This window comes from Gordonia paraffinivorans NBRC 108238 (assembly GCF_000344155.1).
Taxonomy (GTDB): Bacteria; Actinomycetota; Actinomycetes; order Mycobacteriales; family Mycobacteriaceae; genus Gordonia; species Gordonia paraffinivorans.
Genome location: NZ_BAOQ01000030.1, coordinates 1 through 57,553, shown reverse-complemented (window position 1 = coordinate 57,553; position 57,553 = coordinate 1). Strand labels below are relative to the sequence as shown.

53 protein-coding genes and 1 pseudogene (1 of these 54 cut by a window edge) are annotated in these 57,553 nt (G+C 68.8%); 28 read left to right on the top strand and 26 right to left on the bottom strand.

What is annotated here, in order from left to right:
- The 3 genes in view from GP2_RS15080 to GP2_RS15070 are tightly spaced (at most 49 nt apart) and all read right to left on the bottom strand, a layout consistent with a single transcriptional unit that may run on beyond the window.
- A protein-coding gene (locus tag GP2_RS15080) for a hypothetical protein (protein WP_006901390.1) crosses the window boundary here: on the bottom strand, positions 1–341 show its 5' end (the start). It extends 433 nt beyond the left edge of the window; 341 of the gene's 774 nt are visible here — the first part of the coding sequence; the start codon lies at positions 339–341; its stop codon lies beyond the left edge, outside the window.
- Between the two features lie 16 nt (positions 342–357).
- Positions 358–789, bottom strand: coding sequence for a CoA-binding protein (locus GP2_RS15075; protein WP_006901389.1), 432 nt, complete (start codon positions 787–789; stop codon positions 358–360).
- Between the two features lie 49 nt (positions 790–838).
- Positions 839–1,480 (bottom strand): TetR/AcrR family transcriptional regulator, encoded by a 642-nt coding sequence (locus tag GP2_RS15070; RefSeq protein WP_006901388.1) that lies wholly within the window; start codon positions 1,478–1,480, stop codon positions 839–841.
- A gap of 108 nt (positions 1,481–1,588) precedes the next feature.
- Here GP2_RS15070 and GP2_RS15065 point away from each other — a divergent pair, with 108 nt between their 5' ends.
- Both GP2_RS15065 and GP2_RS15060 read left to right on the top strand, forming a co-directional pair.
- The gene (locus GP2_RS15065) at positions 1,589–2,722 is read left to right on the top strand and encodes a phosphotransferase family protein (RefSeq protein ID WP_006901387.1); all 1,134 of its coding nucleotides are present in this window, start codon (positions 1,589–1,591) and stop codon (positions 2,720–2,722) included.
- On the top strand, positions 2,722–3,864 hold the full coding sequence (locus tag GP2_RS15060; protein ID WP_006901386.1) for an Rv3169 family protein: 1,143 nt from the start codon (positions 2,722–2,724) through the stop codon (positions 3,862–3,864). The genes GP2_RS15065 and GP2_RS15060 overlap by 1 nt, the downstream gene beginning before the upstream one ends.
- A 96-nt stretch (positions 3,865–3,960) precedes the next feature.
- Here the strand turns inward: GP2_RS15060 and GP2_RS15055 are convergent, their stop codons facing one another.
- Positions 3,961–5,052, bottom strand: a complete 1,092-nt coding sequence (locus GP2_RS15055) for a polyhydroxyalkanoate synthase family protein (RefSeq protein ID WP_006901385.1) — start codon at positions 5,050–5,052, stop codon at positions 3,961–3,963.
- 227 nt (positions 5,053–5,279) lie between these two features.
- Between GP2_RS15055 and GP2_RS15050 the strand changes: the two genes are divergently transcribed.
- Positions 5,280–5,849, top strand: coding sequence for a type 1 glutamine amidotransferase domain-containing protein (locus GP2_RS15050; RefSeq protein ID WP_006901384.1), 570 nt, complete (start codon positions 5,280–5,282; stop codon positions 5,847–5,849).
- 34 nt (positions 5,850–5,883) lie between these two features.
- Here GP2_RS15050 and GP2_RS15045 read toward each other — a convergent pair whose 3' ends face one another.
- Positions 5,884–6,498 (bottom strand): maleylpyruvate isomerase family mycothiol-dependent enzyme, encoded by a 615-nt coding sequence (locus GP2_RS15045; RefSeq protein WP_006901383.1) that lies wholly within the window; start codon positions 6,496–6,498, stop codon positions 5,884–5,886.
- 108 nt (positions 6,499–6,606) lie between these two features.
- Between GP2_RS15045 and GP2_RS15040 the strand changes: the two genes are divergently transcribed.
- Positions 6,607–7,932 carry an aspartate aminotransferase family protein gene (locus GP2_RS15040; protein WP_006901382.1) on the top strand — a complete coding sequence of 442 codons (1,326 nt, stop codon included), beginning with the start codon at positions 6,607–6,609 and terminating at the stop codon, positions 7,930–7,932.
- 30 nt (positions 7,933–7,962) lie between these two features.
- Here GP2_RS15040 and GP2_RS15035 read toward each other — a convergent pair whose 3' ends face one another.
- Entirely contained in the window at positions 7,963–9,972 is a 2,010-nt protein-coding gene (locus tag GP2_RS15035; RefSeq protein ID WP_006901381.1) for an OPT family oligopeptide transporter, read from the bottom strand.
- Between the two features lie 207 nt (positions 9,973–10,179).
- On the opposite strand from GP2_RS15035, the gene GP2_RS15030 reads away from it, so the two are divergent.
- Positions 10,180–10,821 (top strand): TetR/AcrR family transcriptional regulator, encoded by a 642-nt coding sequence (locus GP2_RS15030; RefSeq protein WP_006901380.1) that lies wholly within the window; start codon positions 10,180–10,182, stop codon positions 10,819–10,821.
- 27 nt (positions 10,822–10,848) lie between these two features.
- Here GP2_RS15030 and GP2_RS15025 read toward each other — a convergent pair whose 3' ends face one another.
- Complete coding sequence (locus tag GP2_RS15025; RefSeq protein WP_006901379.1) at positions 10,849–12,450, bottom strand: GMC oxidoreductase; 1,602 nt, start codon at positions 12,448–12,450, stop codon at positions 10,849–10,851.
- A 432-nt stretch (positions 12,451–12,882) separates the two neighbouring features.
- Here GP2_RS15025 and GP2_RS15020 point away from each other — a divergent pair, with 432 nt between their 5' ends.
- A complete protein-coding gene (locus tag GP2_RS15020) occupies positions 12,883–13,719 on the top strand; it encodes an SDR family oxidoreductase (protein WP_006901377.1) in 837 nt (278 codons plus the stop codon).
- Positions 13,720–13,789: 70 nt separating this feature from the next.
- Here the strand turns inward: GP2_RS15020 and GP2_RS15015 are convergent, their stop codons facing one another.
- Entirely contained in the window at positions 13,790–14,215 is a 426-nt protein-coding gene (locus tag GP2_RS15015) for a DUF5313 domain-containing protein (RefSeq protein ID WP_040527179.1), read from the bottom strand.
- Between the two features lie 186 nt (positions 14,216–14,401).
- Here GP2_RS15015 and GP2_RS15010 point away from each other — a divergent pair, with 186 nt between their 5' ends.
- Together GP2_RS15010 and GP2_RS15005 are read left to right on the top strand one after the other, a co-directional pair.
- Complete coding sequence (locus GP2_RS15010) at positions 14,402–14,899, top strand: MarR family winged helix-turn-helix transcriptional regulator (protein ID WP_006901375.1); 498 nt, start codon at positions 14,402–14,404, stop codon at positions 14,897–14,899.
- Positions 14,900–15,160: 261 nt separating this feature from the next.
- Entirely contained in the window at positions 15,161–16,864 is a 1,704-nt protein-coding gene (locus GP2_RS15005) for an MDR family MFS transporter (protein WP_006901374.1), read from the top strand.
- Here the strand turns inward: GP2_RS15005 and GP2_RS15000 are convergent.
- On the bottom strand, positions 16,859–18,100 hold the full coding sequence (locus GP2_RS15000) for a DJ-1/PfpI family protein (RefSeq protein WP_255218635.1): 1,242 nt from the start codon (positions 18,098–18,100) through the stop codon (positions 16,859–16,861). The two genes, GP2_RS15005 and GP2_RS15000, sit on opposite strands and share 6 nt — an antisense overlap.
- Positions 18,097–18,726: a TetR/AcrR family transcriptional regulator gene (locus GP2_RS14995; RefSeq protein WP_006901372.1), complete on the bottom strand. Its 630-nt coding sequence runs from the start codon at positions 18,724–18,726 to the stop codon at positions 18,097–18,099. The genes GP2_RS15000 and GP2_RS14995 overlap by 4 nt, the downstream gene beginning before the upstream one ends.
- 119 nt (positions 18,727–18,845) lie before the next feature.
- Here GP2_RS14995 and GP2_RS14990 point away from each other — a divergent pair, with 119 nt between their 5' ends.
- From GP2_RS14990 to GP2_RS14980, 3 genes are all read left to right on the top strand, one after another.
- Positions 18,846–20,024 (top strand): CaiB/BaiF CoA transferase family protein, encoded by a 1,179-nt coding sequence (locus GP2_RS14990; RefSeq protein ID WP_006901371.1) that lies wholly within the window; start codon positions 18,846–18,848, stop codon positions 20,022–20,024.
- A 125-nt stretch (positions 20,025–20,149) separates the two neighbouring features.
- Entirely contained in the window at positions 20,150–21,682 is a 1,533-nt protein-coding gene (locus tag GP2_RS14985; protein ID WP_006901370.1) for a catalase, read from the top strand.
- A gap of 40 nt (positions 21,683–21,722) precedes the next feature.
- Positions 21,723–23,018 (top strand): competence/damage-inducible protein A, encoded by a 1,296-nt coding sequence (locus GP2_RS14980; RefSeq protein ID WP_040527166.1) that lies wholly within the window; start codon positions 21,723–21,725, stop codon positions 23,016–23,018.
- Positions 23,019–23,027: 9 nt separating this feature from the next.
- Here GP2_RS14980 and GP2_RS14975 read toward each other — a convergent pair whose 3' ends face one another.
- Positions 23,028–24,674, bottom strand: coding sequence for an acyl-CoA synthetase (locus tag GP2_RS14975; protein WP_006901368.1), 1,647 nt, complete (start codon positions 24,672–24,674; stop codon positions 23,028–23,030).
- Between the two features lie 172 nt (positions 24,675–24,846).
- A complete protein-coding gene (locus tag GP2_RS21855) occupies positions 24,847–25,056 on the bottom strand; it encodes a hypothetical protein (RefSeq protein ID WP_165484435.1) in 210 nt (69 codons plus the stop codon).
- Here GP2_RS21855 and GP2_RS14970 point away from each other — a divergent pair.
- The gene (locus tag GP2_RS14970; protein WP_040527164.1) at positions 24,968–25,954 is read left to right on the top strand and encodes an esterase/lipase family protein; all 987 of its coding nucleotides are present in this window, start codon (positions 24,968–24,970) and stop codon (positions 25,952–25,954) included. The genes GP2_RS21855 and GP2_RS14970 overlap by 89 nt on opposite strands.
- The gene (locus GP2_RS14965; RefSeq protein ID WP_006901366.1) at positions 25,951–26,820 is read left to right on the top strand and encodes an oxygenase MpaB family protein; all 870 of its coding nucleotides are present in this window, start codon (positions 25,951–25,953) and stop codon (positions 26,818–26,820) included. The genes GP2_RS14970 and GP2_RS14965 overlap by 4 nt, the downstream gene beginning before the upstream one ends.
- A gap of 107 nt (positions 26,821–26,927) precedes the next feature.
- Here the strand turns inward: GP2_RS14965 and GP2_RS14960 are convergent, their stop codons facing one another.
- From GP2_RS14960 to GP2_RS14935, 6 genes are all read right to left on the bottom strand, one after another.
- On the bottom strand, positions 26,928–28,262 hold the full coding sequence (locus GP2_RS14960; RefSeq protein WP_006901365.1) for an NtaA/DmoA family FMN-dependent monooxygenase: 1,335 nt from the start codon (positions 28,260–28,262) through the stop codon (positions 26,928–26,930).
- A 90-nt stretch (positions 28,263–28,352) separates the two neighbouring features.
- Positions 28,353–29,126 (bottom strand): ABC transporter ATP-binding protein, encoded by a 774-nt coding sequence (locus GP2_RS14955; protein ID WP_006901364.1) that lies wholly within the window; start codon positions 29,124–29,126, stop codon positions 28,353–28,355.
- Positions 29,123–30,010, bottom strand: a complete 888-nt coding sequence (locus tag GP2_RS14950) for an ABC transporter ATP-binding protein (protein WP_006901363.1) — start codon at positions 30,008–30,010, stop codon at positions 29,123–29,125. The genes GP2_RS14955 and GP2_RS14950 overlap by 4 nt, the downstream gene beginning before the upstream one ends.
- Positions 30,007–31,635, bottom strand: coding sequence for an ABC transporter substrate-binding protein (locus tag GP2_RS14945; protein ID WP_006901362.1), 1,629 nt, complete (start codon positions 31,633–31,635; stop codon positions 30,007–30,009). The genes GP2_RS14950 and GP2_RS14945 overlap by 4 nt, the downstream gene beginning before the upstream one ends.
- Positions 31,636–31,737: 102 nt before the next feature.
- Complete coding sequence (locus tag GP2_RS14940; RefSeq protein WP_006901361.1) at positions 31,738–32,622, bottom strand: ABC transporter permease; 885 nt, start codon at positions 32,620–32,622, stop codon at positions 31,738–31,740.
- Position 32,623: 1 nt separating this feature from the next.
- On the bottom strand, positions 32,624–33,766 hold the full coding sequence (locus GP2_RS14935) for an ABC transporter permease (RefSeq protein ID WP_006901360.1): 1,143 nt from the start codon (positions 33,764–33,766) through the stop codon (positions 32,624–32,626).
- Between the two features lie 353 nt (positions 33,767–34,119).
- On the opposite strand from GP2_RS14935, the gene GP2_RS14930 reads away from it, so the two are divergent.
- From GP2_RS14930 to fabG, 6 genes are all read left to right on the top strand, one after another.
- The gene (locus tag GP2_RS14930; RefSeq protein WP_255218634.1) at positions 34,120–34,902 is read left to right on the top strand and encodes a GntR family transcriptional regulator; all 783 of its coding nucleotides are present in this window, start codon (positions 34,120–34,122) and stop codon (positions 34,900–34,902) included.
- Positions 34,903–34,984: 82 nt separating this feature from the next.
- Entirely contained in the window at positions 34,985–35,497 is a 513-nt protein-coding gene (locus GP2_RS14925) for an NADPH-dependent FMN reductase (protein ID WP_006901358.1), read from the top strand.
- A complete protein-coding gene (locus GP2_RS14920; RefSeq protein WP_006901357.1) occupies positions 35,497–36,000 on the top strand; it encodes a flavin reductase family protein in 504 nt (167 codons plus the stop codon). The genes GP2_RS14925 and GP2_RS14920 overlap by 1 nt, the downstream gene beginning before the upstream one ends.
- Before the next feature lie 147 nt (positions 36,001–36,147).
- Positions 36,148–36,930 carry an SHOCT domain-containing protein gene (locus GP2_RS14915; protein WP_006901356.1) on the top strand — a complete coding sequence of 261 codons (783 nt, stop codon included), beginning with the start codon at positions 36,148–36,150 and terminating at the stop codon, positions 36,928–36,930.
- 210 nt (positions 36,931–37,140) lie between these two features.
- Positions 37,141–38,160 (top strand): phosphotransferase enzyme family protein, encoded by a 1,020-nt coding sequence (locus GP2_RS14910; protein ID WP_006901355.1) that lies wholly within the window; start codon positions 37,141–37,143, stop codon positions 38,158–38,160.
- A 62-nt stretch (positions 38,161–38,222) separates the two neighbouring features.
- A complete protein-coding gene (fabG, locus tag GP2_RS14905; RefSeq protein WP_040527175.1) occupies positions 38,223–38,999 on the top strand; it encodes a 3-oxoacyl-ACP reductase FabG in 777 nt (258 codons plus the stop codon).
- A 124-nt stretch (positions 39,000–39,123) separates the two neighbouring features.
- Here the strand turns inward: fabG and GP2_RS14900 are convergent, their stop codons facing one another.
- Positions 39,124–40,383, bottom strand: coding sequence for a bifunctional 3,4-dihydroxy-2-butanone-4-phosphate synthase/GTP cyclohydrolase II (locus GP2_RS14900; RefSeq protein ID WP_006901353.1), 1,260 nt, complete (start codon positions 40,381–40,383; stop codon positions 39,124–39,126).
- 290 nt (positions 40,384–40,673) lie between these two features.
- Here GP2_RS14900 and GP2_RS14895 point away from each other — a divergent pair, with 290 nt between their 5' ends.
- The gene (locus GP2_RS14895) at positions 40,674–41,621 is read left to right on the top strand and encodes a DUF808 domain-containing protein (protein WP_174320728.1); all 948 of its coding nucleotides are present in this window, start codon (positions 40,674–40,676) and stop codon (positions 41,619–41,621) included.
- Here GP2_RS14895 and GP2_RS14890 read toward each other — a convergent pair.
- The 3 genes from GP2_RS14890 to GP2_RS14880 form a co-directional block, all read right to left on the bottom strand.
- Positions 41,618–42,400 carry a sulfite exporter TauE/SafE family protein gene (locus GP2_RS14890; protein WP_006901351.1) on the bottom strand — a complete coding sequence of 261 codons (783 nt, stop codon included), beginning with the start codon at positions 42,398–42,400 and terminating at the stop codon, positions 41,618–41,620. The genes GP2_RS14895 and GP2_RS14890 overlap by 4 nt on opposite strands.
- A 122-nt stretch (positions 42,401–42,522) precedes the next feature.
- Positions 42,523–43,353, bottom strand: a complete 831-nt coding sequence (locus tag GP2_RS14885) for an aldo/keto reductase (RefSeq protein WP_006901350.1) — start codon at positions 43,351–43,353, stop codon at positions 42,523–42,525.
- A 205-nt stretch (positions 43,354–43,558) separates the two neighbouring features.
- Positions 43,559–44,287, bottom strand: coding sequence for a TetR/AcrR family transcriptional regulator (locus GP2_RS14880; RefSeq protein ID WP_083900254.1), 729 nt, complete (start codon positions 44,285–44,287; stop codon positions 43,559–43,561).
- Between the two features lie 84 nt (positions 44,288–44,371).
- Here GP2_RS14880 and GP2_RS14875 point away from each other — a divergent pair, with 84 nt between their 5' ends.
- The 3 genes from GP2_RS14875 to GP2_RS14865 all read left to right on the top strand — a co-directional run bounded on the left by GP2_RS14875 (position 44,372) and on the right by GP2_RS14865 (position 46,700).
- Positions 44,372–45,817 carry an MFS transporter gene (locus GP2_RS14875; protein ID WP_006901348.1) on the top strand — a complete coding sequence of 482 codons (1,446 nt, stop codon included), beginning with the start codon at positions 44,372–44,374 and terminating at the stop codon, positions 45,815–45,817.
- A 5-nt stretch (positions 45,818–45,822) separates the two neighbouring features.
- Entirely contained in the window at positions 45,823–46,311 is a 489-nt protein-coding gene (locus GP2_RS20955; protein WP_006901347.1) for a hypothetical protein, read from the top strand.
- A 185-nt stretch (positions 46,312–46,496) separates the two neighbouring features.
- Positions 46,497–46,700 (top strand): cold-shock protein, encoded by a 204-nt coding sequence (locus GP2_RS14865; protein WP_006901346.1) that lies wholly within the window; start codon positions 46,497–46,499, stop codon positions 46,698–46,700.
- A gap of 181 nt (positions 46,701–46,881) precedes the next feature.
- Here GP2_RS14865 and GP2_RS14860 read toward each other — a convergent pair whose 3' ends face one another.
- Positions 46,882–47,523 (bottom strand): trypsin-like serine protease, encoded by a 642-nt coding sequence (locus tag GP2_RS14860; RefSeq protein ID WP_006901345.1) that lies wholly within the window; start codon positions 47,521–47,523, stop codon positions 46,882–46,884.
- 207 nt (positions 47,524–47,730) lie between these two features.
- Here GP2_RS14860 and GP2_RS14855 point away from each other — a divergent pair, with 207 nt between their 5' ends.
- The 5 genes from GP2_RS14855 to GP2_RS14835 all read left to right on the top strand — a co-directional run bounded on the left by GP2_RS14855 (position 47,731) and on the right by GP2_RS14835 (position 54,125).
- Positions 47,731–50,034, top strand: a complete 2,304-nt coding sequence (locus GP2_RS14855; RefSeq protein WP_006901344.1) for a glycerol-3-phosphate 1-O-acyltransferase — start codon at positions 47,731–47,733, stop codon at positions 50,032–50,034.
- Positions 50,031–51,521, top strand: coding sequence for an HAD-IB family hydrolase (locus GP2_RS14850; RefSeq protein ID WP_006901343.1), 1,491 nt, complete (start codon positions 50,031–50,033; stop codon positions 51,519–51,521). The genes GP2_RS14855 and GP2_RS14850 overlap by 4 nt, the downstream gene beginning before the upstream one ends.
- Entirely contained in the window at positions 51,518–52,972 is a 1,455-nt protein-coding gene (locus GP2_RS14845) for a wax ester/triacylglycerol synthase domain-containing protein (RefSeq protein ID WP_006901342.1), read from the top strand. The genes GP2_RS14850 and GP2_RS14845 overlap by 4 nt, the downstream gene beginning before the upstream one ends.
- Positions 52,973–53,080: 108 nt before the next feature.
- Positions 53,081–53,284: a hypothetical protein gene (locus GP2_RS14840; RefSeq protein WP_006901341.1), complete on the top strand. Its 204-nt coding sequence runs from the start codon at positions 53,081–53,083 to the stop codon at positions 53,282–53,284.
- 97 nt (positions 53,285–53,381) lie between these two features.
- Positions 53,382–54,125 (top strand): alpha/beta fold hydrolase, encoded by a 744-nt coding sequence (locus GP2_RS14835; protein WP_255218633.1) that lies wholly within the window; start codon positions 53,382–53,384, stop codon positions 54,123–54,125.
- Positions 54,126–54,328: 203 nt separating this feature from the next.
- On the opposite strand, the pseudogene GP2_RS22430 reads toward GP2_RS14835, so the two are convergent.
- From GP2_RS22430 to GP2_RS14820, 3 genes and pseudogenes are all read right to left on the bottom strand, one after another.
- A pseudogene (locus tag GP2_RS22430) lies at positions 54,329–55,592 on the bottom strand (DoxX family protein).
- A 123-nt stretch (positions 55,593–55,715) separates the two neighbouring features.
- Positions 55,716–56,648: a winged helix-turn-helix transcriptional regulator gene (locus GP2_RS14825; RefSeq protein ID WP_006901338.1), complete on the bottom strand. Its 933-nt coding sequence runs from the start codon at positions 56,646–56,648 to the stop codon at positions 55,716–55,718.
- Positions 56,649–56,686: 38 nt separating this feature from the next.
- The coding region (locus GP2_RS14820; protein ID WP_006901337.1) for an acetyl-CoA acetyltransferase at positions 56,687–57,553 on the bottom strand (867 nt) is incomplete at its 5' end.

Genomic DNA, 57,553 nt, shown 5'->3' with positions numbered 1-57,553 from the left:
AACTGCCCCTCGCGTGACCAGTACACGTCCTGCAGCCGCAGGATCAGTGCGAACTCGTCGAGCACGAGCGACGCGCCGATGCCGATCATCACCGCGCTGATCGCCGCCCCGGGCTCGACTCCGTTGACGCCCACCGAGATGAAGGCGCCCACGATGGTGAGGGCCAGGCCGGGCACCATGTGATGCACGTGGATGCCGCCGGACACGTTGTTGCGGAACGGCCCCTTGCCGGCCCGGATGAGCCGGGTGATCACGCGCGTCACGATGAACGTGACGACGAACGAGGCGAACAGCAGGAACAGCGGAAGTCGTTGATGGGTCAGATCATCGAGGAGTTCCACCGGTCACCCGCCTTCGTCACGCGGGCACGATGCCGGTGCGGCGCTGTTCGATGATCAGGCAGCGGTCCTCGACGTAGAGCAGACCGGCGTCCTCGGCGATCCGGCGGGCCTCGGGCGAGGTGATGCCGAGCTGCAGCCACAGTGCCGTGGCCCCGGCCGCGACGGCCGCCCGCGCGACCTCGGCGCACTCGGGTCCGGGGCGGAACACGTCGACGAGTCCGACCTGTTCGGGGATGTCGGCCAGCGACCGGTAGGCCTTCTCGCCCACGATCTCGTCCGCGGTCGGGTTGACGGGGATGATCCGCCAGCCGAGGTGCTTCATGTGCGCGGGCACCTCGTTGGCCGGTTTGGCGGGATTCGCACTGGCGCCGACGACCGTGATGGTGTCGTAGGTGGACAGGATCTTCTCGACGATCTCATCGGTGGTGCGGGGGTCTCGGGAGCTCATCCTGCGAGTCTATGTCCGCGCTGCGGCCGCCACGTGACGCCGGTCTCTCTCAGCGCATCACTCCGTGAAGCACCAGGGCCGCCAGCCGGTCTGCCCAGTTCTCGTCGAACATCGCGCCGTCGGCGTTCCCGCCGGGCCGCATCAGGACGTGGAGCATCGCCGATCCGCCGATGATCTCGATGAGGCGGTCCGGGTCGGCGTCGCCGCGTACCTCCCCGCGTTCGACGGCGACGACGAGACGCTCCCGCAGGGCGTCGAAGACCCCGGCGAATCCCGCGTGGACGCGGCGGGCGAGTTCGGGGTCGGCCGACATGTCGGCGATGAGGCCGGGCAGTGCCGCCCGGGTCACCGGGCTCGCGAAGAGCTCACACGCGGCGACGATCATCGTCCGCAGGTCCGACGCCGCCTCGCCGCTCGACGGCGGCAGACGGGTCATGTGGGCGAAGACGAGGTCGTGGACGAGTTCGGCCTTCCCCGACCATCGCCGGTAGAGGGCGGTCTTGGTGGTGCCCGCCCGCTCGGCGATCGCCGCCAGGCTCAGCTTCTGGTAACCCGCCTCGACGACGAGCTCCCCCGCGGCCGCGAGGACCGCGGAGTCGATCCGCGCATCCCGGGGTCGCCCGGCCGCGCCCTCGGGGCCGACGCCCCCATGGGTGTCGCGCGCCGGCGCCACGCCTCTCGAACCACTCATGAGCCCAGCCCTCTTCGGTCGTCGCGAATTTCCCGAAGACGCTGCGGGCCGTTCGCCGCTTCTGATGTCATTACGCTACTCACCGTAGCGAAACCATTGGGGGTTGTCGTGGCCACCGAACCCGTCGTCGAACACCTCGACCATCTGCAACGCTCCAGCCGGGACACGGCCTCGGTCCCGGCGACGCTCGCCGCCTGGCTCGCCGACCAGCCGGACACTCCCGACGCCGCGCCCGAGGTGACCGTCGAGGCCGGCGTCGACGCCAACGGCATGTCGTCGGAGACCATCCCGGTCACCGCCACCTGGCCGGGCTCGCCCGCCCGGGAGTGGGTCATGCGCATGGCGCCCGCGGCCGCCGACATCCCGGTCTTCCGCACCTACCGGATGGACCATCAGTTCGAGACGATGCGCCTGGTCGCCGAACTCACCGACGTCCCCGTGCCCCGCGTCCACCACCTCGAGCCGACCGGCTCACTGCTGGGCGCCCCGTTCTTCCTCATGGACCGGCTCGCCGGCGGCGTCCCGCCCGACGTGATGCCCTACACCTTCGGGGACAACTGGTTCGCCGATGCCTCCGCGGAGGACCGGCGGCGCATGCAGGATGCGCTGATCGAGGTGATCGCCGACCTCCACTCCATCCCCGAGCCCGCCCGCCGCTTCGGCTTCCTCCTCGAGGACCTGCCGCCCGGGGACACCGTCCTGGCACGGCTTCTCGCGTGGTTGCGCGACTGGTACGACCTCTCCGCCGAGGGCATCGGCCGCTCGCCCCTGGTCGAGCGCGCGCTGGATTGGCTCGCCGCGCATTTCCCCGACGACGCGGCCGCCGGCGAATCCGTCCTGTCCTGGGGCGACGCCCGGCTGGGCAACACGATGTTCGTCGACGCCGCGCCGACCGCCGTGCTCGACTGGGAGATGGCGCGACTCGGCCCGCGCGAGCTCGACGTCGCGTGGGCGATCTTCGCCCACCAGGTCTTCCAGGAGCTCGCGACCATGGCGGGGCTCCCCGGCCTCCCCGATCTCCTGCGCGAAGACGACGTCCGCGCAACATATCTCGACCGGACCGGCGTCGAGCTGGGCGACCTGCGCTGGTTCCACGTGTTCGCCGCGGTCCAGTGGTGCTGCGTGTTCATGCGCACCGGCGCACGGCGGGTCCACTTCGGGGAGATGGAGCGTCCCGACGACGTCGACGGCACCCTCTTCTACCACCGGCCACTTCTCGAACGTCTGCTGGAGGAATCCTGATGAGCCGCAGCGGCCTCGGCCCCCTCGACGAGTTCCCCATCCACCAACTGGCACAACCGATCGCGTGGCCGGGTGACTCCGACCGCAACTTCTACGATCGCGCCTATCTGAACGCGCACGACCGCAGCGGGAACCTCTTCCTGATCACCGGGATCGGTTACTACCCGAACCTCGGGGTGAAGGACGCCTTCGTGCTCATCCGGCGCCGGAACCCGGACGGTGACGACACGCAGACCGCCGTCCACCTCAGCGATGCCATCGACGACGACCGTCTCGACCAGCACGTGGGCGGCTACCGGCTCGCCGTCGACGAACCCTTGCGCACACTGCATCTCACGCTCGCCGAGACCGAGGGCATCTCGCTCGACCTGCACTGGGAGGGATTGTTCGACCCGTTGCTCGAACAGCCGCACCTCATGCGCCAGGGCACCAAGGTCACCCTCGACGCCCAGCGCTTCGCGCAGGTGGGCACGTGGCGCGGCCACATCACCGTCGACGGCGAGACCATCGACGTCGACCCGTCGACGTGGGTCGGCACCCGCGACCGCTCCTGGGGTATCCGCCCCGTCGGCGAGCCGGAACCCGCGGGGAGGCCTGCGGACCCGCCGTTCGAGGGGATGTGGTGGCTGTATGTCCCGATGGCCTTCGACGACTTCCAGCTCGTCCTCATCGTGCAGGAGGACCCCGACGGCCACCGCACCCTCAACGACTGTTCGCGCGTGTGGAAGGACGGACGCGTCGAACAACTGGGCTGGCCGCGGATCTCGGTCCACTACGCCTCGGGCACGCGAATCCCCACCGGCGCGACGATCTCCGCGACCGCGTCGGACGGCTCCCCCGTGACGCTGGAGGTCGAGTCCCTGCTGCCGGTGCCGATCCACGTCGGCGGCGGCTACGGCGGCGACCCCGACTGGCTTCACGGCATGTGGCGCGGCGAGGGCTTCACCGAACGCCTCACCTACGACATGACGAGTCCGGAGATCATCGGACGCATGCCGTTCGGGGTCATCGACCACGTCGGGCGGGCGGTGTGCCGGGAGGCCGACGGCACCTCCCGCACCGGCTGGGGCCTGTTCGAGCACGGCGCACTCGGCCGCCACGATCCCTCGGGGTTCGCCGACTGGCTCAGCGTCGCGCCCTGAGCGCGGTCCGCGGGCGCCGCCTGATCGTCGGCCCGCGCAATCGCTTGCCGCGACCCGCATTCGGTGGGTGAGCGGGCGGGACCGGCGCGGCGAGGGTCAGTCCAGTCCCGCCAGGAACTCGTCGATCCGCGGCCATGTCTGCTCGACTGCCGCCGTCCCCGCGATGAGCCCGAGGTGACTCGTCTCGACGGTGGTGAACTCCACCCGCGGCGATCCGGTGAACAGGTCGACGCCGTGGTGCGCGGCCTCCCAGCTGACGATCGCGTCGCGGTGGCTGCCGAACAGCTGCACGGGCACGCCGACCTTCGACAGGTCGATGGTGAGGTCGTCGAAGTGGACCACCCCGCTCGCCAGCTCGCCGCGCATGATGAAGTTCTCCCACATCTGCTCCGACGCCCGGCCCGGGTAGCCGGGCATCGTCTCCTGGAAGCGGTCGATCGCCTTCATCCGCGTGAGCGCCTCGGGGTCGTGGGCGTTGCGGATGATGTAGCCGGGCTTCTTGAGTTCGCGCTGCCAGGCGGTGCCCCGATAGGCGACCTGGACCAGCGGCGCCGGGATACCGCCGAGCGCCCGCAGCGCCAGCGAGACGGGTGCGGTGCCGATCGGCTTCATCAACGTCTTCACCAGCGGATACGGGGGCACCCGATCGTAGTCGAGGGGCGTGCCGACCGCGGTCATCGAGCGCACCGGCAGACCCGGGTCGGCCGCCAGCGTCAGGAATCCGATGGTCCCGCCCAGGCTCCACGCGATGAGGTCCACCTCGACGTTCGGGGCCTCGTCGCCGGACTCGTCGTCGGCGCGGTCGCCACCGAGGTCGGCGACCACCGCCGAGATCGCGCCGGGCACGATGTCGGTGACGAACTCCTCGAACCCGAGGTCGCGGTCCTCTCGGGTCATGTCGCCGAAGTCGACGACGTAGGGCACCCGCCCGGTCGCCAGGAGGTGCTCGACGAGGCTCAGTCCCGGGGTGAGGTCGTAGCAGTCCGTCGACACCGCCAGGGGCGGGATCAGCAGCACCGGCGGCCGCGATCCATCCCGCGCGGCTGCCCGGGCCGCGTCGTCTCCGTACCGAAGGACCCGCCGATGCGGCCCGTCGGCGATCACCGTGTGCGGCGTCTTCCTGGTCTCGGCGACCTCTCCGCCCCGCACCAGGTGGATCAGCGTCGCGACACCGTCGAGACCACCCATGTCTGACTCCTCCCCGTCGGCCCGATGCGCCCTCAGCGGCGCGTGGCGCAGCTGCACCCGCAGAGGGCGCGTGACGCAGCCATTCAACACGGCGCAGTCGGCCCGCCGATGGTTGGGGCCGGTGGCGCGTGGGTACCTCGGTGTTTCGGCGACCGAGACCAGGTCGAAGCAGATCAGACACTCGCACCGGCGTCCGAGGGACGGTCGGTGCCGGTGAGGAGGAAGTCATGGCCGAAGAACTCAACGACGTCACCGTCGCCTTCCTGGTGGCCAACGAAGGTGCCGAGCAGGTCGAACTCACCGAGCCGTGGAAGTCCATCGAGGCGTGCGGCGGCAAACCCGTCCTGGTCTCGATCGAGCCCGGCACCATCCAGGCGTTCGACCATCTCGACCGCGCCGACACCTTCCCCGTCGACGCGACCCTCGAAACCTCCCGGATCGCCGACTTCGACGCGCTCGTCCTCCCCGGCGGCGTCGCCAACCCCGATTTCCTCCGCGCGTCGGGACCGGCCGTGCGCTTCGTCCGGGGGTTCTTCGACGCCGGCAAACCGGTCGCGGCCATCTGCCACGCGCCGTGGACCCTCATCGAGGCCGACGTCGTACGGGGCCGCACCCTCACCTCGTTCCCGAGCCTGAAGACCGATGTCGTCAACGCCGGCGGCAATTGGGTCGACGAAGAGGTGGTCACCTGCCGTGGCGGCGACAGCGTCCTGATCACCAGCCGCAACCCCGACGACCTGCCCGCGTTCAACGCGGCGATCGTCGCGGAGTTCGCGCACAGTCGCGTGCCGAACTGACGCGGGCCGAACTGACGCGGGCCGGTCTCGGCGGTCACACCACCGAGATCGGACCGTTCTCCCGTCCCGTGAGCACGAGCAGGGCACGCTCCCCCTGCCCGGTGATGCGTGCCGCCTCGGCCGCGGTGGACAGCGCCGAGGCGAGCACCTCCGACGGCAGCGGCGTCGACGAACCGATCGCACGGGCGATGTCGAGTCCGTGCACCGCGAGTTCGAAGGTGCGCGTGGGCAGGTAGTGCGACAGCAGGATGCCGCCCCACGGGGTCGCGACCGGCCGGTCGGCGATGCCGTCGAGCGCCGCGGCGGCGCGGTCCCGACGTGCGGTGGCCTCGGCCGCCGGATCGTCGCCGAGTTCGACGCCGGCGGCGACGCCCCGGGCCGTGACCTCGGGTGCGGACGCCAGTCCCTGGATCCTCGCGTAGTAGTCGCCGACCGAGTCGATGTCGATCGCGGGTTCGGGTTGCGCGAGATAATCGGCGACGGTGGTCAGCGAGCGCGTCGTGTGCCCCACCAGCGAGCGCACCGTCCACTCGCCGAGACCCGGTGTCTCCCAACGATCGTCGGCGATCTCGCCGATGAGGCGCAGGAGATGGTCGGCTCCGGACAGATAGTCGTCGACCGCCTGTTGCAGATTCCGCTCACCCGACATGGAGTTCCCTTCTCGCTCGTGGAAAGACCCGCCTGCCGAGCCCACGATATGCCGTGCGCCGCTGTCCTCGATGCGCGAGGTGGGGATCGCACTCGTACCGTGGTCGCCATGACCACCGACACCACCGCCCTCGAACGGACCCCCACCGGCGTCGACACCCGCCACCTCGTCCGCTACGGCGGGCAGTTCTCGCCGGAGCTGATCGTGCGGGCCTCGGGCAGTTGGGTCGAGACCGCGAACGGCCGGCGCCTGCTCGATTTCACCTCCGGCCAGATGTCGGCGATCCTCGGCCACTCGCATCCCGACATCGTCTCGACCGTCACCCGGCAGATCGGCGAGCTCGACCACCTGTTCAGCGGGATGATCTCCCCGCCGGTGGCCGATCTCGCGGCGCGCCTCGCCGGCACCCTGCCCGACCCGCTGGAGAAGGTGCTGCTGCTGAGCACCGGTGCCGAGTCGAACGAGGCCGCGATCCGCATGGCCAAGCTGGTCACGGGAAAGCACGAGATCGTGTCGTTCGCACGGTCCTGGCACGGCATGACGCACGCCGCCGCGGCGTCGACGTACAGCGCCGGGCGCACCGGCTACGGTCCCGTGGCGCCCGGCAACTACGCACTCCCGACCCCCAATCCGTACCGGCCGGACTTCACCCGCCCGGACGGCACCCTGGACTGGCAGCGGCAGCTCGACTTCGGTTTCGAACTCATCGACGCCCAGTCGACCGGATCGCTCGCCGCCTGCATCGTCGAGCCGATCCTGTCCTCCGGCGGGGTGATCGTCCCGCCTCCGGGCTACTTCGCGGCCCTCAAGCGCAAGTGCGAGGAGCGCGGGATGCTGCTGATCGTCGACGAGGCGCAGACCGGCCTGTGCCGCACCGGTTCCTGGTATGCCTTCGAACGCGATGGCATCGTGCCTGACATCCTCACGCTGTCGAAGACCCTCGGTGCCGGCCTCCCGCTCGCCGCGGTCGTCACGTCTGCCGAGATCGAGCAGGCCGCACACGAGCGCGGCTACCTGTTCTTCACGACCCACGTCTCCGACCCGCTCGTCGCCGCGGTCGGGCTCACGGTGCTCGACGTGCTCCAGCGCGACGGCCTCGTCACCCGTGCGGCACAGGCCGGCTCGGTGCTCCGTGACGGGTTGCTGGAGATCCAGGCCCGGCACGAGTGCGTCGGCGACGTGCGCGGCAGTGGGCTGATGCAGGGCATCGAACTCGTGACCGACCGCGAGACCAAGCAGGGCGCCGACCGCCTGGGCGCGGCCATCACCGCGCGATGCTTCGAACTCGGACTGCACATGAACGTCGTGCAGCTGCCCGGCATGGGCGGCATCTTCCGGATCGCCCCGCCGCTGACGATCTCCGACGACGAACTCCGCACCGGTCTGGAGATCCTGGACACCGCGATCGGCGAATGCGTCTGCGCGGCTTCGTGATCGGGTGAGCGCCGGCCCGGCGGGCCCCGGTCAGGCCTGCGGGCCGCCGGCCTTTCCGCCGGTCTCCAGCGCCGGGTCCCCGCTCGCGGTCGCGACCTTCGTCGTGCGGTTGTAGAGGTAGGCGACGACGGCGGCGAACACGACGACGCCGAGGATCTGCGCCCAGGTGTCGAAGCCGTCACCGACGATCGCCAGCACCGAATCGTCGCCGGTGGCGGCGACGATCCCGGCGAAGACCACGCCGAACAGCGCCTCGCCGACGATGAGGCCGGTCGCCAGGAGGACGCCCATGCGCTTCTTGTGGTCGACCGCGCCGCCAGAGCGTTCGGCCCACCGGTTGTAGAAGTGACCGAGGAACGCGCCGACCGGGATGATGAGGGTCACCGACATCGGCAGGTACATGCCCATGCCGACGGCCAGCGGCGGGATGCGGAAACGGCCTGCGCGCCCGAGGAGTTCGTCGATGAGGATGACGACCGCGCCGATCAGCGCGCCCAGGCCGATCAGGCCCCAGTTGAGGTCGGCGCCCAAGACGCCCTTGGCGAGCGTGGACAGCAGGCCGGCCTGCGGCGCGGCGAGGGCATCGGGTCCGGCGCCGGGCGCGCCCACGAAGCCGAAGACGTCGTACATCAGGCCGAGGATCGGCGGGATGATGGCCGATCCGAACAGCACGCCGACCACCAGGGCGACCTGCTGCTTCCACGGCGTCGCGCCGACGAGCTGGCCGGTCTTGAGGTCCTGCAGGTTGTCGTTGGAGATCGTGGCGACGCCGAAGACGATCGCCGCGGTGAACAGCGTGTAGGCGATCAGCGCGTCGGTCTGCGAGTCGTCGGCGCTTCCGTACACGGCCTTGATGAGGATGGCCGCGATCAGCACGACGAGGATGCCCACGCCGGAGATCGGCGAGTTCGACGACCCGATGAGTCCCGCCATGTAGCCGCAGACCGCCGCGACGGCCAGGCCGATGACGAACACGAACACGACGCTGACCGCGATGATGCCGGCGGCGCTGCCCTCGAGAACGGTGCTGTGCACGAAGTCCCACAGCAACAGGCCGATCGGGATGAGCAACACCAGGATGCTGCCGCCGACGATGTTGAAGGGGATGTCGCGCTCGGTGATGTCGACCGTCTCGCCTTCCCGGCGCGACCGCGAGGACGCCAGCGACCCCTTGATCCCGCGGACGATCGGGCCCATCACCTTGATGAGGGTCCAGATGGCGGCGATGGCGATGGCGCCCGCACCGATGAGCCGGACGTCGTTGGCGAAGACACCGGACACCATGTCGCTCAGGGACTCACCGGGCTCTCCGGCGTTCTGGCTCTCGATCGGGAGCAGGACGCCGTAGGAGATGAGCAGGCCGATGAGCATCGCGATGCCGACGGTGACACCGACGAGGTGCCCGATGCCGATGAGGGACATGGACAATCCGGCGGTGAACAGCGTTCCGCCCGCACCGACCTTGATCGTGGCGGAGATGGTGTCGCTGAGCACCCGCAGCTTGGTGAGCAGCGCGAACCCGGCCGACGCGATGGACCCGATGATGATCGCGCGCAGGCCGGCCTTGTTCTCCTCGGCACCGCCGGCGGAGTCGCCGACCTTCAGAACTTCTGCTGCGGCAATGCCTTCCGGGTAGGGAAGGTCCGACCCGGTGACCAGCGCCCGCCGCAGCGGGATGGAATACATGACGCCGAGGATGCCGCCGATCGCACACACCGCGACCGTGATCCAGTACGGGAACCCCGTCCACCACCCGATCATGACCAGACCGGGGATCACGAAGATGATCGCCGAGAGCGTCCCTGCGGCCGATGCGATGGTCTGCACGATGTTGTTCTCCACGATCGTGTGATTCGCGAAGTTGCGCAGGATGCTCATCGAGATGACCGCGGCGGGGATGGCCGTGGCGAACGTCAGGCCCACCTTGAGCCCGAGGTAGACGTTCGCGGCAGTGAAGACGAGGGTGATGACGCCGCCGAGCAGGATTCCTCGGAGTGTCAGTTCCGGCAGGCTTTTCGCGGCCGTGGGCGTCGTCGCCATCAGGTCCCCTCAGACAGATCGTGACCGGTCGGCAGATTGTGTCCACACGCCGATTCACACGGTTGGATTCGATCCACCATAGGTCGGCGGGATCTGCCACGCACGCACCCCCGCCGGTTTCCCGACGGCGACCGCCGTCCGCGACGGCGGGCCGGACGGCCGCGGACACGGCTCGGGAGATCGGCGCCGGTAGGGCATCATCGATGCATGGCCGAGGGGAAGACGGGGCAGTCCGCGCGCACTCGCCATGCACTCATCACCGCGGCGGAGAAACTCATCGCCCTGCACGGCGTGGCCGCGGTGTCCAGCCGGCAGATCAGCAAGGCCGCAGGCCAGCGGAACAACTACGCGGTGGGGCACCACTTCGGCAGCAAGGACGACCTGATCCGGGCCGTGCTGACCGCCCACAACACGCCGATCGACCACCTCCGCCGGAAGGCCCTCGACTCGATCGGACCGGATCCCCGGGTGCGGGACTGGGTTCGGTGCCTGGTGGCCCCGGAGATCGAGTACCTCGCCGGTCTCGGCGCACCGACGTACTTCGCACGGTTCTTCGCCCAGGTCTCGGCCGATCCCGCGACGACGATGCTCCTCTACGAGCAGATGGGCGGTTCCGAACCGCTCGTCGCGATCCTCGAGGGCTTCTACGGGGCGTTGCCGTCCTTCCCGGACGACGCGCTGGAGATCCGCAACAACATGACCCGCCACATCATCGTGAACACGCTCGCCGACATCGAACGCGCCGCCGAGGAGCCCACGCACGTGCCGATCCCGTGGGAACGTCAGTGCGAGATCGTCGTCGACGCACTGACCGGCATGTGGCTCGCGCCGGTCTCCGCCGCTCCCTGAGGCGGAGCGGGCCAGGCCGGCGCGAGGTCAGATCGTCGTGCCGACATCCTCGGCGACGATGCGGTCGAGTGCGCGTTCGGCGACCGCGGCGATGGTCATCGACGGGTTGCAGGCCGCGGTGTTGCCGGGCATCAGCGCCCCGTCGATGACGTAGAGACCCCGCTGGCCCTTCACGCGCCCCTCGAGGTCGCAGACGACGCCCATGTTCGCGCCGCCCAGCGAGTGCCAGGTCGACGGGAAGACCGCGTTGGTGTCGGTGAGGATCGCATCGGCTCCGGCGATCTTGCGCACCGCACGGTCGATGTGCTTCGTCTGGATCTCGGAGTCGCCCTCGTGCGGCCACTTCAGGATCGCATCGCCGGCCGCCGAATCGTAGGTGATGACACCGCGCCCGGAGCTCACCCCGAACCCGACGAGCATCGTGGTCCCCGCATACACCGGGAGGGGCGGGAGCGATGCCTGGATGACGGTGAAGGCACTCTTCGGGTCGCTCCAATTGGGACTGCCGTACACGACCGGACCGCCCTGCACCGCGCCGAAGTCGATGCTCGGGCTGCTCCAGGTGTAGATGCGGTCGGCATTGGTTCCCCAACCGTGTCCGAGACCGTCGGGCAGATCGGTGATCGTCCCGGCCTCGCGCGCCCGGACGAGGAGCTTGGTGGTGTTCACGCTACCCGCCGACAAGATCAGCGCCTTGGTGATGATCTCTCTGTGCTCCAACACTTTTCCGGTCTCGTCGGTCCGCTCCACGTCGAGCGACCACCGGCCGTCGGGGCGCCGGGACACCTGCCGGACGGTGTGCAGCGTGCGCACCGTGACCAGGCCGGTGGCCTCGGCCTGACGGATGTAGGTGACGTCGACGCTGTGCTTGCCGCCGTTGTTGACGCCGATCGCGCCGTCGCCGTTGGTGTAGGCGGGCTTCATCTCGCCCCGGAGTTCGGCCTCGGCGTAGCTCCAGTCGATCGGCATAGGGATCTTCTGCAACGGGAGGCCAACGGACCGAACGCGTTTGGCGAACTGTCGGGGCGCGAGGTACTGCGGGGCGCGAACGAGCCGGTCCGGCGCGACGGCCACCTTGAGCATCTCGGCGACCCGCGGGTAATGCACCCGGTTCATCAACCGCCAGTCGAGCGCCTCGGGGAAGTGCTCGTTGAACACCGCCTCGCTGGGCTGGAGGGTCATCCCCTGATAGACGAGCGAACCGCCGCCGAGACCGGTGGGACACAGCGCCGTCATGTTCACCCCGGCGACCGATTCGAAAAGGCCCACATAGGGTTCGACGCTCAGCGGCCGACCGAACAGGTTGGGCGTGGACTCATGCCACAGCATCCGCTTGTCGGGCGCCGACGCCCTGGGGAAGGTTTCCGAGTTCGGGCCTGTGGGCCAGCGCTTTCCGCGTTCGAGCAACAGCACCGGAACCCCTGCCTGGGCCAGACGGAGAGCGGCGACGCCGCCGCCGAAACCGGAACCCACGACGACCACCCGGTGTTCGGAACGCGTGTGCCTCACCCGCCGGGAGGGCGCCGCCGACGCCCGTCCGGCGACCGGAGTCGCTGCCGCGGCCGTACCGGCGGCGGCGACGGCCGCGGCCTTGAGGAAGGTTCGTCTCGTCGGCAGAGGGCGGGACATGCGTCTCCTGTCGTCGATGCGGGACGCGCCGGTCCCGCACACACGTGCTGAGGGCCCGTGACCAGAACACGCCGCGGGCGGATACGAGCGGCCGGCGCGGATGCCGCGCCGCCGGGAGACAGTTTTTACATCGAGGCGCCCGTGTCAAGGGCAGCAAGGTTTTTCGGTCCCGATCCGGCACGAACGGACCACACCCTTGACAGACCATCAGTCATGTGACTGAATCGAGCGACGGGTCCGCGATCCAGCGCCTCCGGAGGTGGACGCCCGGGCAGATACGTCCTCTCGCGCGACCGCGACCCGGCCGCGCGGCCAGGGGCGTGGTGACCGGTCACGGTGTTCCGAGGGGTGCGCATCGTGACCTGGCCCGGCTCGGTCCGGGTCCGCCGAGGCGTTGCCGGGATGACGCGTTCTACGAGGGCCGGGGGCTGCATGTCAGATCACTTGCGGGACAAGACCATCATCGTGACGGGAGCCGGTGGTGGCTTCGGCCGCGTGATCGCCGAGAAGTGCGCCGCCCGAGGCGCCCACGTGGTCGGCGTCGACATCGACGCCGACGGGCTGCCCGGCGCCGTCGGCGCGATCGTCGCGAGCGGCGGGTCGGCCGTCGCGCACGTCGCCGACGTGACCGACATGCAGCAGATGAAGGAGGGCGCCCGCATCGCGGTCGAGCGTTTCGGGGCGATCGACGTGATCGTCAACAACGCGGGGGTGATGCCGCTGGCGTTCTTCGCCGATCACGAACACGCCTGGGAGAAGTGGCATCGTGCGATCGACATCAACATCAAGGGCGTCGTCAACGGGATCTCTGCCGTCTACGACCAGATGATCGCCCAGGGCCGCGGCCAGGTCGTGAACATCGCGTCGATCTACGGCAACGGCGGTTTCGAGGGATCGGGCGTCTACAGCGCGACGAAGGCCGCGGTCACCATGCTCTCGGACTCCTTGCGCATCGAGGCCAAGGGGAAGATCAAGGTCACCACGGTCAAGCCGACGGGGGTGGCCGGCACGGACCTCGCGAGCTGGATCGTCAACGACCGAGCGATCCGCGGCATCGTCGGTCAGCGTGCGGCGTCCTACAAGGAGCACGTCGGCGCGATGCTTCGGGGTGAGCTGCCCGAAGATCTGACCGACGTCGATTCGATCCGGTACTGGCTCATCACGCCAGAGGATCTCGCGGACGCCGTCGTGCACGTCATCGACCAGCCGTGGGGCATCAGCCTCTCGGATGTGACGGTACGTGCGAGCGGCGAGGACTACCTGTACTGAGGGTGCTGGCGATGAAGGACGTGCTCGCCATGAAGAGCGCGATCAGTACGGGGCGATCGGCACCGAGGGATCAGTACGGCCGACGGTGCTCGCCGCGGTACTTGCGGTGATACTCGTCGTAGAGGTCGGCGTTCTTCTCGCGCTCCAGCCGGTTGACCAGTTCCGGGTCGAGGCCGTGCTGGGCCAGGCGATGGCGCCGGTAGACGCGGTTGAGGGCGATCGAGAAGAAGAGGTACGCGAGGAGGATCGGCATCGTCATCGTGAACCGGACGCCGAAGTCAGCGGGGACCAGCCACATCGGCGCGAGGATGATGATGCAGGGGACCGCCCAGCGCACGACCATGCGCAGCGCGGCGCCCGGACCGGCGAGGTCGTTCTCGACCCAATCGAGCATCGACTTGGGCAGGGGCGCCCAGTAGGCGTACTTGATGCGCTGCCAGGCGCTCGGGGTCGCGCGTTCTGTCATTGATGTGCTCACCCTTCGATCGTGCACCATCATGGGCACAGGTCCCAAAAAGTTGCACTCCTCAACAGCTTGGAGAACGCCAGCTCACGGCGTTGCCGCGCGAGCCCAGCGTGGCCGAGAGCTCGGTGTTGCACGCGCTGTCGAGTGCGACGGGCCACACCGCCCCGGTACCCTGACCGCGACCTCTTCGCTCCACACCCGAAAGGACCCGCCCACATGACCTCGGATTCGACCGCCGCCGCACCGGGCGACCCGATCGACTCCGACGCCATCGGCGGCCTCGAGGCCGAGCTCACCGACTTCTGGCGGCGCGGGCGCATCCGCACGCGGCTGCGGGCGCGGGCGATCGATCCGCGTCTCGACCCGTCCTGCTACCCACTCATCACGGTCCTGGCCAGGCACAACTCGATGCCGATGTCCGAGCTGGTCAGCGCCGTGGGCATGGAGAAGTCGACGGTCACGCGTCAGATCGACGCGGTGGAGCGGCTCGGTCTCGCCGAGCGGCACCCCGATCCCCGCGACGCCCGCGCACGAGTCGTCACACTGACCCCGCACGGCCGCGAACGCGTCGATGCCGTCCTCGCCTCCGCCGTCGCCGAGTGGCGCGCACGCCTCGCGAAGTGGGACCCGGAGGACATCCGAACCCTCACCCGCCTGCTGCATCGCCTCAGCGAGGCCGCCTCGGACGACCACGCCCCACACGCCGACGCCTGAGACAAACGCCACACCTGCGGGACGACCGGGAAACATCCGAGATAGTTGCGCGTTACACCTTTCACGCCCTATAGTTGCAGTATTCAACTACTTGGGCGACGCCCTGCCCGTTTTCACCGGCCTCCGGCGCGCGTGACCGCGATGTCGACGGCGCGCGTGACCGCGATGTCGACCGAGCCCACGTCGACGCGCCCTCCGCGCCCGCCTGATCCGCACCGTCGTCCACCGACGGCGCCCTATACGACCCGAGGAACCGCCTGCATGACAACGTCCCCGATCCGCGTCGAACCCGCGGACACCCCGATGACGCATCGCCAGCGCATCAACGCGCTCATCGGCCTGCTGCTGGGCATGTTCGTCGCCCTCATGTCGGCGACCATCGTGTCCAACGCACTGCCGACGATCATCACCCAGCTGCACGGAACCCAGGATCAGTACACCTGGGTGGTCACCGCGACCCTGCTCGCCTCGACCGCCGCCACCCCGATCTGGGGCAAGCTGTCCGACGTCTTCAGCAAGAAGCTGCTCGTCCAGCTGTCACTGGCCGTCTTCACCATCGGTTCGATGCTGGCGGGCCTGTCGACCACGGTCCCGATGCTGATCGGCTTCCGCGTCGTCCAGGGCCTCGGCCTCGGCGGCATGCAGTCGCTGGTGATGATCGTCATCGCGTCGATGTTCAGCCCGCGTGAGCGCGGCCGCTACCAGGGCGCGATCGCCGGCGTCATGTCGATCGCCACCGTCGCCGGCCCGCTGCTGGGCGGCGTCATCGTCGACACCAGCTGGCTCGGCTGGCGCTGGACCTTCTACGTGTGCGTCCCGCTCGCGGTCATCGCGATGATCGTCGTCCAGCGCACCCTGAACCTGCCGGTGATCCGTCGCGAGGTCCACATCGACTACGCGGGAGCACTGCTCATCTCGGCCGGCGTCAGCGTCCTGCTCATCTGGGTCACCTTGGCCGGCAAGAACTTCGACTGGGCCTCGGCGACCTCGTTCGGCCTCGTCGCGCTCGGTCTCGCACTGCTGGCGGTCTCCGTCTGGGTGGAGTCCCGGGCGAAGGACCCGATCATCCCGCTGTACCTGTTCAAGGACCGCACCACGACCCTCGCGACGATCGCGAGCATCGCGGTCGGCGTGGCCCTGTTCGGCGGCGCGGTGTTCCTGGGCCAGTACTTCCAGATCGCCCGCGGCTACTCCCCGACCGCGGCCGGCCTGCTGACGCTGCCCATGGTGATCGGTTCGCTGGTCTCGGCCACCGTGTCCGGACGCCTCATCACCAGGTTCGGGCGCTGGAAGGGCTACCTGGTCGCCGGCTCGGTCGTGATGGCCCTCGGGTTCGGCCTGCTGGCCACCATCGACTCCACCACCGACATGACCCTCGTCGGCTGCTACCTGTTCACCCTCGGCGTCGGCATGGGCATGACCATGCAGAACCTGGTGCTGGCCGTGCAGAACACCATCGCCCCGCGCAACCTCGGAGCGGCCACCTCGGTGGTCACCTTCTTCCGGTCCCTGGGCGGCGCCGCCGGCGTCTCGATCCTGGGCGCGGTGCTGTCCAACCACGTCGCCGACCTCATCGCGCAGGGCCTGCGCGCAGTGGGCATCACGCAGACCGGCTCCGGCGGTGCCGGCCTGTCGAACCTGAACGAGCTGCCCGCGCCGATCGAGGCGATCGTCCGCGGCGCCTACGGCGACGGCACCGCGCGCATCTTCCTCGTCTCGATGGGGATGGCGCTCGTCGGCACGCTGGCGGTCCTCTTCATCAAGGAGATCGCGCTGAACACCCTCAATGCCGAGGACCAGCGTCGTGCCGAGCTGATCGAGGAGGAGATCGTCCTCTCCGCCGCAGACGCAGACGCCGACCTCGCGCACGCGGTCACCGGCGACGCCATCGCCGACGACACGCGGCCGGGTACCTCCGCCACCGCCGAGGTCACCGGAAGCCCGGACGCCACGCGGAACTCATGACGACCGCCGGCGAGCGGCGTTGACGCCGAGCCGGATCGACTGCACGACGGCGATGTCGTCGATCACCGGGTCGAAGGCGAACCGATCAGGGGAGTGCAGGTACGTCGCCTCGAGACCGCCGGGGAGCGCGGGGGCGGCCGCCCTCGTGCGTGCCGCCTCGGCGCCCGGCACCAGCAGACGGTCGAGGCCACCCGCGCCGGGCACGTCGGAGGCCGGGATCACCGTCACGCCGTGCCGGGAGGTCACCGGTTTCCCGTCGTGGGACACCGCGGTGAGGGTCGCCAGCCACGACAACTCGGTGTAGGGCCGGAACGCCGAGGCGAGTTCGATCTCGCCGACCCCCGGCGTGAGGAGCACGCCGTTGTGCGGCCGGTCCCAGCGGAACGCCGCACCGAGCGCGAAGGGCAGGTCGGCGGGCCGCAGTCCCGGCGTCTCGGTCTCCACCCCGGCCCCGGAACCGTAGCCCCGCCAGTGGATCTCGTCGGCGATCCGGGGCAGCTCGGCAGACCCGCCGAGTCGTTCGACGACCCGCATCGCCGCGTCGATGCCCGACAACACACCCGCCGAGCTGATCGTGGGACCGTCCTCGACGAACCGGACAGAGTCGACCCACTCGGTGTCGCCGGGGTCGCGCCGCAGTCCGACGAGCTTGAGCCAGTGCGTCGTCGCCCGCCGCCCGTCGAGGATGCCGGCGTCGGCGACGTCCGCCGCGCCCACGCAGACACTCATCACGACGGTGCCCGGATCGTGGGTGAGAGAGTCCCTCACCCAACGCATCTCACCGGACCGGTCCCCATGCATCTGCGAGACGACGATGACGTCCGGACCTCCCCCGGTCATCTCGTCGATCTGGGCGAAGGTCCGCTGTGGCAACACCGTCAGTCCACCGCCGAGCATGACCGGCTCGGCACGCTCGGCGACGAGGAAGACGTTGACCACGCCGGACCGCGCGAACACCTCGTAGGGCGCCAGCGTGTCGGCGATGTTCGTCCCCTCCGCGGCCAGGAGGATCGCCACGGTTGGCCTGGCCGGATCGAAGTCCGGCGCACGCTGGGCCGCCACGGACCGCTCGGCCGGCTCCGCCCCGACCGGGTGCGGATAGACCTGTGCCGCAGCATTCTTCGCAGACGGGAGACCGACCACGACCAGGACACCCGCCGCGGCGAGGAGCGAGATGGCCGTCCACGCGGCGATGCTCAGCCCCTTCCGCAGACGCGGGCGCCCCGCGGAGCTCACGGCACCGATTCCGCGACCTGCCCGCCGACGACGGGCACTTCTCTGCCCGGCGGCGTGACGGCCCCGACCATCGTCGCCAGGATGAGTCTCGGGGCGTCCTCCGCGTCGATCCCACCCTCGTGGACGGCGGTCGACGCCCCGTGTGTGACGGAGTGCAACAACGTCACCAGCCAGCCGGTCGAGATGTCGTCGCGGAACGCCCCGGACCGCTGGCCGCGGGCGAACACCGCCTCGGCGGCGGCCATCGGCTCCGCGTGCGCGAAGGAGAGTTCGTCGACGGGGAGAATCCGTTCGGCTGCGACGAGGAGCGCACCGTGCTGGTGCGTCACCGACCAACTGGCGTCGACGAGTCGCGCCAGCGCCTCGAACGGGTCGCCCTCGTCGAGCCTCGCCGCGTCGATGGCCGCCGTGGTCTGGGCGAGCGCCCGGTCCACCGCGGCGGCGATGACCGCGGCGCGGTTGGGAAAGTGTCCGTAGAGGGTGACCCGACCGACCCCGGCCTCCTTGGCGATCACGGACACCGACGCCTTCGGGTCGCGGGCGAGCACCCGGATCGCGGCGGCGAGGATCGCCTCGACATTGCGTTGCGCGTCCGCGCGTTGCGCGCGTTCGGAAGACCCTGACACGAGAACCTCCTGCTGATCGTCCCGGTCGGATGTCCCCACGCTAACACAAGTCGAACACAGATGTTCGAGATATTTCCGGACGCGTTGACGGATCGGGTGGGGCAGGTGATCCTTGGCCGGTGGAATCGGACCGGTCGAACGCTCCCCTACCTCTCGAGGGCATCACCGTCATCGCGCTCGAGCAGGCCGTCGCGGCCCCGCTGGCCACCCGTCACCTCGCCGACCTCGGCGCCCGCGTCATCAAGATCGAGCGGGTCGGCGAGGGCGATTTTGCCCGTCGCTACGACTCGGCGGTCCGGGGCGGTGCGGGAACGCATTTCGTCTGGCTCAACCGCGGCAAGGAGTCGGTCGAACTCGACCTCAAGAGCGAATCCGGGATCGCCGCGCTCAGGAGACTCATCGCCGGGGCCGACGTGTTCCTGCAGAACCTGGCTCCCGGGGCGGCCGCCCGGCTCGGCCTGGGCGCCGACGAACTCCGCGCCGATCACCCCGGACTGATCGTCGTCGACATGTCCGGCTACGGGGATGCCGGCCCCTTCCGCGACCGCAAGGCCTACGACATGCTCGTGCAGGCCGAGACCGGGCTCATCTCCGTGACCGGCACACCGGACACCATGACCAAGACCGGCATCCCGTCCTCGGACATCGCCGCCGGCATGTACGCGCTGACCTCGGTGCTGTCGGCGCTGTTCCGCCGAGAGCGGACGGGAGCCGGTGCGCGGGTGGCGGTCTCGATGTTCGACGCGACCGTGGAGTGGATGGGCCACCCCATGTACATGCAGCTCTACGGCGGAAAGCAGATCGCCCGGGCCGGACTCGGGCACGCCGCGATCGTGCCCTACGACAGGTACCCCACCGCCGACGGCGACATCCTGATCGGCGTGCAGAACGACCGCGGCTGGGACGCCCTCACGCGCGTCGTGCTCGGCCGCCCCGACCTCGCCGACGATCCGCGGTATCGCACCAACATCGATCGGGTGTCGCGCCGGGCGGAGGTCGATGCGCTCATCGCCGCCGAGACGAAGCGCTTCCCCACCGCCGAGCTCGACCGCCGGCTGGCCGCCGCCGGCGTCCCGGCCGCCCAGATCCGGGACCTCGCAGGGGTCGTCGACCATCCGCAACTCGACGAACGGGACAGGTGGCGCGAGGTCGACACCGAGGTCGGGCCGATCAGGGCCGTGCTGCCCCCGATGACGTTCGACGACGTCGAGCTCGCGATGGGCCCGGTGCCTGCCCTCGGGGAACACACCGAGGCCGTGCTGCGTGAATTCGGCATCACCGACGACGACCGCGCGTAGCCGATCCAGCTCGGCACATGCCCTCCCGGCGTAGAATCGGCCGGGCAGACCTGTAGCCCTCGGGTCACGCATTCTCTCCTGCACGGATCTCTCGTGCGCCGGATACCTGACCTCGCGGAGGCGACATGTCCGACGATTCCCTGTACACGACCCGGGATTCCGGGGCCCCGGCCGGAAGTGACGAACACTCCCTGACCGTCGGGCCCGGTGGGCCGATCGTCCTGCACGATCACTACCTGCTCGAGCAGATGGCCCAGTTCAACCGCGAACGCATCCCCGAACGACAGCCGCATGCCAAGGGCAGTGGCGCCTTCGGCACCTTCGAGACCACCGCCGACATCTCGCAGTACACGTGTGCCGCCTTGTTCCAGCCCGGCGTCAAGACCGATATGGCGGTGCGGTTCTCGACGGTCGCCGGCGAGCGCGGGAGCCCCGACACGTGGCGCGATCCACGCGGGTTCGCGCTGAAGTTCTACACCACCGAGGGCATCTACGACATGGTCGGCAACAACACGCCGATCTTCTTCGTCAAGGACCCGATGAAGTTCCAGCACTTCATCCGATCCCAGAAACGACGCCAGGACAACAACCTCCGCGATCACGACATGCAGTGGGACTTCTGGACCCTCTCGCCGGAGTCGGCCCACCAGGTCACGTGGCTGATGGGCGACCGCGGCATCCCGAAGACGTGGCGTCACATGAACGGCTACAGCTCGCACACCTACCTGTGGGTGAACGCCGACGGCGTGAAGCACTGGGTCAAATACCATTTCAAGTCCGACCAGGGCGTCGAGCACCTGACCCAGCACGAGGCCGACCAGATGGCCTCGGCCGACACCGACTTCCACACGCGGGACCTCTTCGAGAACATCGCGGCGGGCAATCACCCCAGTTGGACTCTCAAGGTCCAGCTGATGCCGTTCGACGACGCGCCGAAGTACCGCTTCAACCCGTTCGACCTGACCAAGGTGTGGCCGCACGGCGACTACCCGCTGATCGAAGTCGGCCGGATGACGTTGCACACCAACCCCGTCGACCACCACACCCAGATCGAGCAACTCGCCTTCGAGCCGAACAACGTGGTCCCGGGCATCGGCTTCAGCCCCGACCGGATGCTGCTCGCCCGGGTGTTCTCCTACGCCGACGCCCACCGCGCCCGGCTCGGCGGGAACTACAAGCAGATCCCGGTGAACGCGCCCGTCAACGAGGTCCACTCGTACTCCAAGGACGGCGCGATGCGCATCCACAACGTGACCGACCCGGTCTACGCGCCCAATTCCAAGGGCGGGCCGGCCGCGCTCTATCCCGGCCAGGGCGAACCGCAGTGGGCCGCCGACGGCGAGATCCTGCGCAGCGCCTACGTCGACCACGCCGAGGACGACGACTGGGGTCAGGCCGGCACGCTCGTGCGTGAGGTCTTCGACGACGATGCGCGGGATCGGTTCGTGGACAACGTGGTCGGGCATCTCCTGAACGGCGTCTCCGATCCGGTTCTCGAGCGCGCCTTCGAGTACTGGCACAACGTCGACCCGGACATCGGCGCACGTATCAGGTCGGGTGTGGCCGAGAAGAAGAACGCGTCCGACCCGAAGAAGGACGACCAGGCCAACCCGGCGCGGTCGTCGATGCAGGAGAAGGCCGCCGAAGAGAAGGCGTGACGGTGTCGCTCGCGGCGTCGGGCCGACTAGGCTCGACGCCGTGAGTGTGCGCGCAGGAATCGTCGTGACCGGAACCGAGGTGCTCACCGGCAGGATCTCGGATCAGAACGGGCCGTGGTTGTCCGAGCAGCTCCTCGCGCTCGGCGTCGACGTCGCCCACATCACCATCTGCGGCGACCGTCCCGCCGACCTCGCCGCCCAACTCCGATTCCTCGCCGAACAGGGTGTGGATCTGATCGTGACGAGCGGCGGACTCGGCCCCACCGCCGACGATCTCACCGTCGCCACGGTCGCCGAGTTCTGCGGCCGTGAGCTGAGACTCGACCCCGAGCTCGAGGAGCACATCGCGGACATCATCCGCCGGTGGCGCCCCGACACCCCCGACATCGACGAGGGGCCGACCCGGGTCGGCATCCGCAAGCAGGCGATGGTCCCCGCCGGAGCGGCCTCCCTCCCGCCGACCGGCACGGCTCCCGGCGTGGTGATCCCCGCCGTCGGCGGCCCCACACCGATCCCGACCGTGGTCATCCTGCCGGGCCCGCCCGGCGAACTGCAGGCCATGTGGCCGTCGGCGATCGCCGCTCCCACGGTCGCCGAGGTGCTCGCCCGGGCCGACGACCTACAGCAGGCGACCCTACGTGCCTACGGCCTGCATGAGGCGCAGCTCGCCGAGACACTGCGTCTCGCCGAGACACGGGTTCCCGAGTTCGACCGTCTGGAGATCACCACCTGCCTCCGCCGCGGTGAACTGGACATGGTGACCCGCTTCGCCTCCGCCGACGCCGGCGTCTATCGGCAACTGCTCGACGTCCTCACCGAACACCATGGGCGGCAGATCTTCTCGACCGACGGCTCCACCATCGAGGACCAGCTCGTCGAGGCGCTCGGGGGCCGGCTGATCGCGACCGCGGAGTCGTGCACCGGCGGACTCGTCGCGGCACGCCTCACCGACCGCCCCGGCTCGTCGGAGTACGTGATGGGCGGTGTCGTCTCGTACTCCAACGCGGCGAAGGCCGATCTGATCGACGTGCCGGCGGAGATGATCGCCGAGCACGGCGCGGTCAGCGAGCAGGTCGCCGCGGCGATGGCCGAGGGCGCCCGACGCCGCCTGAAGACCGACGTCGCGGTCTCGACCACCGGCATCGCCGGCCCCGGCGGCGGCACCGAGGCCAAGCCGGTGGGGACGGTGTGTTTCGGCGTCGCGATCGCGGGCCGTCCGACCCACACCGTCACCCGCAGGTTCCCCGGTGACCGTGAACGCGTCCGCGCGCTCACCACCACCGCGGCACTGCACCTGGTGGTGCAGCAGCTCAGGCGAGCCGACTCCGAGAACTGACCGGCGCGCTCACAGCGGTCCGGCGGGCAGCAGCCTCCGCACCAGCTTGCCCGTGGGGTTGCGCGGCAACTCGTCGACGAACACCACGTCGCGGGGCACCTTGTAGCGCGCGAGATGCGCCTTCACGTGGGCCTTGATGTCGTCGGGGGTCGGATTCGCGCGAGGTGCCGCGACGATGAAGGCGCGCAACCGCTTTCCGAACTCGTCGTCGTCGACGCCGATCACCGCGACGTCGTCGATGTCGGGATGTTCGGCGAGCAGGTTCTCGACCTCGAGCGGGTAGACGTTCTCGCCGCCGGAGACGATCATGTCGTCGTCGCGGCCGTCGATGTGCAACAGGCCGTGCTCGTCGAAGCGCGCCATGTCGCCGGTCGACATGTAGCCGTCGATGATCTCCTTGTTCCGGCCGTCGGTATAGCCCTCGAACGGTGCGCCGTTACGGACGAAAAGCCTTCCGCGGACGTTTGTTCCGTGGATGCGGTTGCCCTCGTCGTCGAACAGCGCCAGCCGGCCGGTGACCGGGGGGCGGCCGACGGTGCCCGGGGCCAGGCGCAGTTCCGCGGTGGTCGCGACCGACGCGATCGCCACCTCGGTGGAGCCGTAGAGGTTGTAGAGCACGTCGCCGAAGGTGTCCTGCACCGCCTCCGAGAGTGTCGGGGAGAGCGCGGATCCCGCGATGACGATGACCCGCAGCGCGGAGGTGTCGTACTTCGCGATGGTCTCGGGGCCGAGGGCGAGGATGCGGTGCAGCATCGTGGGCACCGCCACCAGCATCTCCGCCCGGTGCTCGGCCAGCGCGGCCAGGGTCTTCTCCGGATCGAACCTCCGCAAGACGACGGCCTTGTTCCCGAGCGCGGCGGCCACGCCCCACAGCGCGAAGCCGGTCGAGTGGAAGATCGGCGAGACGATCACCGCCGTCCCGCGCCGGGGGACCGGGATGCGGTCGACGATCAGCGCACTGGAGAACGGGGACAGCTTGGTGCGCTGCGCCCCCTTGGGCAGGCCGGTGGTGCCGCTGGTGAGGATCACCAGGCCGGCCCATTCGTCGGGTTCGGCCGGCGTCGACGTGTCACCGGTCGCGGTGATGTCCTCGAGGGTGCGCACCCCGTCCGGGATCGGGCGCTTGCCGTCGACCCAGGTGACGATGCGCAGGATCTCCGGGGGCAGGGCGTCGGCGAGGTCGCCGAACTCCTCGTCGTAGAGCATCGCGGTGACCTTCTCGCGTTCGGCCACCTCGACGAACTGGGTCTTGCCGAAGCCCGTGTTCATCATCGCCAGCCGGAGCCCGGCCTTGCCCGCGGCGCTCATCGTGGTCAGGAGCCCCCGATGGTCCCGGGCGATCACGCCGATCACCGAGCCGCGCTCGATCCCGGAGGCCAGGAGGTGATTGGCGAGCGCGTTCGCGTGGGCGTCGAGCTCTCCGTAGGTGAGCTCGCCCTTCTCGTCCGCGATCGCACCGGCGTCGGGATACTCCTCCGCGCCGTGCGCGACGACCGATCCGCACGGCCCGATGGTCTTTGCGCGCTTGACCGTGGTGAGGGTCTCCTTGGGATTCGTCGGGTTGAGCAGGCCGGAGCGCACGAGCACCTTGAGTGCGCCGACCGCGTCCTGGACCGATTCGACCGCCGTTCCCACCGCCGAGGTCACCGAGACCATGTGAACCCACCTTCCGCGGCCGGAGCCGCACATCGCGCCACCCGGTACGGCACCCGGCGGTACCGGCCCGGAACGTGCCGGCCACGAGGTGCCGATGTAAACGCCAGACTAGGTCGCCGTCTGGGCGTTCTGTCCGGTTCTTCGGAAAGTCGCTGTGCGCCAGCCGAAGTCGTCACCCGATATCGTTTTCATCCGCTAACGACCAACTCTCTACCGCGCGGCGGTCACGAATTCGTTGCGAAACGAGGACAGGTCTGACAACATCCGTCATCAGATAGACGAGGCGGAGGATCATGTTCGGTTTTCGACGATTGACGACGATGGTGACCGCGGCGGCGGCATGCGCGGTGATGGCGGCGAGCGGATTGGTCGCCACCGGCACGGCAGCGGCAGCGCCTGCGAAGAAATACCCCGTGTCCTGGGATTTCCGATCCGCGATCCCGAGCGCGCTGCAGCAGACCGTGGACCCGAACTGGGCTCCGCCGGGCGCCAACGACCCATCGTGCCGGCTCACGAAGGAGCGTCCCAACCCGGTCGTCCTCCTCAACGCCACGGCCACCACCCAGTGGGCGTACAACGCAGGCGCCCCGTATCTCGCCAACAACGGCTACTGCGTATACACGTTCAACTACGGCAACATCACCCCGATCCCGACGTTCCCGATCCAGGGCCTCGCCGACATCGAGCGCTCGGGCCGGGAGATCTCGCGTCAGATCGACCGCATCCTGCGCCGGACCGGCGCGAAGAAGGTCGACCTGGTCGGCTGGTCGCAGGGCGGCGGCCTGTTGCCGCACTACTACATCGACTTCCTCGGCGGCGACAAGAAGGTCGACAAGCTCATCGGCATCGCCCCCGGAAACCACGGGTCGACAGGCGACATGCTCACCTATGTCCGGTATTTCATCCCCCCGTTCGGTCCCGTAGGCTACGAGATCTTCAAGGCGCTCTTCCCGGCGTTCGCCCAGCAGGCGCAGTACTCCGACCTGGTCCGCAAGGTGTATGGCAACGGCGACACCAAACCGGGCCCGCACTACACGACGATCGTGACGAAGTACGACGAGATCGCCACCCCGTTCACCAACGGCTTCCTCGAGGGGGACAACGTCACCAACATCCTCCTGCAGGAGGACTGCCCGGTCGACCTCTCCGAACACCTGTCGATCAACTTCAGCGAGCGCACCTGGCGGCACGTGAAGAACGCGTTGACACCTGCCGAGGCCACCCCCGTACCCTGTTTCCAGGTCGACCCCTTCTACCCGGGAATGAGCGAAGGCCGATGACAACGGACGCGATCGGCGCGCAGACGCCGGCAACCGACGACGCGGACATCACGCCGCTCGGTCCGGATTCGGTGGCGTGGAAGGTCTTCGGCGATCTCACCTTCGTCCTCGGCGCGCCCCGGCGCCTGCTCATCGACGTCGCGCACCCGGTCGTGGCGACCGGTGTCCGCGAGTTCTCGGTCTTCGAGTCCGACCCGTACGGCCGCGCCGAGCGGACGCTGAACATGATCATGGGTGTCGTCTACGGGCGTGACGACGCCCTCGACATGGCCCGGCGGCTCCGCGAACGGCATCGGGACATCAAGGGCCGCAACCCGGACGGCACGCGGTGGAGTTCGCTGAACCCCGAGGCGTTCCACTGGGTCCACGCGAGCCTCGTGCACGGTGTGTACACCCAGCAGAAGGAACTCGGGCGCGGCTGGAAGCCGGGCGAGGTCGAGCAGTTCTACCTCGAGATGCGACGCGTGGGCCGCATGTACGGCGTCCGCGAACAGGACATGCCGGCCGACTGGGCGTCGTTCTGCGACTGGTTCGACGAGATGACGCGGACCCGGCTGGAGCGGTCGGACATGACCGACCGGGTGTTCGCGCTGGCGACCTCGCCGAAGCCGCCGCCGCACATCCCGGTCCTGCGCATCCCGTTCCTCTGGAACTCCACGATCCGCCCCGTGGCCGGGCTCGTCGTCGGCACCGTGACCGCCGGTCTGCTGACCCCGGAACTGCGGGGCCTGCTGGGCATCGACTGGGGCCGGGGGCGCCGGTTCTTGTTCCGGCTCATCGCTGTCCAGTCGAGGCTGATCATCCCGCGGTTGCCCAAGCGGATCAGGATGGTGCCGCATGCGCGAGCGGCAGCACGGAAGAAGTAACCCCGGCAATACCCGTCTCCGCGAGGGCTCTGACCTCCAGGCCGCTGTGCCCCTGCACACCGTGGCGTGCAGGGGCACAGCGTCTCTCGTTCGGCGGCCCGGGGAGATCAGAAAGCGCGCAGGTTCTCCTTCAGGGTCGAGCCGGTGTACTCCTCGCGAATGAGGCCGCGACGACGCAACTCCGGGGCCAGGCCGTCGGAGATCATGGCCAGGTTCATGCGGGTGGTGGGCAGGTAGAACAGGAAGCCGTCGCCGCCGGCCTCCTCCATGATCTCGCCCATCTTGTCGGCGATGGTCGACGGCGAACCGATGAGGCCCATGTCCTTGACCTGGAAGCTCGAGGCGACGACCTCACGCAGGGTCTCGTCCTCGCGCCCCTCGAACAGGCCGGCGATCGAGGTGTACTCGCCGTTCTGCTTGCTGAGGTCGATGTCGCGGACCTTGGTGTCGGGATCGATCGCACCGAAGTCGATCCGGCCGCCCGAGGTGTAGGACATGTTCCACAGGTTGTACTCGATGGCCTTGTCCGTCTTGCGGAATGCCTGCGCGGCCTCGTAGGCGGCCTGGGCTTCGGCGTCGGTCGCCGCGATCGTGGGGGTCGCGATGAACAGCACCTTGATGTGATCGGGGTTGCGACCGGCGGCGGCCGCGCGGGCGCGGATGTCCTCGCGGTAGGCCTTGGCCGCCGCGGCGTCCTTGACGATCGCGATCTGGGTGTCGTCGTAGTTGGCGGCGAGCACGCGGCCCAGCTCCGAGCTGCCGGCCGAGCAGACCGGCACCTCGCGCTGCGGTCCCGGGATGGTGTTGAGCGGGCCGCGGCACTTGAAGAACTTGCCGACGAACTCGATCGGGTTGACCTTGGTGTGGTCGGCGTAGACGCCGGCGTAGGGATCGGCGATGACGGCGCCCTCCTCCCACGAGTTCTGCAGCGCCTTGACGACGTCGATCCACTCCATCGCCATCTCGTAGCGCTCGTCGTGCTCGAGGTGACGCTCGTAGCCGAAGTTCTGGGCGACGCGGTCGGTGACGCTGGTGACGACGTTCATGCCCACGCGTCCCTCGGTGAGATGGTCGAGGGTGGTGAAGGCACGGGCGGCGAGGAACGGCGGGTACTGGATGGTCGACACAGTCGGGATGATGCCGATGTGCTTGGTCTGCTGGGTCATCAGCGGGACCAGCGGCAGCGGATCGTTCTTGGGCGCCATGAAGCCGCGGCGCAGCGAGGTCTCGGCAGAGTTCTTGTAGGAGTCCTCGACCATCGAGGTGTCCTCGATGAGGATGTAGTCGAAGCCGGCTCGCTCGAGGCTCTTGGCCATGTCGACGTGGATGTCGGGCTTCATCCAGTCCAGGTGGTTGGTGCCGGTCCAGGGACCGTCACCGTTCGTCGGGCTCCAGGGGTGAATGCCGAAGCCGTCTCCGAGGAACCAACCCATATGGAACATGTGAATCTCCTGTCGTGAAATACCTGCGATGGGGTCCGCCCACCGCGAGAACTGTTGGTCGGCAGCGAGTGCCGCCGGTGATCCGAAGGGTCAGGCCACTGCTTCCATGGCCTGGTAGGCGCCGACGAGGGTCTGCGTGTAGTCGTTCGACGGCGCGTTGAGCAGCGACATGGTCTCGCCCGATTCGACGACCTTCCCGCGGTTCATCACCAGCAGGTCGTCGGTGATGAACGCGGTCGCGGGAAGACCGTGCGAGATGAACACCAGCCCGAGGGAATGCGTCGTGACGTAGTCCTTCAGGAGGTTGAGCACCACGGCCTGGGCCGAGACGTCGAGGGCGCTGACCGCCTCGTCGCAGACCAGGATGTCGGGGTGCACGACGAGTGCGCGTGCGATCGAGAGGCGTTGCCGCTGACCGCCGGAGAGCTGATGCGGATACCTCTCGACCAGCTCCGGGGCGATGCCGAGGTCCGCGACGATCGAGTCGACCGCATCGTCGGCCGCCTTCGAGTCCAGGCCGCCCAGGATCTGCGCGGGACGCCGGATCGCCTCGCGGACGATGCGGCGCGGGTCGAAGGTGGTCGTGGTGTCCTGGGCGACGAGCTGCACCTTGCGGCGGTACTCGAGGCGCCCGGGACGCCGCTCCAGCAACCGGCTCAGGTCTCGTCCGTCGACGAGGACCTGACCCGACGTCGGTGCGGTCAGTCCGACGATCATCTTGCCGAGAGTCGACTTGCCGGAGCCGGATTCGCCGACGATCCCGACCGACCGGCCGCTCTCGAGCTTGGTGGTGACGCCGCCCACAGCGGTCACCTTGCGGCCGTACTGCTTGTGGACGTCGACGACCTCGATGATGGTGCTCATGCCGCCGGCTCCTCGGTCATGACCGTGTCCAGCGTCGGGAGACGGTCGAGTTGGGCCGAACTCAGCGTCGGCATGCACTGCAACAGGCCACGGGTGTACGGGTGGCGGGCGTGGTCGAGGTCGCGCGCGGCCACCGTCTCGACGACCTCGCCCTTCTGCATCACGAGCACCTTGTCCGCGAACCGGCGGGCGAGCGCGATGTCGTGGGTGATGAACACCAGCGACGCGCCGTTCGCGACGGTCAGCCCCGTCATCAGCTCCATCACCGACACCGCTAGCGAGGCGTCGAGCGCGCTGGTCGGCTCGTCGGCGATGAGCAGCTCCGGCTCGGACGCCAGGGCGATGGCCATCATCACGCGCTGGCGCATGCCGCCGGAGAGCTGCCCGGGCACCGACGACATCACCCGTCGGGGATCGACGATCCCCACCTGCTCGAGGCGCTCCTCCGCGGCGGCGGCACGCTCCTTGCGGGACCCGTACCTGCCCTTCGGGAGGACCGCCATCAGCTGGCTGCCGACCGACCAGATCGGGTCGAGGGAGCTCATGGCGTCCTGGAAGATCATCGAGATGCCCTGGCGGCGATCGGGAATCCGCTTGGCCGGCAGATCGAGCAGCGAACGACCGGACAGCGACATCGTCGTCGCGGCCACCTCGCCCACACCCGGCGGGATGAACCCGCCGAGTGCGTTGGCGATGCTGGACTTGCCCGACCCCGACTCGCCGACGATGGCGACCCGCTCGCGCGTCCCGATGGTGAACGAGGTGGGGTGGATCTTCTCCACGCCGCCGTAGCGGATGGTCAGGTCCACCACCTCGAGAACCGGCGACGGCGCCTCGTGCGTGCTCTTCGTCTCGGGAGCAACCGAATCGGTGAGCGTGGTCACGGCTTGAGCACCGAGTAGTCGATGACGCTGTCGGTACGGAACACGTAGCCGCCGAGACCGTTGCGGAAGGCGTTGAGCGGCTGGACGTATCCGATGTACACGGTCGGCATCTGGTCCTGCAGGACCCGCTCGGCCTTGTTCCACTCCGCCCAGGCCGCCGGAGTGAGCGGCTCTCCGGCCTTGTTGCCGGCGGCGATCGCGTTGTTCAGCGGGGCGTAGTCGAAGTCAGGCCAGTTGATGGGCGAGCCGGGGGTGTAGAACAGCGACAACACGTACGGCGGGGACTGGACGACCGCGTAGTCGCGACCCATCGACGCCTGGAACGTCTTGGCGGCCAGGCCCTCCTGGAAGACCGCCGAGTTCACCTCGTTGAGGGTGATCTCGAAACCTGCTGCGCGGGCCGCGGTCTGGATCTGGACGGCGGTCTCCTTGAGATCCGGGACGGCGTTGTTGATGGTCAGCTCGAACTTGACCGGGGTGCTGACGCCGGCGTTCTTCAGGATCTCGAGCGACTTCTGCGGGTCGAAGGTGTTCGGGTTCAGGCCGCTGCCGTTGAAGTCGGGCAGGGTGTCGTTGAGGATCGACGAGATCGGCCCGAGGCGCCCCTTGTAGACGTCCTTCATGATCGCCTCGTAGGGCACCGCGTGGGCGAACGCGCGGCGGACGTCGACGTTGTCGAAGGGCGCCTTGGTGGTGGTCAGCGGCACGTAGACGTAGGCGTTGCTCGGGACGTCGAAGATCTGGGCCGCGCCGGCGTCGCTCAGGGCCACCTGGTCGGCCGGGCGCAGCTGGGTGGCGATGGCGGCGTCACCGCTCTTCACCAGGTTCGACCGCTGGCCGGCGTCGGCGACGACGCGCTGCACGATCTTCTTGACCTCGGGCTCGCCGAGCGCGTAACCCGGGTTCGCCTCGTAGACCATCTGCTGGCCGGGGGTGTAGCTGACCAGCTTGTATGCACCGAATCCGTAGTCGGCGTTGGTCTTCGAGTGCTCGACGCCGTACGGATCGTCGGGGGTCGCGTGTGCCTTGAGCACGTCGGAGTCGTAGATGGTGTAGGGCTGGTTCGACAGCAGCGACAGCAAGGTGAAACCGTGCGCCGGATCGTCGATGGTGATCGTGACGGTGTCGTCGTCGATCTTCTTGACCTGGTCGGGCGAGGTGATGACCGGGGCGCTGACGAACGCCACGATGCTGGTGTCGACCTCGAACTTGCGCTTGAAGGAGAAGACGACGTCGTCGGCGTCGAGCGAGTTGCCCGAGGCGCTCTTGGCGTCGGTGTTGAGCTCGAAGGTGATGACCTTGCCGTCCGGGCTCACGTCGTAGCTCTTGGCGAGGACCGGTTCGAACTTGAACAGCTCCTGGTGGGCCGCGAGTCCGTCGGTTCCCTCGACATAGGGGTTGCGGATCAGGGTGGCGCCGGTGTTGAGCCAGAACTCCGCGGCCTCGTAGCCGGTGGGGGTGCTCTCGTAGCTGAAGCTCGGCGGCTGGGCGGCGGTCACGATGACCACACCGCCCTCGGCCGAGTCCCCCGACGAGCCGCCGCAGGCACTGAGCGTCAGCGCGGCGGCGAGGGTGAGCGCGGTGCCGCTCACCAGAGCGGACAGTCTCTTCCTGGTGGACTTCATGGGTATCGAGGACTCCGTTCTACTTCGAGGTTGTCGAGACGAGATGTGCACGACGCGATGTGCACGAGGACCTGGCACGAGGGGTCGGGCGGGCCGGGATGATCAGGTCCGCCGGCGGCGGGAGATGAAGGTGGTGACCTTGGATGCGGCCCACACCGAGTAGGCGAGTGCGAGCACCGGGAAGAGCGCCGGCCACCACCGGCCGACCGCGGCGTCCGCGGCGCCGTCGGCGAGCATGTTGCCCCACTCCGCGGTCGGGAGCGGGATTCCGACTCCCAGGAACCCGAGGCCGGCGCAGAAGATGATGGCCATGCCGAAGATCGCCGACGCGTTCTCGAGAACCGGTGCGCACGAGTTCGGGATCACGTGGCGGAACAGGATCCGGATCTCGGACTCGCCGCTCATGCGGGCTGCGGTGACGTACCCGTCGTTGCGGGTTCGCAGGACCTCGGTGCGCATCAGACGTCCCTGGAAGGGCATCAGCACCAGGGCCAGCGCGATCGAGACCACGACCTCGTTGCGCCCGAAGAAGGACACGATCACCAGCCCGCCGATCATCACCGGCAGCGCCTGGACGAGATCGATGGTGCGGCCGAGCGTTCCGGCGATCACGCCGAGCAGACCTCCCCTGGAGCCGTACATGCCGGCGATCGCGCCGATGGCCATGCCCACGACGGTCGCCAGCAGGGTGACCGCGATCGCGATGAGGATGTCGAGGCGGAAGGCCGTGAGCGTCCGCGAGAAGACGTCGAACCCGTTGGAGTCGGTGCCGAACCAGTGGTCTCCCGACGGCGCGGTCGACGGTGTCCCGACCACCTCGGTCGCCGGCTGCGGGGCGACGATCGGCCCGATCACCGCGAACAGCAACAGGATTCCGAACGGGATGAGCGCGGCGTGGCGACGCAGGCCGGCGACGGCTCCGGCGGGCCTGCCCGCCGATCGGTCGACGTCGGTCTCAGAGGTGCTCTTCAGCGTTGGCATCACCATGTCAGACCTCCTGGTTTCGCGAGTCGCGGCGGCGGGAGTCGAGGAGACCGGTGGCCACCTCGGTGAGGAAGTAGACGATCAGGCAGAGACCGGCGATCACCACCAGGAACGAGCGGAGCGCGAAGACGTCCGAGGCGCGGACCGCGTCGACCGCGTACTGGCCGAGGCCGCCGAGGCCGAACAGCGATTCCAGGACCACGGCGCCGCCGAGGAGCAGACCGAAGATCATGCCCAGCATCGCCACCGCCGATGGCAGCGCCCGGCGGTACACGCTGGCGATCACGATGCGCCGCGGGGCACCCGAGGCGATCCGGAATCGCGTTGCCGGGTTGTCGATCTCGGTGTCGAGCGCGAGGATCAGCGACTTCACCAGGATAGCCGTGTGCGAGACCACCATCACCGCCACCGGGAGGATCAGGTGGGAGATGTAGGAGTTGGCGGCCTCGGCGTCGCCGGCGATGAACGCGTCGAGGATCGGGAACCCGGTGACCTCGGCCGGTGGCATGAGGGTGGGATCCAGACGCCCCGACGGTGCGGGCACCCAGGCCAGTGTCGCGAAGAAGACGAACAGGAACAGGATGCCGACCACGTACTCGGGGATCGCACCCGCTGAACTCGCGTAGGAGCGCAGGACTTTCGCGAAGCGGTTGGTCGGCTTGGTCACGACGAAGTACGACATCGGCAGGGCGACGAGGCAGGCGAAGAACAGGCCGGTCCCGATCAGCTCGAGCGTCGCGGGGATGCGCGTGGCCATGTCCTCGGCGACCGGGCGACCCGTCGCGATCGACTCCCCGAGGTCGAAGCTGAACAGCGAGGTCAGATACGACCAGAACTGTGAGGCCAGGGACCCGTTGAGTTCGTACACTTCTCGCGCCTTCTCCAACGCCTCGCCGGACAGGCGGCCGCCGGACGACGACACGAGCGGGTCGCCGGGGATCAGCTGGACGAGGAAGAAGGCCGCCACCACGAAGATGAGGAAGTTCACGATCGCGCGGCCGGCGGCGCGGCCCACCCAGGCCCACTCCGACAGTCGGGACAGCACCGACTGCGCACCGAATCCCTTTGTCCCGGTTCCGCCATCGGCGGTTCCGGTCACGAGCGTCGGATCTGCGATGCCCGTGTCGACTCGTATATCGACGGTCACTCGACTCCTCCCATCCACGGGTCGATCAATCTGTTGGGACCTGATCCTGTGGTCGATTTGTTTCGAAACCCGCGTCGCGGCGTGACTGATCAATTGCGCGGGTTCACAAACGGGAGATGGAACCGATCTGCGCAGGTCAAGAGGTCGGGGGTCTCCGATCGCATCGGTTTTGCGCCGAATGTGATGCGCGCTACTCGGCGCGACCTCGGCCGCAAGAGTCCTTAGACTCCCTTTGCATCGGCCGTTCAACCCCCACTCTTCACGATCGGAACCTGATCATGACGACGCCACCCAGCTTTCACCCCCGTTCGCGCGGAGGTTCGGCGCGTGGGCGCCAGGTGTCCTCTCGCCGCGTGCGCGACCTGATACTCGCCTCGATTCGCAACGGCACCATCGACATCGACGCGCAGCCGGTCGAAGAAGACCTCATGATCATGTTCAACTCCAGTCGGGGTTCGGTGCGCGCCGCGCTCAACGAGCTGAGCGAGACCGGCGTCGTGATCCGCCGGCCACGCGTGGGAACCCGGGTCAATCGCCGCGATCTCGGTGTGGCGCTTGACGACATCGCGGTGACCGGCGGCGAGCAGGTCCACATACAGGTGACCGATCAATGCATCGTCCCGACGTTTCCGCTGGTCCGTTCCCGGTTGAAGATCGACGACGACGTCGTCCGCCTCGTGGAGAACTCCTTCATCGCCCGCGGCGAGACCATCGGGATGCGCAGCGCCTACTTCTCACCGCGGTTCAACGCCGATCCGAACCTGTTGCGCGACAAGCCGATCTCGATGGCACGGACGCTCGCCGAGTTCTTCGGCGTGGCGCCCGGGGGCGCGGCGGTCTCCATCGGCGCCGAACGCGCCGACGATCGCACCGCCCGCCTCCTGGGTGTCGCCCCCGGAGAGACCCTGCTGTCCCGCGAGATCCTCTACACGGCCGCCGACGGCGCACCCCTGGAGATCGTCTTCGACCGTTTCCGCGCCGACCTGGTCCGCTTCGAATCGCAGGTCGACCACTCCGATCTGACGTGGTGCCCCGATCCGAATCCTGTTCCGCCCGGGCGGGAATCGGCGTTCACCGATTCGCGCGAGGCCCACACCGGCGCAGATCGGGTGGGCACTGTGGCGCAATCTGTGTGAAATGATCGCTTGACGCTTCGGCAATGTCGCGCGCGCACGCTGCTGGTGAGATCAACACCGCGACATTCGAAGGGGAAGCATCGTGATCGTTTCCGTTGTGGCAGGCAACCCGAAGCCTGCGTCGAGGACATTGACGGCGGCGAGCCTGCTGGCGTCGACCCTCACCGGCAAGGAGCCCGATCACGTGGTCGACGTCGTCGACCTCGGCGCCGGGCTCCTGGGGTGGGGCGATCCCGCGGTCGCTTCGGCGGTCGAGACCGTCGCCGGCAGCGACCTGGTCGTGTTCGCCTCCCCCACCTTCAAGGCGACCTACACCGGCCTGCTCAAATTGTTCCTCGATCAGTTCTCGACCAGCGACGGGCTGCAGGACGTCACCGCGATCCCGCTCATGCTCGGCGCGGGACCCGCCCACTACATGGCGCCCGATCTGCTGCTGAAGCCGGTGCTCGTGGAGCTCGGCGCCACGGTGCCGGCCGCCGGGCTCTACGTGGTGGACAAGCTCTACGACGATGCCGAGGCCTTCCAGCCCTGGATCGACCGTTGGGGTCAGGTGGTCCTGTCGTCCGCCTCTGCGACCGTGTCGGCGGGTGAGTGATGACCACGTTGATCCCCACCGCCGAGATCGACAGCACCGAACTCCGAAAGGCCTTCGGCGCCTTCCCCACCGGCGTCGTCGCCCTGGCCGGGATGGCGGGCGACGAGCCGACCGTCATCGTCGCCTCGTCGTTCGCGGTCGGTGTCTCGCAGGAGCCGCCGCTGGTGATGTTCGCGGTCCAGCAGAGCTCGACCACTTGGCCCGTCCTCCGAGGCCTGCCCACGCTGGGGATCTCCGTGCTCGGTGAGACCCACACCGAGGTCATCCGGCAGTTGTCGTCGAAGGACAAGACCCGGCGCTTCGCCGGCGTCGACACCACCGTCCTGCCGAGCGGCGCGCTTCTCCTCGACGAGGCGCCGGTCCATTTCGAGTGTTCCATCGAGAGTTCCCACGTCGCCGGCGACCACGAGATCGTGGTGTTGCGGGTGATCGGCCTGGCCAACGATCACTCCAAGAATCCGATCGTCTTCCATCGGTCGGCCTTCGCACGGCTGTCCGCCTGACCACCCGGCCCCCGGGGTGGTGCGCGACGATCCCCCGCCTGCCGCGCACCACCCCGTCCCGGCCCGCTCCGGGCCGCGATGATCCCGGTGTCCCCGTCGAAGCTGTGTAGCCTGTTGAGGGCTCCGGCCTCGACGAAAGACATCTCCATGAACGCATCGGTCACCCCCGAAGCCGAATCCGCCATCGCCGACATCTCCGCCCGCTACGGGATCTCCCGCGACGCGGTGCTGGCGATGCTGTTCGCCGTGAACTCCGGCGGCGGGACCATGGCGCAGTTCAACATCCCCGAACTCGGCGGCTCCGGCCAGTGGATGCGCGGAGGGATGACGATGGTCGGCGACATGTTCGACAACTCGCTCAAGGCCCGGGTCGATTCGCTGTGCAACGAGTTGTCGAACCTGCTGGCGACCATCCAGATCTTCCCGCCGGCCCCGGCCGGGAACGACGCGTTCGCCGGGTCGGGCGCTCAGACGTCGGGCAATTGGTGGCCGGCAGATCTCGGCATCCCTAGTTCGTCTGGAGCCCAGAACGACCTGCGCTACGCCGTCTTCCCGGGCACGCGCCGCCTCGCGATCCAGGTCGCGGGCACCACGCGCGTGTTCGACACCGGAGACCACCAGATCTCGGGCGTCCAGCAGCAGCAGGGCACCGGTTACGGCTCGCTGTCCTTCTCCAGCCAGTACGGCACGTTCGACGTGTCGAGTCTGGTGGAGCCCGGGGCCGACCAGGTCGCGGGGACGCCGGTCGCCGCACCCGCGCCGGACGCCCCGGCCCCGGCGGCGGAACCCGTCCAGGGCGCGGCGTCGGCACCGCAGGGGGCGTCGGACATCGTCGCCGCGATCGAGTCGCTCGCCGACCTGCATCGACGCGGAATCCTCACCGACGAGGAGTTCGCCGCGAAGAAGGCCGAGCTCCTCGGCCGTCTCTGACCCCGCGGTCGCCGGTCCCCGCGGCCGACCCGGCGCCCTGAGACGCGGGTCACCGGGTGCTCGGCGTGATGAGCTGTGCGACAACACTTGTCGTCACGGGCACGGGTTTGCTGTTACCGCCTTGTTTCGTCTTCCCGCGTCTCGCTAACCGCAGGTAAAAAGACCGTCCTTCGGACTGCTAAAGAGTGCCTCCGGCGCGACGATGTTCCGGTGTCCGGATTGCCTGCAGACCACCGCGCCTTCGCAGAGGCCGCTCTACCCCTCTACGGGCTCGCGCCGTCCGCGGCGCTGCGCCTGCTGAGCCTGTCGGAGAACGCCACCTACCTGGCCGATGACGGGAACTCGCAGATGGTCCTGCGGGTTCATCGTCCCGGCTACCACTCGCTCGACGCCGTGCGCTCGGAACTGCACTGGATGTCGGCCCTCGGCGCACAGTCCCCGGTGTCGACCCCGACGCCGATCTCCGCGGTCGACGGCTCCGACGTCGTCGAGGTGACCGTCGACGACAGATCCCTGCTGGTGGACGCGGTCACCGTGGTGCCCGGCCGCACCGCGGAGGAATCCCCGGACATGGTGGACTTCGCCACCATCGGGACGGTCACCGCACACCTCCACGACCACAGCATGTCGTGGTCTCCGCCGGCCGGATTCACCCGGTTCACCTGGGACGTGGAGTCGATACTCGGTCCGCGTGCGCGGTGGGGCCAGTGGCGCGAGGCACCCGGACTCAGCGAACGCGACCGCGCGGACATCGCCGCGGCCGCCGAGGTCATCGCCGAGCGCCTGCAACGTTTCGGCACCGGACCCGACCGGTTCGGGCTCGTCCACGCCGATCTGCGTCTGGCAAACCTCATGGTCGACCCTGGCTCCGATCTCCCGGTCGTCACCGTCATCGACTTCGACGACTGCGGCTGGTCCTGGCATCTCGCCGATCTCGGCTCCGCGCTGTCGTTCATCGAGGACTCCCCCGAGGCCGAAGAGCTGATCGCCGACTGGCTGCGGGGGTACACTGCGGTCCGCCCGCTCCCCGACGAGCATCGGGCGATGATCCCGACGTTCGTGTTGCTGCGGCGCATCCAGCTGACCGCGTGGGTGGCCTCGCACGCCGATTCCGACGCGGCCCGCGAGCTGGGCGAGGATTTCGCGTCCGGCACAGCCGCTCTCGCCCGCAACTACCTCGGCGATCCGCACTGGCTGCGAGGAGCCGTCGACCGATCGTCCGCCGCCTGAGTCCCGTCCACCCCCGTCACCGGCGCCCGCCGGTCTCACCGATCCCGAGGAGAACCATGTCCCTGTTCGATCTGTCCGGCCGATCCGTGATCGTCACCGGCGCCACCAAGGGCATCGGCCGCGGTATCGCCGGCGTGTTCGCCCGCGCCGGCTGCAATGTCGCGGTCGCCGCCCGGTCCGAAGCCGAGATCGAGGCGTGTGTCGCCGAGCTCGACGCCCTCGGCGCCGGGAAGATCATCGGGATACCGACCGACGTGAGCAGCCGCGAGTCGTGCGATGCCATGGCCGCGGCGGCGATGGACGCCTTCGGCGTCATCGACGTCGTCTGCGCCAACGCCGGCATCTTCCCCGAGGCCTCGCTGCCGACCATGACCGACGCCCAGCTCTCGGAAGTGCTCGACGTCAACGTGAAGGGCACCGTCTTCACCGTCCAGGCCTGTCTCGACGGCCTGACGGCCTCGGGCAGCGGCCGCGTGATCATCACCTCGTCGATCACCGGGCCGATCACCGGATTCCCCAACTGGTCGCACTACGGGGCGTCGAAGGCCGCCCAGCTCGGCTTCATGCGCACGGCCGCCATCGAGCTCGCGGCCAGTGGGATCACCGTGAACGCCATCATGCCGGGCAACATCCTGACCGAGGGCCTGGTGGAGATGGGCGAGGACTACATCGCCGGCATGACCCGCGCGATCCCGATGAAGGCGCTGGGCACCCCGGAGGACATCGGCACCCTCGCCGCCTTCCTCGCCACCAGGGAGGCCGGCTACATCACCGGTCAGGCGATCGCCGTCGACGGCGGCCAGGTGCTCCCCGAATCACCGGACGCGATCCCGGCCTGACGGGTCTCCACCCGAACCCCGATGCACGATCGCGGGGCGGGGCTTTGAATCGCACATCCTCACATGCGATTCCGGGTCCCGCCCCGCGATGTCCGTCTCGCCCGGGTCTCCGCGGAACCGGGAATCACACCGAGGCGACCGACGTCCCGTCGTCGACGACGTTGTCGAAGAAGTGCCCCAGTCGACGACGCTTGGTATCGAGGTAGCGCACGTTGGCGGGCTTGACCCCGACGATCAGCGGCACCCGCTGCGCGATCGCGATCCCCGAGTCGGTCAGCGCACGGACCTTGTCGGGGTTGTTCGTCAGCAGACGCGCGCGGTCGATACCGAGATCGGCGAGAATAGCAGCGGCAGCGCCGTATTCGCGGCCATCGACCGGCTCGTCGAGTTCGAGGTTCGCCTCCACCGTGTCGAGTCCCTGGTCCTGCAGGCGGTACGCGGCGAGCTTCTTGAGCAGGCCGATGCCCCGCCCCTCGTGCCCGCGGAGGTAGACGACGACCCCGCCCTCGTGGCTGATGCGTTCCAGCGCGGCCTCGAGCTGCGGACCGCATTCACAGCGCTGCGACGAGAAGGCTTCTCCCGTCAGGCATTCGGAGTGGATGCGGACGAGCGGGGCCGGGCGGCGCAGTCCGTCGCCGGCGACCCCGCCGCTGATCAGGGCGATGTGTTCGTCGCCGGTCTCGGTGTCCCGATAGCCGATCGCCCGGAGCTCGCCGGTCGGGGTCGGCAGGACCGTCTCGGCGCCCCGGCGGACACGCGGCCCCACCGTCCAGCGTCCGGCGTCGTGCATCCGGCGGTAGTTGACGAGTTCCTCGATGGTCAGGACGGGCAGGCCCATCCGCGACCCCAGCGCGGCGACCTGCGGATAGCGCATCATCGATCCGTCGTCGGCGACGAGTTCGGCGATCACCCCGACGGGGGCGATGTCGGCGATCGTGCACAGGTCGACGGCCGCCTCGGTGTGGCCGGGACGTTCCAGGACGCCACCCGGCCGGGCCCGCAGGGGCAGAACGTGCCCGGGACGGGTGAAGTCGCGCGGACCGGCGGCGGCCGCGGCAAGCATGCGCAGCGTGTGAGCCCGGTCGGCCGCGGAGATCCCGGTGGTGACGCCCTCGGCCGCATCGACCGTCACCGTGTATGCAGTCGCCTTGGGGTCCTCGTTGTTCGCCACCATCGACGGCAGTTCGAGCATGTCCGCCCGCTCGCCCGTCATCGGCGCGCACAGCAGACCCGAGGTGTTGCGGACCGTCCAGGCGGTCCACTCGGTGCTCACGCGGTCGGCGGCCAGGATGACGTCGCCCTCGTTCTCACGATCGGCGGCGTCGGTGACCAGGACCGGCCGGCCCGCACGAAGGGCATCGATGGCGTTCTCGATGGCGTTCATCAGTTCTCCTCGTCGTCGACGACCATGCGCGTCGTGGCTCCCACGTGTCAGTCATTCGACACCGCGACCATGACGGCACGGAAACCCGCGCGTGGCAGATTGATTTCGCCGATCACGAGATGCGAATGCGCAGGCCACACGCATGTCGGCGGCGAATCCCGCCGGTTCGGCGTTCCCCCCGGCGCGATTGCGCCGGACGGCGAGGGCATCCCCGGCCGCCACCGGGTCTTCGGCATACTGTTCTTCTGACACGGCCCGCACCGATGGGCCCGGCCGAACTGGAGGTGCCCGTGGCCACTGGCCTCGTCGCCCTGCTCGACGACATCGCGACACTCACCCGTGCCGCCGCCGCGTCCCTCGACGACATCGGGGCCGCGGCCGGCAAGGCCAGCGTGAAAGCCGCGGGCGTCGTCGTCGACGACACCGCTGTCACGCCGCGCTACGTCGACGGGTTCACGCCCGACCGGGAGCTGCCGATCGTCCGGAAGATCGCGATCGGGTCGATCCGCAACAAGCTGCTGATCATCTTGCCGGTGGCGATGCTCCTCAGTCAGTTCCTCCCCGGCGCGCTGCCGTACCTGCTGATCGCCGGTGGCCTGTTCCTCTCCTACGAGGGGGCGGAGAAGGTCTGGGAGGCCATCGGCGGCGGCCACCACGAGGACGCGGGCCCGAAGCAGGGCGGACCCGAGTTCGAGAAGACCATGGTCCGCGGCGCGATCCGCACCGACCTGATCCTGTCGGCCGAGATCATGGTCATCTCGCTGTCGTCGGTCGAGGACGAGCCGTTCTGGACCAGGCTCATCGTCCTGATCGTCGTCGCGTTCCTCATCACCGCACTGGTCTACGGCGTGGTCGCGCTCATCGTGAAGATGGACGACGTCGGCCTGGCGCTGGCCCGGCGCGAATCGCGGATCAGCCAATCGGTCGGCCGCGGTCTGGTGAACGCGATGCCGAAGATCATGGCGACACTCACGGTGGTCGGCATCGCCGCGATGCTGTGGGTCGGCGGCCACATCCTGATCGTCAACGTCGGCGAGGCCGGATTCCACTGGCCCGCAGACCAACTGCACCACCTTGAGCACTGGTTCGGCGAGCTCGTCCACGGCGGATTCGGGAGCGTCCTGTCCTGGACCGCCGGGACCGTCGTCTCGGCGCTGGTCGGCCTCGCGGTCGGCGCGATCCTCGTCACGCTGATGCACCTGATCCCGAAGCGCACGAAGGACGCCGGCGCCCACTAACCCAGCAGGCGCCAGAGTCCGATCAACCCGACCACCACGATCACGGCGCGCAACGCCGCCGGTGACAGGCGACGTCCGTACCGGGCGCCGATCACACCGCCGACGAGCGAACCGAGGGCGATGACGCCGGCCGCCGCCCAGTCGATCCGGTCGAAGGCGACGAGGGTGTAGGTCACCGCGGCGACCACGTTGACCACCAGCGACAGCAGGTTCTTGGCGGCGTTCATGCGCTGGATGTGGTCGGGGACCACGATGCCCAGGACGGCCATGAGCATGATGCCCTGGGCGGCGGTGAAGTAGCCGCCGTAGATCCCGACCGCGAACGTCCCGGCGATCATCGCGGTGATCCGCAGCGGCGTCAGGCGAGGCCGCTGCGGATGCGTCGGGGCCGTCGTCCGCCCCGTCACCCACTTCTGGATCCGGGGCTGCGCCACGACGAGGACCAGCGCGGCGACGAGGAGCGCCGGCACGACCGACTCGAACACTGTCTCCGGCAGGTTCAGCAGGAGCCAGCATCCGACGATCGCGCCGACGAACGAGGCCGGGATCTGCCACCGCAGCTGCGGCCACTGCCCCGCGAGTTCCCTCCGGTAGCCCCAGGTCCCCGAGACCCCGCCGGCGACGAGGCCGATGGCGTTGGAGATGGTCGCGGTCACCGGAGGGACCCCGAACGCCACCAGCGTCGGGAAGGTGATCAGCGTGCCGCTGCCGACGACGGCGTTGATCGCGCCCGCGCCGACTCCGGCCAGCAGGACGGCCAGCAGTTCCCATGTCGTCACAAGCTCCGAGAGTGCCCGGTGCGTCGCCGGAGGTGATCACCGGGGTCTGCATCGACCACGGTCCGCTCCGGCGACGAGGGCGGGCCGCCTCTGCAGGTGGCCCGCCCTCATGCGCCGTCAGATCAGGGAATCCAGTTGAACGTGTCCGGATCGGGTCCGATGCGCTCGTCCCGGTTCACCGCGTCGATCGCGGCGATCTCGTCGTCGGACAACTCGAAGTCGAACACGTGGAAGTTCTCCTCGACACGCGATCGCGTTACCGACTTCGGGAAGACGATGTCGCCGCGCTGCAGGTGCCAGCGCAGGGTCATCTGCGCCGGCGTGCGGCCCTTCGCCTCGGCGATCTTCGTGATCGCCGGGTCGTCGACGATCTTGCCCTGCGCCAGCGGCGACCACGCCTCGGTCACGATTCCGTGCTCGGAGTTGAAGGCACGCAACGCATTCTGCGAGAAGTAGGGGTGCACCTCGATCTGGTTGACCGCCGGCACGATCTCGGTCTCGTCCAGCAGTCGCTGCAGGTGGGCCTGCTGGAAATTCGACACGCCGATGGCGCGCGCCTTGCCGTCGGCATAGGCCTTCTCCAGCGCCTTCCAGGTCTCGACGAAGTCGCCCACGCCCGGCAGCGGCCAGTGGATCAGGAACAGGTCGACCTGCTCGACCCCCAGGTCCTCGTTGGTCTTGTCGAGCGCCTTCAGCGCGTCGTCGTAGGCGTGGAACCCGTTGTTGAGCTTGCTGGTGATGAACACCTCGTCCCGGCTCAGCCCCGACTCGCGGATGGCTTCCCCGACGCCCTTCTCGTTGCCGTACATCTCGGCGGTGTCGATGTGCCGATAGCCGACCTCGAGGGCCGTCGCGACCGCGGCGCGGGTGTCCTCCGGCGGGACCTGCCACACACCGAAACCCAACTGCGGGATGGATACTCCGTTGTTCAGCGTGATGTTCGGGACTGTCATACGCGATCTGTCCTTTCGTCGGGATGTACGAGGGGTCACCTCGAGACCGGGCCGCCGCGAGGGGAATGCCACCGCCTGGCGGCATCCGCGCCGCGACGGGCCATGATCATGTTCAAGTCCTCGCGGGGGTCGACATATTCCACGGCGACTCGCGCAGCCCCGTGACCTGCACTTCCCGCGGATCACCGGCCCACCGGCCGTGGACTCAGCGCTCGTCCCGGGCATGGGCCAGCAGGCCGTCGACGAAGGCCTCGAGCGCCCACGGGTACGTGTCGCGGGCCGAGATCACCGGCCAGTCCTGACCGATCTCGGCGAGACGAGGGAACCGCTCCGGGTTCGCCGTACTCAGGAACCCTTGGAGGAGTTCGGGTTCGGCGGGACGCCGGGGGTCCGAGTGTGCACGCACGAGGATCTCGCCGACGGTGAAGTACCAGATGCTGCGGAACACGACCACCGCCTGCTCGGTCGTGCATCCGTGATCGACGGCGGCGCCGACGATGGCCTCGACCATCTCCAGGGACGACTCGCCCAGGCGTCCGAGGAAGCCGTCGGTGGTGAGGATCTCGGCCGCCCACGGCCAGGAGCTCAGCGAGTCGTGGATCACCAACGCGGCCTGGACGATCCGATCACGCGGCGCTTCCGGGAGCGGCGTGCGCACCGTGGCGTCGGCGTGGTCGTTGAGCAGCTGGATCAGCAGGTCGTCCTTGTCGCGGACGTGGTGATAGAGCGTGGTCGGTCCGACACCGAGCTCCGACGCCAGGCGACGGATCGTCAGCTTCTCCCATCCGTGCTCGTCGATGATCGCCCGGGCGGCCGCCAGGATCTGCGCACGCGAGGTCACCGGCGGCCGCCCGGTGCGGCCGCCGGAGGAGCTGCCGGGCGCGGCGCCGGAGGCGCGGTCGGGCGTCGAACTCGATCGGGTCACGCCCTCCATTCTGCGTTGTGGGGGAAAACCCCGAGGCGATGGTCCGCGAAATCGAGGGTTGACACCCGACCTGCGCGTTCTTACTTTCGGAACATGTTCGAAAAGTATCCGGAAACACTCGCCCGCTCCCAGTTGGTCCTCGCCGCGGTGGCCGTGACGCAGTTCCTGGTCTCGCTCGATCTCTCGGTCGTCAACGTCGGATTGCCCCGGATCGCAGACGGCCTCGGATTCGATGCGGTCGGCTCCACCTGGGTCATCCACGCCTACGCGCTGACCTTCGGCGGACTGCTGCTCCTCGGCGGCAAACTCGCCGACCGGTACGGCCGTCGACGGCTACTCCTCACCGGACTCATCGTCTTCGGGATAGCCTCGGTGGCAGGCGGTTTCGCGATGAACCCGATGCAGCTCGTGGTGGCACGGGCGATCCAGGGCGTCGGCGCCGCCGCCATGGCGCCGGCCGCGTTGGCCCTGCTGTCCACGACGTTCCCGGCGGGACGCGAACGCGTGAAGGCGTTCGGCATCTGGAGCGCGATGAACGCCGCGGGCGGCGCCTTCGGCGTGGTGATCGGCGGCGTGCTCACCGAGTACGCCGGATGGCGGTGGGTCATGTTCGTCAACGCCCCGATCGCCGCGATCGCCCTGGCGGTCGCGACCGGCATCCCCGCCGATCGCCTGACCGGCGGCCGCCGGAGCCCCGACGTGCTGGGGGCCGTCCTGGCGACCGCGGGCATGATGACGCTGGTCTACGGCATCGTCCGGACCGACGCCGTCGGCTGGGCGTCGACGAGCACCGTCACCACCCTGGCCGCGGCGGCCGTGCTGCTCAGCGCATTCGTCCTGGTCGAGAAGACGACACGCAACGAACCGCTCGTCCGGCTGGGGATCTTCGGCCACCGATCGGTCACCGGCGCGAACATCTTCAACCTGTTGCTGGGCGGGGCGATGGCGTCGGCCTTCTACTTCGCCTCCCTGTACGCCCAACGCGTGCTGGGCGAAGGGCCGGCCGTCACCGGCCTCGAGTTCCTGCCCCTGGCCCTCGGGGTCATCGTCGGGTCCGTGCTCGCCGTGCGGCTCGGCTACCGGTATGCCCCGCGCACCCTGATGGTGATCGGCGGCGGACTCACCGCACTCGGGTTGGCCTGGTTCGGCCGGATCTCCGTCGACGGCTCGTTCCTCGCCGACATCCTCGGGCCGGCGATCGTGACCGGCGTCGGCTTCGGGCTGGCGCTGGCACCGGTCGTCTCCGTCGCCACCGCCGGCGTCGCGGCGGACGAGAGCGGAACAGCGTCCGCGCTGCTCAACAGCTCCCGGCAGATCGGCGCCGCGCTCGGCCTGGCCGCACTGGGCACGCTCGCCGCGAGCCGAACCGGGGGCGACCCCTCCGTCGACGCGGCGAACGCCGGATACGGACTCGGCCTCACCGCGGCCGCAGCACTGCTCGTCGTCGCGGTTCTCGTCGCACTGACCGTCATCCCCCGCGGGGCTCAGGCGACGCACCGGGACGTCGACGAGTCCCCCACCGTCCAACGAAAGGAGTGAGAACGATGAGCAGTACAGCGAACACGAGGGTGGTCACCGGACTGACGGCGCTGGGCGCGGTCCTCACCGCACTGGTCGCGATCATCCCGTTCGGGATGCGCGACGTGCTGACCGATCACATCCGGCACGGGTATCCGGATTTCACGCCGGACGAGATCGACACCGCCGCCACGGCGTACCTGGGCATCCTCGGGATCATGGGCGCCGTCGGCGTCGTCGCCTGGCTGACGAGCGCCTGGCTGATCCGGCGCGGCACCCGCCATGCGCGGACGATCGTCTCGACGATCTTCGCCGCCGCCGTCGCCGTCACGGCCACCCTGGTCTTCATCGAGGACACCTCGGGGGAGGTCGGACTGGCCCCGGCCGTCGGCTGGATGCAACTCGTGCCGTGCGTCGTCGGTGTGATCGTCGTGGCATTGCTGTGGCGCGGCGGGTCCCGATCCGGCACCGACCGCCGCATCGGCGCACCGAGATCGGACACCGTGCACATCTGATCCCCGGCCACGCTCACGAAGACCCGCCCGACGGGAACGGCACCGGACGCGCACCGACCTCCCAGATCGTGCCACGTCAGAGCCCTTTTCGGACTCACCGTTTCCCAGGGCGGGTTTTCTGTGACAGACTGGCCGAGCAGCCATCGGTTTGGGTGGCTGTTCACTGAAGAAAGAAGTACAGCAGTATGGCACAGGGAACCGTCAAGTGGTTCAACGGCGAAAAGGGCTTCGGCTTCATCGCACCCGACGACCAGGGCGCCGATGTTTTCGTCCACTACTCCTCGATCAACGGTAGCGGTTTCCGCAACCTCGAGGAGAACCAGCGCGTCGAGTTCGACGTGGAGCAGGGCCAGAAGGGCCCTCAGGCAACCAACGTCAGCGCGCTCTAAGCACACCTGACTTCACGAAGCGTCGCGTCCGGCATGTCCGGCGCGGCGCTTCGTCGTTTCACGGCTTCGTCGTTTCACGGCTTCGTCGTTTCACGGCTTCGTCGTCCACCCGCCGTTCCCGCCCCGCTCGCACCCGACCCGGATGGTGTCCGAAAGGTACAGCGCCGCAACCGATCCGGGTCTAGCGGAGAGCTTTCGGCAGCTTCGACAGCGGGACGACCCGCGTACCGTCGGCCGTACCCGACGACAGGATGCCGACGACCCGCCCGCGCGCATTGCGCACACCTGCACCGCTGTCACCCATCTCGGAGCGAAGCGTCGTGGAAATCGTGTAGGACTCATGGACGTCGACGAACGGCGGTGCGAGCGAGAAGCCGGCCGACGTCCGCACCGCCGGGACCGGGTCGGTCACCTTTCCCCTGCCGGAGCCGGTGGCGATTCCGTTCTTGGTGACGACCTGGCCGCGGACGAACCCCGGCTGCCAGTCGATCTCGTCGACCCGGATCTCGGCCCGCGGCGCCAGGGAGATCACCGCGACGTCGAGCTTGCGGCCGACATGGTTCGCGGCCACGGTCCCGATCCGGTTCCCGTTCCGGTCTCGGACGGCGCGCCCGAGAGCGCCGCAATGTCCTGCGGTCAGGGCCTTCCCCCGGGAGATCACCGCTCCGAGCGTGCAGTTGTTGACCGTCAGGATCGTCTCGTCGATGCTGATCTGCATGCCGGACCGCACCGTGGGCGGTGCGGCATCCGCGATCGCAGCCGGGCCGCCGACGACCGCAAGCGCCGCCCCGACGGACGTCAGCGCACGTAACCGAATCCCCATGAATCCCCTCCCCGGACCCCGCCAGCCTATCCGTGACGGTCGGTGCACGAGAGGTCATCGCACCGACCCGAGCCGCATCGTCGAAAAGGCACCGCGTCCGATGTAAGCCACGTCACAATGGGCAGTGGGATCCGAGCGGCGAATCGTCGGAGCCGCCGGGACCCCGGGGGCGCAGTCCCCGTCGAGGCGACGTGAAGGGTGATGTAGGTGACCGACCCGGTTCTGGTTCTGACCAAGGCCCGTACCTCCTGCGAGATGCAGGCCGTCTCCGAGTGGGCCGCCGACGCCTATCCGGATGCCGAGATCCGCCCCGGCTCGGAGGTGGACTTCGAGGAACTGCCGCCGGAGACGCTCCTGGTTCCGGTACGACCGGTCTGGCTTCCCGCGGCCCGCCAGGGGGAACGCCGCGTCACCCTCGGCGACGTCCTCGTCCTGTCGAATCCGCGCCGGCCACTCGGACCCATGCAACCGATCATCCGCAAGCGCCGCCCGGACGCCCTGCGCGTGGCCGCCGGCGAGCCGGCCACCATCGCCCAACTGCGGGATCGCCACGATCGCGAGCAGGTGGCGTCGTCCTTCGACGAGTTCGTGCGGCTGCAGGCATCCATCTCGGCCGAACGCGCCGAACGACAGATCGTCGGCGACCGCTACAAGGTGCCGAGGCTGGTCGCCGAGCAGATCAGCAGCTCGGCCCGTTTCCGGGCCGGGGCCGCCGAGCTCGCCGCCGAGCTCGGGCGTCCGACGGACGCGGTGGTCGCCGAGGCCATCGATAAACTGTCGGGCTTCGTCGCAACCCAGAGCCGATTGATGAGAGACATCTTCTCCGCCACCTTCGACCGTCTCCACGAACGCGCATGGAATGTGAGCGTCGACGTCGACACCCTCAACTCGCTGCGCAAGCTGAACAAGAAGACGGGCCTGATCTTCCTGCCGTCGCATCGCTCGTACGTCGACCCGCTGGTCCTGGCAAAGGTCCTGCGCAGCAACGACTTCCCGCCGAACCTCGTCCTCGGTGGGAACAACCTGTCGTTCTGGCCGGTGGGGCCGATCGCCCGCCGCTCCGGGATGATCTTCATCCGGCGCAAGTTCGGGGCCGACCCGGTCTACAAGTTCGCGATGCGCTCCTACCTCGCCTACATCATCGAGAAGCGCTTCAATCTCGAGTGGTACATCGAGGGGGGACGCAGCCGGACCGGCAAGCTGCGCCGGCCGATGCTGGGGTTGCTGCGCTATGTCGTCGACGCGCTCGACCAACTCGAGGACGTGGATGTGACCATCGTGCCGACCTCCATCGTCTACGACCAGCTGCATGAGGTCGGGGCGATCGCCGCCGAGGACGCCGGCGGGGTCAAGAAGCCCGAGAGCGTCGGATGGCTGCTGCGATACGCCAAGGCGCAACGCGACTACCTCGGCGAGGCGAGGGTCCGTTTCGGCAGGCCGCTGTCGTTGCGGGAAACGCTCGCCGAGGCCGGCGAAGGGAGCGCACAGCTCGAGAAGGTCGCCTTCCGCGTCATGGACGAGATCAACTCGGCCACCCCGATCACCGCGACGTCCCTGGTCGGCTTCGCCGGACTCGGCGCCCGGGACCGCGCCTACACGCTCTCCGAGATCGAGGCCGTGCTCGCCCCGCTGCTGGACTACATCGACCAACGCGGGCTCCCCGGACCCGACCCGTCGCTCTGCCGCGGGGTCGGGCTGATCCAGACGCTGCGGGTCCTCGCCGGCAACGGCGTCGTCGCCACCTATGAGGGCGGGTCGGAGCAGGTGTGGTGGATCGTGCCGGAGAACCGTGCAGTGGCCGCGTACTACCGCAACGGCGCCATCCACCACTTCGTCGACCGCGCCATCGTCGAGATGGGGCTGCTGGCCCTGGCCGAGGGCGAGGTGCAGGCCGGCAGCACGCCGATACGCAGCGACCACGTCGGCAGTACGCCACCCAGCCCCGACGAGGGGCTGCTCGCCGCGGCCCAACGCGAGGCGCTACGCATCCGGGACCTGCTCAAGTTCGAGTTCTTCTTCCCGCCGAAACAGGAGTTCCTCCACCGCCTCGGCGTCGAACTCGATCTGCTGGCACCCGGCTGGCGCGAGGTCACCCCGTCGCAGGAGTGGACCTACGAGATGCTGCACCGCCACACCGGCGCCCTGTTCGCGCGCCGGACCCTGCAACCCTTCTTCGACGCCCAGCTGGTCGTCGCGACCAAGCTCGTCGAACTCGGCAACACCGCCCGCGAGAAGGACACCTTCATCAAGGACTGCCTCGGCCTCGGCCGGCAGCTCGACCTGCAAGGTGTTCTGCGGAGCAAGGATTCGGTGTCGAAGGATCTCTACGACGGCGGCTATCGCCTCGCCGACAACCGCGGGCTCATCCACGGCGAGGGCGTCGTCGACCTGCGTGTCGCCCGCCAGAACTGGCTCGACGAGGTCGAACTGATGCGGGACCGGCTCGCGCGCATCGCCGCGATCGAGGATCTCCAGCCCGTCGGCCGGACCGACGAGGAGGTCGCACGGTGAGCGCGTTCACCGATCGCATGCGGGCGATCCGCTCGGCGCCGCGGGGCAAGCAGGTCGCGGCGCTGTTCGACTACGACGGCACCCTGATCGAGGGATTCTCCGCGGCGGCGATCATGCGGGCCCGGTTGCGCAGCATGGAGTTCGGGCTCGGCGAGCTCGCCGAGTTCCTGCTCATCGGCCTGCGCGGCGTCGTGTCCGAGCAGGACTACGCCGAAGTGCTCGCAGCGACGCGGCCGACCTTCGCGGGCAAGACCTATGCCGAGCTGATCGCCTTCGGCGAGTACCTGTTCAAGCACGAGACCGCCGCCAAACTCCGACCGCAGATGTGGCAGATCCTGCGCGCGCACCGCGAGATGGGGCACACGATCGTGATCGCCTCGTCGGCGACGCGATTCCAGATCGAGCCGATCGCCAAGGAGATCGGCGCCGACTATGCGCTGGCCACCGACGTCGAGGTGGTGGACGGCGTGGTGACCGGCAACATCAAGGGCCGCCCGCTGTGGGGCCCCGGCAAGGCCGCCGCCGTCCGGCAACTCGCACGCGAACACGACATCGACCTCAACGCGTCGTTCGCCTACAGCGACGGCAACGAGGACATCCCCTATCTCGAGGCCGTCGGCAATCCTGCGGCCGTGTCCCCGCGCCGGATCCTCCGCGCCGAGGCCGAGGCGCGCGGGTGGCCGATCATCGACCTGAAGAACCCCACCTACAACAAGTTCGGCATGCTGGCCCGGACCGGCGCGTTCTACGGGTCGTTCCTGGCGTCGGCGGCGGTCGGCGTCGCCGCCGGCATCGTCCGGCGCGATCCGCAGGCCCTGGTCGAGGCGCTGCCCACGGGCAACGACGTCGGGCTGTCGCTGGCCGGCGTGCACGTCCAGGTGCTCGAGGGCGGGGAATACCTCTTCTCGGACCGGCCGTGCGTGTTCCTGTTCAACCACCAGTCCAAGCTGGACCTGCCGGTGATGATCCACCTCATCCGCGGCGAGGCCACCGGCGTCGCCAAGAAGGAGGTGGCCCGGGTCCCGGTTCTCGGGGAGATCCTCAAACAGGCGGGCCTGGTCTTCATCGACCGCGCCGACCGGAGCAAGGCGATCGAGCAGCTCGCGCCCGCCGTCGACGCACTGCGCGACGGGATGTCGCTGGTCATCGCCCCCGAGGGCACCCGCTCCCCGACGCCGCGGGTGGGTGAGTTCAAGAAGGGGCCGTTTCACATCGCGATGCAGGCCGGCGTGCCGATCGTCCCGGTGGTGCTGCGCAACACCGGCGAATTGATGTGGCGCGGTGCGCAACTCATCAGACCCGGGACCGTCGAGGTGATGGTCCTCCCGCCGATCGACACGAGCACCTGGACCGTCGAGGAGATCGGCAAACGCGCCGAGGAGGTCCGACAGATGTACGTCAGCACGCTCGCGGACTGGCCGCTGGAGTCGTTCGTCGACGACTCGGTGAAGTCGCTGCGTCGTTCACCCGAGGAGACCGCACGATGAGCAACGACGCCGACCTCACCCACGGCGTGGACGAGCCGCTCGACTGGGCCCGAGACCCGCACATGTCGCCCGTCGACACCATCATGTGGCGCGGCGACACCGACCGTCGCATGCGGGGCACCATCTGCATGCTCGAGATCTACGACTGCGACCCGGACTGGGACCGCCTGGTCGCGGCCCATGAGTGGGCCAGCCGGATGGCGCCGCGGTTCCGCCAGCGCGTCGTCGACTCCCCTTTCGGCACCGGAACACCCAGTTGGGCAGTCGATCCCGACTTCGACCTGCATTACCACCTGCGGCGTGTCCGGCTGGGCGGCGACGGATCCATGCGGGAGTTGCTGACGACCTGCGAGCAACTCGCCATGACCGCCCTCGACGCCGCGCGCCCGCCGTGGGAGGGCTACCTGTTCGAGGGCCTGCCCGACGGCAAGGCTGCCTATTTCCTCAAGGCCCATCACGCGCTCACCGACGGCCTGGGTGCGATCATCGGTCTGGCGCAACTGCATTCGCCGACGCGCGAGCACAACCCGAAGAAACCGCAGCCGCCGAGCCCGGACCCGGTGAACATCACGACGCTGGACATCCTGGAGCGTCAGGTCGCCGAGGAGATCCGCCGTGTTCCCCATCGCATCGACCTGACCCTGAAGGGCATTCGCGCACTCGCGCATCCGCGGGAGGCGCTGAGCACGGCGCTCCGCTACGGCAGGTCGGTGCCGCGAGTCGCCGGTCTCGTCAGTCCGCCCGGCTCCCCACTGCTCGCCAACCGGAGCGTGTCGTGGCGGTTCGGCGCCTTCGAGGTCCCGTTCGCCGATCTCAAGGCGGCCGCGACGGCGGCACGCTCGTCGGTCAACGACGTCTACCTCGCCGGCCTGATCGGCGGCTTCCGGTACTACCACGAGAAGATGAACTGCCCGGTCGAGGCGATCCCGGTCGCCATCCCGATCTCGGTGCGGCGCCCGGAGGACCCGGCCGGCGGCAATCGGATCGCGGTCGGGCGGCTCGCCGGCCCCGTCGGCATCGCCGACCCCTTCGAACGGGTGCTCACCATTCGCGAGCAGGTCCGGCAGGCCCGGCACGAGCCCGCGGTCGACATCTTCAACACCCTCGGCTCGGTGATGGCCTGGTTGCCGGGTTCGGTGTTGATGCGCTTCAGCGGGGCGACGAGCCAGAACGACCTGCAGGCGTCGAACGTGCCCGGAATCCCGTGGGACACCTACGTCGCCGGCGCCAAGGTCGAGCGGATGTTCCCGTTCGGCCCGCTCCCGGGCTGCGCCATGATGGCCACGATGATCACCCACAACGGGGTCGCCTGTCTCGGCATCAATTCCGACGGCGCCGCGGTGACCGACCAGGAGCTGTGGGCCGAGTGCCTCGTCGCCGGGTTCAACGAGGTCCTCGCGCTCGCGGCCGACGACAACCGTCCGCCCGGGCAGCTGAAGCGGGTAGTGTGACATCCTGAGCACGCACTGGCAGACGTCGTTTCGGCGACGCGACGTCGACCGAGGTCGCGTCGCCGAGACGAGGTCTGACCGGGCACGTCGGGGAGACGGCCCACCGGCATGGTGAACGGCCTGATGCTGACCCTGGTGCTCGGCTGCGGGATCATCGCGTCGCTCTGTGCGATCACCGCGGCCTGGTCGTACCTGCGTCGCGGACGCGAGCCCGAGACCGCCGACCGGCTCGCTCGGCGCTGGCTCGTCGCGACGGCCGTGTTCGGAATCAGCGCGCTCGTCTTGCGGTTCGTGTGGCTCCTGCTGCTCTGACGCGGACCTCCGAACTCGACCGAAACAGCGTCTGTCGGTCATCGACTGGCACTCTGTAGAAGTCCGATGCGACCGACCGACGAGAGAAGCCTTGCACGTGAAGACCTTCGTTTCCGGCGATCTACGACTGCAGTTCATCGACCTCGGTCCCACCGACGGACAGACAGTGATCCTCCTGCACGGGTTCCCGCAGGATTCGTCGTCGTGGTCGGAGGTGGGCGGTCTGCTCGCCGACGCGGGGTTCCGAGTGCTCATCCCCGACCTGCGCGGGTACTCACCCGAGGCGCAACCCCGTGAACTCGCGGAGTACACGGTCGACGCGCTCGTCGGCGACGTCGTCGCGCTGCTCGATTCCCACGGACTCGCTTCCGCGCACATCGTCGGTCACGACTGGGGAGGCTCGCTGGTCTGGACCATGAGGAAGACACATCCATCGCGGATGGCGACTGCGACGGTGGTCTCGACACCTCATCCGGCGGCTCTGTCGTGGGCTTGGACGCACACCGGACAACTCCTCCGCAGCTGGTACATGGGAGCGATTGCCCTCCCGCTGGTTCCGGAACTGGTCGTCCGGCGTCGACTCGCCTGGCTGCTCGAGCGGTCAGGGCTACCGGCCGAGCGGGCGACCCACTATCAGGAACTCATGAACCGGCCCGGAGTCGCCACGGGAGCTCTCAACTGGTACCGGCAGATGCTCCGCGACACCGTGCTCCCCAAGCGCAGGACCGGTTCGGCGAGAGATTCCGCACCCCGCCGCGCACTCTCTACATCTGGGGCACCGAGGACGCCTACTTCAACCGAGCCGTCGCCGAGAAGACCGTCGAGACCGTCAGTGACCTGACCTTCGTGCCGATCGAATCCGGCAGCCACTGGCTCCCCGAGACCGAACCGGAGGTGCTCGCCATGCGCATCACCGGGCACATCGACTCGGCCGTGTGATCGCTCCTCTCCTACCGACCGCACACCGCGGTGCCCGGACCGCCCGGGCATGACCACGCTCGTCGGACGTTCTGGGAGTCACGCCTCTACTTCGGCGCCGACGGCCTACCGGAAATACGGCTCCTCCTGGATCCAGTGAAACCCTCTGCTGCGCAGGGTCATCGAGTCGTGATCGAGACGGTGTGCGGTCATCGCGGTCGGCGTGCCGTCGACGACCCCGGTGAGTACCAGGGTGTCGGCGTCGGTCCGCCTCACGTGGAGGTCTGCGTCGGGACGGACAATGGTCATCCTGTCGTCGTCCACCCGTGCCTGCACGGGTACCAGCTCACCGTCCATCATCTGGAGGGTGACGGCCCCGTTGGTGTCGAACACCACGCGCTGCCAACGCTGTTCGTCGGTGGTCAGCGGCGGGAGCGACCGCCCGTCCACACGATGGTCCCCGACCGACCAGATCCCGTACAGCGCCGGCTTCGGCGCACCGCCACCGTACTCGTTGTACTCGTACCAGCTCTCGTATGCGGCACCGAATGCGACCCAGAGTCCCAGGGTCACCAGTACCCACCCCGCGCGACGGTTCAGATCGGCGCGAGCGAACAGCGGCGGCATGCGAGGCGGACGGGACGTGCGCCCGAAGACGAACAGGTCCGCGAGCCCTCTTGCGTACGGCGCGAGGAGGATCGCAGCGAAGACCACCAGATGCAGCGACAGGATCTTCACCGGAACGTCGAAGGTCAGGTTGAGGATCAGCACCTGGGTCATCGCCGCGAAGCTGACGAGCGCGCCGAGAACCGCTGTGCGCGAGCAGAACAGCAAGATCCCGCCGAGCACCTCGACGCTGCCCAGGATCATCTCGTAGACCGGGGAGGACCCCACCTGCATCCAGAGCACCGATGCCGGGGTTGAACTCACCGTACGGCTCGAGGAGGGTGGCCAGAGGAGGCTGTGCCATCTGCACCGGGATGAGCTTGGCGAATCCGTAGGCCAGCATCTGTCCGCCCAGCGCGAGTCGCAGTCCCAGCACGGTCCAGGCCCACAGTCGTCGGTGGTCGCGACGACGCCGGTCCACCGCCGACCAGACGACCGCCGCTGTCACCGCCACCGCTGCGATCAGGAACCAGAGGACCCAGAACGCGGTCTGGTCTCCACTACCGGTATTGCGCAGAACGGCATCGACGCCGAAGAAGGTGCGCCCGGCCCACTCGATGACCGGAGAAAGCAACCCCAGCTGCCACAAGGCCATCCGCACCGGCAGCACGCTCGCCACCACGCCGGCGTAGACGATGGTGATCTGCGACAGTGCCAGGCAGAACAGGATCGAGTAGACGAAGAGAAGGCGAAAGGCGATCGTGCGGGCCGGTGTCGATCGCAGTCATACCTCGACGCTAGGGAGCGTGTGCGCGTCGTCACATCGGGGAAGAAACCGAGATCGACCCCCTTCCGGGAGTCCTTCCCTCAGGGGTCGACTCGGGGTTACCCCGGGCGGCACCCGGATCTACTCCTCCACCAGCACCTCGGTCGCGCGCAGCCGGTGCCGGCACTCGCTGCAGACGAGCAACGGATCGAAACGCTTCCCGCACCGATGAGTGAACTCGATGGCAGGCCCCTCCGGCGCGCGGAACCAGCGCTGCCCCCAGGCGATCATCAGCACGACGACCGGGAAGAACGCCTCACCCTTCTCGGTGAGGTGATAGGTGACCCAGTCGGGACGGTTGGGGGCCAACTCCGTGGAGATCACACCGAGCTCGGTGAATCGGCGGAGGCGGTCGGCGACCATCGCCGGCGGCGCACCCGTCCGATCGCTCAGCTCACCGAATCGTCTGGCACCCAGCATGAAGGCGCCGAGCATCGCCGCCGACCACCGGTTGCCGAGAAGCTCCATGGTGTGGGGCAACAGTTGCGAGGGCTTCAGTGCGTTGGCCGATCGGCGTCGGCCGATGGAGGCCGGCACGCTGCGGGACCAATCGCCGCTCGGTCCGAGCCGGGCCGCGACGTCGTGACGAACCGTCTCCTCGCCGCACGCCGCGCAGACGAGGACGGGGACGAAACGACTGCCGCATTCGCGGTGCCGCATCGCCGGCAGCGGGGCGTCGGACATCGGCGCCCATCGCGCCTCCCACGCCCACATGCTCAGCAGGATCGGCCAGACCGAGACACCGCGCCCGGTCAGCTGATACTCGTAGCGGGCCGGACGGTCGGAGTAGCGAACCTTGTCGAAGAGCCCCAGCTCGGTGAGGCGGGCGAGTCTGGCCGAGAGCACCGAGTTGGAGATCGACCCGTGCTCCATCCAGTCGCCGTAGCGTCGGCAACCGGCGATCGCGTACCGCAGAATCCACAGGTTCCACTCGTCGCCGAGCGCGCCGAGGGTGACCGCGATGGCGTTGTCACCACCCGGTTCCAGCTCCGTGTACGCCGCTCGTCGTGCCACGTCGCAGAACTCTATCGGGGCGGGTCGAGCGTCACCCGTCACGCACTCCCGACGACGAAGCCGACGGTGGTGGTCGTGCTGCCGCCGATGTTGAGCGTCGCGGCGCGGCGGGCGCCCTCGACCTGGTATCCGCCCGCGGTCCCGGTGACCTGTTTGTGGCAGTCGAGCAGCATGCGGATTCCGGTGGCCCCGACCGGATGCCCGCCCCCGAGGAGGCCGCCGCTGGGATTGACCGGGATTCGTCCGCCGATCTCCAGCTCACCGGACTCGATCGCGCGCCAGCTCTCCCCGGGCGGGGTGATCCCGAAGTGGTCGATCGCCATGTATTCGCTCGCGGTGAAGCAGTCGTGCGTCTCGATCAGGTCCAGGTCGTCGACGGTGCCGACCCCCGCCCGCGTGAACGTGTCCTGAATGGCCTCGGTGACGTGGGGGAACATCAGGGGCTCGTCCGAGCTGCGCTTCAGCTTCTCCTCGAGTAGCAGGCCTGCCGTTCGGTGCCCCCAGCCGTCGATGCGCGAGATCGGCCGCTGTCGGAGCTCCGGGCGCGCAGCGAGGAACCGGTCCGACACGAGGACCACGCCGGCACCCCCGTCGGTGAGGAGTCCGCAGTCGGCCTTGTGCAGCCGCCCCTCGACGATCGGGTTCGCCACCGGGTCGTCGGAGAACGCCTCCGGACCGAAGTCCCACACGCGCGTCTGGGCGTTGGGATTGTTGCGCGCGTTCCGGATGTTCAGCTCGGCGATGCTCCAGAGATGGCGCGGATCGCCCCCGTAGCGCTTGTCGTACTCCTCCGCGATCCGGCTGAACATGTAGGGCCAGATGTACTTCGCGTCCTGCCCTTCGCGGCCGATCCAGGCCGCGCCCAACATGTTCTGGGTGCCGACGTCGCCCGGGACGTTCTTGGC

Bases quoted from the DNA above. Each gene is read 5' to 3' on its own strand.
- GP2_RS15075 (WP_006901389.1), bottom strand. From the start codon at position 789: ATGAGCTCCCGAGACCCCCGCACCACCGATGAGATCGTCGAGAAGATC.
- GP2_RS15070 (WP_006901388.1), bottom strand. From the start codon at position 1,480: ATGAGTGGTTCGAGAGGCGTGGCGCCGGCGCGCGACACCCATGGGGGC.
- GP2_RS15060 (WP_006901386.1), top strand. From the start codon at position 2,722: ATGAGCCGCAGCGGCCTCGGCCCCCTCGACGAGTTCCCCATCCACCAA.
- GP2_RS15055 (WP_006901385.1), bottom strand. From the start codon at position 5,052: ATGGGTGGTCTCGACGGTGTCGCGACGCTGATCCACCTGGTGCGGGGC.
- GP2_RS15050 (WP_006901384.1), top strand. From the start codon at position 5,280: ATGGCCGAAGAACTCAACGACGTCACCGTCGCCTTCCTGGTGGCCAAC.
- GP2_RS15045 (WP_006901383.1), bottom strand. From the start codon at position 6,498: ATGTCGGGTGAGCGGAATCTGCAACAGGCGGTCGACGACTATCTGTCC.
- GP2_RS15040 (WP_006901382.1), top strand. From the start codon at position 6,607: ATGACCACCGACACCACCGCCCTCGAACGGACCCCCACCGGCGTCGAC.
- GP2_RS15035 (WP_006901381.1), bottom strand. From the start codon at position 9,972: ATGGCGACGACGCCCACGGCCGCGAAAAGCCTGCCGGAACTGACACTC.
- GP2_RS15030 (WP_006901380.1), top strand. From the start codon at position 10,180: ATGGCCGAGGGGAAGACGGGGCAGTCCGCGCGCACTCGCCATGCACTC.
- GP2_RS15025 (WP_006901379.1), bottom strand. From the start codon at position 12,450: ATGTCCCGCCCTCTGCCGACGAGACGAACCTTCCTCAAGGCCGCGGCC.
- GP2_RS15020 (WP_006901377.1), top strand. From the start codon at position 12,883: ATGTCAGATCACTTGCGGGACAAGACCATCATCGTGACGGGAGCCGGT.
- GP2_RS15015 (WP_040527179.1), bottom strand. From the start codon at position 14,215: ATGGTGCACGATCGAAGGGTGAGCACATCAATGACAGAACGCGCGACC.
- GP2_RS15010 (WP_006901375.1), top strand. From the start codon at position 14,402: ATGACCTCGGATTCGACCGCCGCCGCACCGGGCGACCCGATCGACTCC.
- GP2_RS15005 (WP_006901374.1), top strand. From the start codon at position 15,161: ATGACAACGTCCCCGATCCGCGTCGAACCCGCGGACACCCCGATGACG.
- GP2_RS14985 (WP_006901370.1), top strand. From the start codon at position 20,150: ATGTCCGACGATTCCCTGTACACGACCCGGGATTCCGGGGCCCCGGCC.
- GP2_RS14975 (WP_006901368.1), bottom strand. From the start codon at position 24,674: ATGGTCTCGGTGACCTCGGCGGTGGGAACGGCGGTCGAATCGGTCCAG.
- GP2_RS14970 (WP_040527164.1), top strand. From the start codon at position 24,968: ATGTTCGGTTTTCGACGATTGACGACGATGGTGACCGCGGCGGCGGCA.
- GP2_RS14965 (WP_006901366.1), top strand. From the start codon at position 25,951: ATGACAACGGACGCGATCGGCGCGCAGACGCCGGCAACCGACGACGCG.
- GP2_RS14960 (WP_006901365.1), bottom strand. From the start codon at position 28,262: ATGTTCCATATGGGTTGGTTCCTCGGAGACGGCTTCGGCATTCACCCC.
- GP2_RS14955 (WP_006901364.1), bottom strand. From the start codon at position 29,126: ATGAGCACCATCATCGAGGTCGTCGACGTCCACAAGCAGTACGGCCGC.
- GP2_RS14945 (WP_006901362.1), bottom strand. From the start codon at position 31,635: ATGAAGTCCACCAGGAAGAGACTGTCCGCTCTGGTGAGCGGCACCGCG.
- GP2_RS14940 (WP_006901361.1), bottom strand. From the start codon at position 32,622: ATGGTGATGCCAACGCTGAAGAGCACCTCTGAGACCGACGTCGACCGA.
- GP2_RS14920 (WP_006901357.1), top strand. From the start codon at position 35,497: ATGACCACGTTGATCCCCACCGCCGAGATCGACAGCACCGAACTCCGA.
- GP2_RS14915 (WP_006901356.1), top strand. From the start codon at position 36,148: ATGAACGCATCGGTCACCCCCGAAGCCGAATCCGCCATCGCCGACATC.
- GP2_RS14900 (WP_006901353.1), bottom strand. From the start codon at position 40,383: ATGAACGCCATCGAGAACGCCATCGATGCCCTTCGTGCGGGCCGGCCG.
- GP2_RS14885 (WP_006901350.1), bottom strand. From the start codon at position 43,353: ATGACAGTCCCGAACATCACGCTGAACAACGGAGTATCCATCCCGCAG.
- GP2_RS14880 (WP_083900254.1), bottom strand. From the start codon at position 44,287: ATGGAGGGCGTGACCCGATCGAGTTCGACGCCCGACCGCGCCTCCGGC.
- GP2_RS14875 (WP_006901348.1), top strand. From the start codon at position 44,372: ATGTTCGAAAAGTATCCGGAAACACTCGCCCGCTCCCAGTTGGTCCTC.
- GP2_RS20955 (WP_006901347.1), top strand. From the start codon at position 45,823: ATGAGCAGTACAGCGAACACGAGGGTGGTCACCGGACTGACGGCGCTG.
- GP2_RS14865 (WP_006901346.1), top strand. From the start codon at position 46,497: ATGGCACAGGGAACCGTCAAGTGGTTCAACGGCGAAAAGGGCTTCGGC.
- GP2_RS14860 (WP_006901345.1), bottom strand. From the start codon at position 47,523: ATGGGGATTCGGTTACGTGCGCTGACGTCCGTCGGGGCGGCGCTTGCG.
- GP2_RS14845 (WP_006901342.1), top strand. From the start codon at position 51,518: ATGAGCAACGACGCCGACCTCACCCACGGCGTGGACGAGCCGCTCGAC.
- GP2_RS14840 (WP_006901341.1), top strand. From the start codon at position 53,081: ATGGTGAACGGCCTGATGCTGACCCTGGTGCTCGGCTGCGGGATCATC.